We start from the raw sequence: 42,707 nt of genomic DNA on the forward strand, positions 1-42,707 counted from the left end.
CGAGCAGGGGCCCGGTCGCGACGCCGACGTTGCCCGCCGCGCCGTGATAGGCGAAGGCCGTCCCGCGTGCCTTCGCCCCGCGACTGAGCAGCGCGAGTCCGGCCGGGTGGTACAGGCTCGCCGCGACGCCCCACAGCAGCAGGCCGACCGTCAGGGCCGCGAGCGTCGGCGCGACGGCGACGACCGCGAACGCCGCGCCCATGCCGAGCAAGCAAGCTAGGACGAGCGCCTTGGAACTGATCCGGTCGGCAAGCAGACCGCTCGGGAGTGCGCCGACCCCGACCAGGGCGTAGCTCGCGCCGACGACGCCCCCCAGAATCGCCGGCGTCGTCGCAAAGGCCTCGAGCCAGATGGCGACGAAGATCGGAATCACCAGCTCGTAGGTGTGGAACGTGGCGTGGCCGAGCATGACGAAGGCCGTCACGGCCCGATCGTTCCGATCCATGCGGTGTTGGGCGACCCCGTGCTACTAAAAAACGGCGAGTGACCCCCGTTACAGGCGATCGATGATCGCCGCGGTCACGTCCTCGGTGGAGGCGTCACCGCCCAGATCCGGCGTTCGCGGGCCGTCTTCTAGCGTTGCCTCGACGGCCGTGTGGACCCGGTCGCTCTCGTCGTCGTAGCCCAGGTACTCGAGCAACATCGCCGCCGAGATGATCGTCGCTGCGGGGTTGGCGACGCCTTCACCGGCGATGTCGGGCGCGGTGCCGTGGACCGGCTCGAAGAGGGCGCGGTCGGGGCCGATGTTGGCCGAGGGCAGTAGGCCGAGGCCGCCGACCAGTCCCGCAGCGAGGTCGGAGAGGACGTCGCCCGCGAGGTTCGGACAGACGACGACGTCGAACTGTTCGGGGTCGAGACAGACCCGCGTTGCGAAGGCGTCCATCAGCACCTGATCGGTCTCGACGCCGTTCTCGTCGGCGACGCCTTTGACCGTATCGCGGAAGAGCCCGTCCGTCTCGCGCATGACGTTTGCCTTGTGGACGATCGAGAACCCGTCGTGGTCGTCGCCGGCGACGTAGTCACAGGCGAACTCGGCGAGCCGCTCCGACGCGGATTCCGTGACGACGCGGGTCAGCGTCGAGACGTCCTGTGTCAGTCGATCCTCGTGGCCCGCGTAGACGCCCTCGGTATTCTCCCGGAGGAAGATCAGGTCCGTCTCGGGGCGGACGGCGTCGATGCCGGGATACGCCTTCGCCGGGCGGACGTTGACGAACGAATCGACCGCCTCCCGGAGCGGCAGAATGACGTCCGCAGCGGTGTCGCCGGCCGCACCGAACAGCGTCGCGTCGGCCGACGCCGCCAGGTCATAGGTCTCCTGTGGCAGCGCCTCACCGGTCTCGTCTTTGACCGCGTCGCCGGCCTCGGCCTCGACGAACTCGAAGTCGGGCTCGAGGGCCTCGAGTACCTCGACGGCGGCCGGCGTTACTTCCTGTCCGATTCCGTCGCCCGGGATGACGGCGATCTCGTGTGTCATGCCCAATCATCGTCGCGGGGCCGAAAAGAGGGTATCGATACCGGTATCATGCCACTCGCGGCTCGAGCCGACTGTCCCGACCCACTCGCCAATCAGGGGCTTCCGACGCCCGTCGAGAACCCCACCGCGTCGGCGATCGCGCGCCGCTTGAGCAGGGCGAAGCCGACCGCGACCAGTCCGAAGCCGGCGACGGTCAGGATGCCAATCTCCTCGCCCAGCAGGACGACGCTCGCGATCGTCGCGACGATCGGGACCAGATAGCCGATCAGCGCCGCCTCGAACGCGCCGTGTTCCGCGAGGACACGGAAGTAGATCATGAAGGCGATCGCGGTCGCGAAGACCCCGAGATAGAGCAACGCGCCCATCGAGACGGGGCCGATCACGTCGGTGCTGGGAAGCTCGCCGACCGCGAGGCTGACCGCGTGCAAGACGAGGCCGCCGACGAGCATCGACCAGCCGACCAGCGGCAGTTGCTCGAGCGTCGGGCCGGCCCGCTGGATCAACACGCCACCGAGCGCGACGCTACAGACTTGCCCGACGATGAGCAACTTCGAGGCGGTATCGCCGGCGAGCAGGTTGGCCGGATCGGGCTGGATCACGAGGCCGACGCCCAGAAAGCCGATCGCCGCACCGACGGCTCCGAGCGGCGAGAGTCGCTCACCCAGTAGCGGAATGGCCCACAGCGCGGTGATGATCGGCACCAGCCCCTGCAAAATCGCAGCGACGCCGCTCGGCACCGTCTGCTGGCCGAGAAAGAGCAGGCCGTTGCCGGCGATGAGGAAGACGCCGCCGCCCGCGACCGCGAGCAGGTCGTTCCGTGCGGTCGGTCGCCACTTCTCGACCCGGACGACGGCCGCGGTCAACAACAGGACCGCCGCGATGTCGTACCGGGCGGCCGCAAAGAGCAGCGGCGGGAGATACTCGAGGCCGACCGAGATTGCCGGGAAGGAAAACCCCCAGAGAACGGCGAGTACCGCGAAAAGAGCGCCATCTAGATATCGAGTCATACCACGCCGTAGTCGACTGGAGCCGAAATATCTCGCGGTGTCAGTGGTTCCCTGCCGCTTTCAGTGTGATACCGTTTCTCGAGACGCGGCTCGAGGACGCGATGAGCGGGACGGCGAAACCGATCGAACGGTGGCTACAGGTCGAGAAACGGCGCGAAAACGAGTCGAGAACGGCGTTATTCCGCTCCGGGAATCGCCGCGTCGTCGACGTAGGGCAGTTCGCGAGCCGTCTCGCGGACCGCGCCGGCGTTTGACTTCATCAGCGCCGTCGTGTCCCAGACGCCCTCGACGAGGGCCTTGCGCTGGGCGTCGTCGACGGTGACGTCGATCGTCTCGTCTCCGTATGTGACTTCTTCGGCCTCGACGTCGATCTCGATCTCGCCGTCGGGGTTCGCGTCGACCCAGTCCTGCAGTTCCTCGATCGTCTCGCTGTCGGCCGTGACGGTCGGGATGCCGAGCGCCAGACAATTTCCGGCGAAGATCTCGGCGAAGCTCTCGCCGATGATCGCGTCGATGCCCCAGCGCATCAGCGCCTGCGGGGCGTGTTCGCGCGAGGAGCCACAGCCGAAGTTGCTGTTGACGACCATCACCGAGGAGTCCTGGAATCGGTCCTCGTTGAACGGGTGGTCCTTCTGGTCGTCGTCGTCGTCGAACCGCAGGTCGAAGAACGCGAACTCGCCCAGCCCGTCGAAGGTGACGACCTTCATGAAGCGGGCGGGGATGATCTGGTCGGTGTCGATGTCGTTGCCCCGGATCGGGATGCCTGACCCCGAAACCGCGTCGACTTCGGGGATTTCGACCTCGTCGCTCATTATGCCGTCACCTCCGTCTCCGGCAGCTCGCGAACGTCGGTCACTTCACCGGTGATCGCCGCCGTGGCGACCATCTGCGGGTTCATCAGGACGGTCCGGCCGTCCTTCGAGCCCTGTCGGCCGACGAAGTTCCGGTTCGAGGAGGAGGCACAGGCCTCGTCGCCCTCGAGCTGGTCCTCGTTCATCCCCAGACACATCGAACAGCCGGCATTGCGCCACTCGAAGCCGGCCTCCTCGAAGGTGTCTTTGAGGCCTTCCTCCTCGGCGGCTTTCTGGACGCGCTGGCTGCCGGGGACGACCATCGCGCGGACGTCGTCGGCGACCTCCCGTCCCTCGACGATCCGAGCGGCGCGTCGCAGGTCCGGCAGTCGGGCGTTCGTACAGGAGCCGAGGAAGGCCACGTCGATATTGTAGCCCTCCATCGTCTCGCCGGGCTCGACGCGCATGTGTTCCTGCGCGCGTCGGGCGGTATCCTGTTTCTCCGCGGGCAGCGATTCCGGCTCCGGGATCGGATCCGTGATACCGATCCCCTGGCCGGGCGTGGTGCCCCAGGTGACGACCGGCTCGAGTTCGTTCGCATCGATGTGGACGACGTCGTCGTAGTCGGCGTCCTCGTCGGAGCGGATCGACTCCCAGTAGGGTTTGAGTTCCTCGAAGCGCTCCGGATTCTCCTGGAAGTAGTCCGTCTCCTCGAGCCACTCGTAGGTGGTCTCGTCGGGGTTGACATAGCCCGCGCGAGCGCCGCCCTCGATGGACATGTTACAGATCGACATCCGCCCTTCCATCCCGAGGCTCTCGATGGCTTCGCCGGCGTACTCGTAGACGTAGCCGACGCCGCCCTCGGTACCGAGTCGGCGGATGATCTCGAGGATGATGTCCTTGGCTTCGACACCCTCGCCGAGTTCGCCGTCGACCTGGATCTTGCGGACCTTCTGTTTCTCCATGGCGACGGTCCCCGTCGCGAGGACGTCACGGATCTGAGAGGTCCCGATGCCGAAGGCGAGCGCGCCGAAGGCACCGTGGGTCGAGGTGTGGCTGTCGCCACAGACGATCGTCTTGCCGGGCTGGGTCAGTCCCTGCTCCGGGCCGATGACGTGGACGATCCCCTGATCGCCCGTCGTCGGGTCCGAGAACTCGATGCCCGCCTCGCGGACGTTTTCCTCGAGTTCGGCCATCATCTCCTCGGCTGCATCCTCCTCGTATGGGCGGGACTGGTCGGCCGTCGGGACGATGTGGTCGACCGTCGCGTGGGTCAGTTCGGGGTAGGCGACCTCGAGGTCGCGCTCGCGGAGCATCCCGAAGGCCTGCGGGCTCGTCACCTCGTGGATGAGGTGGAGCCCGACGAACAGCTGGTCCTGTCCGGTCGGCAGCGTGGTGACTTTGTGTCGATCCCAGACCTTGTCGTACAGTGTGCCCTCGCTCATTCCTCGTCCTCTACGGGCTGTGTTCGGCCGCGCTCGAAGACGCGGTTCGCGTCCGCGGCGTCCCCTGGCGGCGTGTGGTCGACGTCGCGCATCGTCTCTTTCGTGTCGGTCCGTTCGTCGGCCTCGTCAGTGTCGGCGGGTTCGGTCGCATCGGGTGTCCCACCGTCCGCTGCGACGATCGGGCCGCGGTTGAACAGGCGACCGGCCGTCTCCCCGGTGTAGGGGTTGGTGTGGCTGATCTCGGCTATCGTGTCCGTGTTGTCGTTTGCTGTCATGGGTTTGCTTTCAGTCGTCCGCCTGCACCTGGACGGACTCGTCTTCGGTGTCTTCCTCTGCCCACGCGAACAGGTCCCGCAGGCGCTCGCCGACCTGCTCGATCTCGTGGTTCTTCTCGGCCTCCCGGAGCTGGTTGTAGCTCGGGCGACCGGCCTGGTTCTCGAGGATCCACTCGCGGGTGAACTCGCCGTTCTGGATCTCCTCGAGGGTCTCCTCCATGTTCTCGCGAACGTTCTCGTCGACGATGCGGTCGCCACGGGAGAGGCCGCCGTACTCGGCGGTGTCGGACACGGAGTCCCACATCTCGGCGTGGCCACCTTCGTACATCAGGTCGACGATCAGTTTGAGTTCGTTGAGACACTCGAAGTAGGCGATCTCCGGCGAGTAGCCGGCGTCGACCAGCGTCTCGTAGCCGTGTTTGACCAGCGAGGTGACGCCGCCACAGAGGACGGCCTGCTCGCCGAAGAGGTCGGACTCGACCTCCTCCCGGAACGTCGTCTCGATGACGCCGGCGCGGGTACAGCCGATCCCTTTCGCGTACGCGAGGGCCCGTTCGTCCGCATCGCCCGTCGTGTCCTGATAGACCGCGAGCAGACCGGGCGTCCCCTCGTCGTTCTCGTAGTTGCGGCGGACGAGATGACCCGGGCTCTTGGGCGCGACCATCGTCACGTCGACGTCTTCCGGCGGCTCGATCTGGGCGTAGTGGATGTTCAGCCCGTGGGCGAACTGCAGCGTGTCGCCGGCCTCGAGGTTCGGCGCGATGGCGTTCTCGTAGACGTCCGCCTGAACGGTGTCGGGCACCAGCACGGAGACGTAGGAGGCCGCTGCGACCGCGTCGGCGGGCGTCTCGACCGTGAGGCCGTCGGCCTCGGCGGCCGAGCGCGAGGACGAACTCTCGCGAAGGCCGACGACCACGTCGACCCCGCTGTCGTGGAGGTTCAGCGCGTGGGCGTGGCCCTGGCTCCCGTAGCCCAGCACGGCCACGGTCTCGTCGTCGAGCGTCGATACGTCTGCATCATCGTCGTAGTAGATGTCGGTGGTGAATTCGTCAGTCATCGTCTGCTGTGTAGGGTTCGTCGTGGTTCGCCTCGTCGGCGGGCTGTGCCGTCGCGCCGGCCGTCCCTGTCGGGTCGGTTCCGCGGGCCAGCGCCGTCGTCCCGGTCCGGGAGATCTCCCGGATCCCGAACTGACTGAACGTCTCGATCGCGGCCTCGATCTTCTGGCGCGCACCGGTGACCTCGACCGTCGCCGTCTGCGGGCTCGAGTCGACGGTCTTGCCGCCGTACATCTCCGCGACGGCGGCGATCTGTGCGGGGTCGGCGGCGTCGACCTTGATCAGCGCGAGTTCCCGGCGCATGGCGTCGGGCTCGAGTTCGCGCACCGCGATGACCGGCACGAGCTTGCGCAGTTGCTTCTTGACCTGGTCGATGCCCGGATCCGGCTCCTCGACGACGATCGTCATCCGCGCGCGATCGTCGTCCTCGGTCGGCCCGACGGTGAGGCTCTCGATGTTGAACTGGCGGCGCGAGAACAGTCCCGAGACGTCCGAGAGGACGCCGGGCTCGTGTTCGACCAGCGCCGAGATGACGGTCCGACGGGGTTCGTGGGTCGCTTCGACCTCGGGGTCGATGCGGATGCCCTGCTTGTTGCGCCGTCCCGCGGGTGTCGGTCGGTCCTCCGGTGGTGGGCCCTCGAGTCCCTTCTTCATAGCTGGTCCTCCGTGAGTGCGAACTGGCCGTTGTCGCCGCCGCTTGGCACCATCGGGTAGACGTTGGCGTCGGGATCGATGTGGACGTCGATCACCGAGGGGCCGTCGTACGCGATGGCGTCCGCGACGGTGTCGGCGACGTCGTCGTAGTCGTCGATCCGGTACCCCTGCGCGCCGAAGGCCTCGGCGAGCTTGTCGAACTCGGGCATCCAGCCGTAGTCCGAGGCGGCGTGTCGGCCCTCGAAGAAGGCGTCCTGCCACTGGCGGACCATCCCGATGTACTCGTTGTTGAGGACGGCGACCGTGATATCGAGGTCCTCGCGGACCGCGACCGACAGTCCCTGCAGCGTCATCAGGAACGAGCCGTCGCCATCGATACAGACGACGTCTTGGTCGTCGTCGGCCGCCAGTCGCGCGCCGATCGCCGACGGCAGGCCATAGCCCATCGCACCGAGCCCGTGACTCGAGACCCAGGTGCGGGGCTCAGTGTAGGTCCAGTACTGGCAGGCCCACATCTGGTGTTGGCCGACGCCGGTCGTGACGATGGTGTCGTCGTCGGTGGCCTCGTCCAGGGCCTCGACGACGAACTCCGGCTGGACCGGCTTGTCCTTCGGCGCGTCGTAGGCCATCGAGTAGTCGGACTTCCACTGCTGGCACTGAGCGCGCCACTTTGTGGCTTCCGGCGAGTCGTCGACCGCCTCGTCTAACTGCTCGACGACGGTTTCGGCGTCGCCGATCAGCGGGTAGTCCGCGTGGATGTTCTTCGAGATCTCCGCGGGATCGATGTCGACGTGGATGACCTCCGCCTCGGGCGCGAAGGTCTCGATGCCGCCGGTCAGGCGGTCGTCGAACCGGGTACCGATCCCGATCAGGGTATCACAGTGGGAGATCGCCATGTTGGCGTAGCCAGTGCCGTGCATCCCCGCCATCTCGAGTGACAGCTCGTGGTCCTCGGGGAAGGCACCGATGCCGGGCATCGTGGTGATGACCGGGATCTCGTGTTCGATCGCGAACTCACGGCAGGCCTCGCTGGCTTCGCCCTTGATGACGCCCCCGCCCAGCAGGAGGGCGGGCCGTTCGGAGTTCTCGATCCGTTCCGCAGCGGCCGCGACGATCTCCTCGTCGGCCCGCTCTTGAACGTCGTAGGTGTCGGGCACTTTCGGTTCGTCGGGTTCGCGGTCGGTTTCGCCGTTGGTGACGTCTTTGGGCAGGTCGACCAGGGTCGGCCCCGGCCGGCCCTCACGGGCCAGCGCGAAGGCCTCGCTGACGTCGTTGCCGACGGTGTCGGAGCCGCTCGCGAAGGTGTTGTCCTTCGTGATCGGCGTCGTGACGCCGGTCGTATCGGTCTCCTGGAAGGCGTCGTTGCCGACGAACTCCGTCGGGACCTGTCCGGTCAGCGCAAGCATCGGATCCGAGTCCATGTCGGCGTCGGCGATGCCGGTCACGAGGTTGGTCGCACCCGGCCCCGACGTGGCCAGACAGACGCCCGGCTCGCCCGAGACGATGCCGTAGGCGTCGGCCGCGTGGGCCGCGCCCTGCTCGTGGGCCATCGTCACGTGGTAGATGTCCGAATCGTACAGCGCGTCGTAGACGGGCATGATCGCCCCGCCCTGTACGCCGAAGGCGTACTCGACGCCCGCGTTCTCCAACGCGCGGACGACGGCCTCGGCACCCGAGGTGACGGGATCGGTCGTCGTCTCGGTGCCGGCCGCCGGCTCCTCGGTGGCCGCATCGGGCGCGGCGCTGTCGGTGATCTGCTCGTCGTCCTGTTCTTCGTCGGTCGGTGTGACCTTTGCTGCGCGTTCGCTCATCGGTTGTCTCCCGCCGTTTGCTGGCGATCGAGTGGTGTACGGTAGTGTGTCATCTGGTGGGTCGCTGATCGCTCGAAGAACGATGCGGCGAATTCGGGTCTGAAGCGACGAAGTACTATATGAGGGGCTATACTGCCCCTACAATACGAATCGAACCGAACGCGCTGCTGTCGACCGCGTTGGCGGACATCGACAGGGAAGCGCGGACCGTCATTACTGTCTACGTAGCTCCCTCGAGGGACATAACCCTTACGAGTGTGCCCGATCGAACGCGACAGCCGCTGCTCGCGGCGGGTGGCAAACGGGGAGGACATCGCTCAGATCCGCACCTCCTCCTCGTTCCGGCGCTCGACGCCGGCCTCTTCGGCGAAGCGCTCTAAGTCGTCGACGGTGACTCGGCGCTTCTCGGCCCCGTAGTCTTTGACGCGGCGGGTGACCGCCTTGACCTGCTCGTCGGTGGGCTCGAAGCCGCGCTCGACGAGTCGCTCCCGGACCGAGTGGGTCCCGGTGTGTTTCCCCATGACCAGTCGGCGCTCGGCACCGACCATCTCGGGGGTCATGACGCCGGGTTCGAAGGTGTCGGAGTTCTCGATGACGCCGGCGGCGTGGATGCCGCTCTCGTGGGAGAAGGCGTTGGCACCGACGACGGGCTTGTTGCCCGGCGTGTCCATCCCGCTTTTCTCCTCGACGACGCTCGAGAGTTCGGTGATGCGCGTCGTGTCGATCCCGGTGTCGCACTGGTAGAGCGACTCGACGGCCATCACGTACTCCTCGTAAGCGGCGTTACCGGCCCGCTCGCCGATCGAGTTGACCGAGACCTGCGCCTGTGCCGCGCCGGCTTCGATGCCGGCCAGTGCGTTGGCGGTGGCCAGCCCGAAGTCGTCGTGGGTGTGGACGTCGACCCGCGCGTCCGTGTGGGCACAGACCTTCTCGATCATGGCCCGGAATCGGGTCGGTGTCGCGACCCCGCAGGTGTCGGGGATGTTGATCCAGTCGGTGCCTGCCTCGGTGACCGCTTCGATCACGTCGATCAGGTACTCCTCGTCGGTCCGGGTCGCATCCATCGGCGAGAACATGCAGGTCACGCCTGCCTCTTTGATGCGTTCGACCGACTCGACTGCGCGCTGTACGACTTCCTCCCGGGTGGCATGCATCGAGTCCTCGATCTGGACGTCGCTGGTGGAGACGAACGTATGCACCATCTCGACGCCGGAATCGAGGGCCGCTTCGATATCACCGTCGACGACGCGGGCTAAGCCACAGGTCGTCGAACTGGTTGCCGAAGCGATATCACGAACGGCTTCGAACTCCGCGTCGGAGTTGACGGGGAACCCGGCTTCGATAACGTGGGTCCCCATCTCGTCCAAGATGGACGCGATCTGCCGTTTGTCGTCGTAGGAAAACGATGTGCCGGGCGACTGTTCGCCGTCCCGGAGGGTCGTATCGAAGACACGTGCTGACTCTATTTCGTCAGTGGAATCTAACGTGCCCTGGAAGAACTCGACCCCCCTGACTGTTGTCAGAGGATGGGCTGTCTTGTGAAGACATTGTATCTCAACCCGAGGTGCGACGAGATATATAAAACTACCGCTGCGGGCGGAGTCGTCGGCGGACTGAACGTTCTCGATCGATCGTGAAGAATCGAAGAATCGCATGACGGCAGCGGCATATTATCGACATATATGACCTAGTATAGTATGTGGTATTCCGTCCGATCGGCCCGAACGAACCGCGATCGCCCCCGTTTCGTCGCCGATCGGGGCCGGTTCGTCGCTCGCAAGCGCTGGCGCGCGCTCCGCGGTGAACGTTCGGGCAGCCAGTATTGTGTTCGTCCCCGAACGTTAGATGTAGTCCCACAATAGGCGTAATAAGTGCGCGATCGTCCACTTTCATCCGACTCGTCGTCGATCCTCGAGGGCGGTCGTCGTGGCGGGCAGACGCGCGGATGAACACTTTATACCCTCTTGTGGTAGGGATCGTCGGCATGACGACCGACGAGATCACCGACCTGCTAACCGGCGCGTACATCGACGAATTCGAGACCGTGATGAACTACCAGACCAACGCGATCGTCCTCGATGGCATCCACGCCGAGGAGGTCAAGACGAGCCTCGAGGAGGACATTCAGGAGGAACTCGACCACGCCAGAATACTCGGCGAGCGGCTGAAACAGCTCGACGAGTCGCCGCCGGGCTCGGAGTCGTTCGAAGCCAACCAGCACAGCCTCCAGCCGCCCGAGGATACGACCGACGTCCAGTCGGTCATCGAGGGAGTCCTCGAGGCCGAAGCGGACGCCATCGAGACCTACCGGTCGCTGATCGAGGCCGCGACCGAGGCCAACGATCCCGTTACGGAGGACGTGGCGGTGACGATCCTCGCCGACGAGGAGGCCCACCGCACGGAGTTTCGCGGGTTCCAGAAGGAGTTCCCGATGGACTGAGTATGAGGTGATAACCGCGAGTGAACGAAGTGAGCGAGCGGGCCGACGACCGATGTGAAAGGCGCTCTTCGAGCGCCTGAAACGGAGGGAGGAGGCTTTTGATCGACCTTTTGCTCTGCGGGCCAGCAAAGCTGGCCCTCGGCAAAAGGTCGATGGCGAACGTTTTTCTCGTCGCGCTGCCATCCACGGCGCATGAGCGATTTCGACCTCGACCTCCGGACCGTCGAGGAACACATCGACGACGAACTCGAGATCGAGGGCAGCATCGTACTGGGCGTCCTCGACGGGGAAACCCCGGCCGAGGAGTGGCTCGAGACGATCTCGAAGGGGAACGTCCTCGTGTTGAACGTCGAGGGCGATGTCAACGAGCTGGCCGCGGGGTTCGCGCGGGACGTCAGGGAGGAGGGCGGCAACCTCGTTCACTTCCGGGGGTTCCTGCTGGTGACGCCGCCGGGCGTGGACGTAAGTACCGAGCGCCTCTGAGACTGTTCTCGAGACCACGTGGTCAGCCCACTCAGCCGCTGGTGAACGTCAGGACGTGCCCGTCCGGATCCCGGACGACGACCTCGTCATCCGCCTCGCGCTCGAGCGAGCCGGTCCGGTCCCGGACGGCGGCGAGTGCCGCGGCCGGCTCGTCGGTCTCGAACCCGAGGTCGACGTGGACGCCGCCGCGGGCGTCGGCGAGGCCGAGGTGGGGTTCCCACAGTTCCAGCGCCATCGGACCCTGCAGCCGCACACGCTTGCGGTCGTCGCCCTCGTCGACCGTCTCGAAGCCCAGGGCCTCGTAGAACCGGTGGGCGCGCTCGAGGTCGCGGACCTCGAGGACGACCTCGAAGAGCCCGTCGATGCCCGGCCCGGCCACGTCCTGTTGCCCGAGTTCGACGCAGTTGCCGTCGGGATCGTACAGATACAGCGATCGAGCGGGGCCGAACTGCGCTTCCTCGAGGTCGTAGCCCTCGCTCAGTCGCTCCCACCAGTCGTCGTACTCGGCGTCGGGAATCGAGAACGCGAAGTGGGTGTGGAGCCCGCCCCGCGGAATCCCGTCGGGCCGGCGACAGACGAGATCGGTGTCGCCGGCCGCGAAGACGACCTCGCGGGGGCCGCGCTCGCGCACGGTCAGTCCCAGTGTTTCCTCGTAGAACGCCGCTGCCGGCTCGAGGTACTTCGCCTCGAGCGCCAGCCAGGCCAGCCCGGATAGCATGGCCGACCGTACGGGCGACGGGCGCATAGAAGCGTCGCCGCGTTGCGCTTGGGCTGTCGACAACGACGGCCGTGTGAGACGGAGTTTACCGACGTTTATGCGTCGGTGGCCCATAACACACGACATGGGTTTTCGCGCCGACGAACGAGCGACGGAGTTCCGAGAGATCGACCGATTCGACGGCGGTATCGGCTGGATCGCTCACCCCGACGAACGGATGCAACGGGCCAGCCACGCCCTCGAGATCGACGGCGAGGTCTGGGTGATCGACCCGGTCGACGCCGAGGGGCTCGACGACCTCCTGGCCGAGTTCGGCGACGTGGCCGGCGTCGTCGTCGGACTGGACCGACACAAACGCGACGCCGCGACGATCGCGAACCGCCACGACGTTCCGGTTTACCTCCCGGAGTGGTTCAACGGCGTCACCGGCGACATCGACGCCGCGGTCGCCCGGTTCGACGACGAACTCTCCGACACCGGGCTCCGGGCGATCACCGTCGTCGACAACCGCTTCTGGCAGGAGGTGGCCCTCTATAATCCGGCCGACGGAACGCTCATGGTCCCCGAGTCGGTCGGATCCGTCGACTACTTCCTGACCGGCGACGAGACGCTCGGCGTCCATCCGGCCCTGCGGCTGAAACCGCCCCGGTCGGCGCTTCGCGGTGTCGCTCCCGAACGCGTTCTCGTCGGCCACGGTGCCGGCGTGATGGAGAACGCGGCGACCGTCCTCGAGGCCGCGCTCTCGAGATCGCGAAAACGGGCCCCGCGGCTGTACGCGGGGACCGCCTGGGAGATGTTGCCGTTCTGAACGAGGGTCACGTCGGGGAATACATCTAACTAGCAGCCCCCCATAGGACGCCTGTGGTCTACGTCACTCGCGGTCTCGTCGACGTCCTGCTGGATCTGGCCAGCGATGCGGACCCCGACGAGCTGACGACCGGCGTCTCGGTCTCGCCGGCCGGCGACCTCGAGGGAGCGGCCGACCTCCCGCCGGAGACGCCGGTCTTTACCGACTTCTTCCTGCCGGACCCCGGCAACGCCGTCAACGCCGTCTTCGGCGTGAACCTGTCGACGCCCGCCCGCCAGACACAGGGGCAGTTCGTCTCCCATCCCGTCGGCGAACTCGCAGTGACCCGCCGCGACGACCTCGCGGAGATCGTCTTCGTGGCCGTCCCGCCGTGGAAGCCCGACGAGAACTCGTTCGCGGCGTTCGACCGCAGCGGCCGCCGCAAATCCCTCGAGATCGTCGACGCCACGCCGCCGGGGAAGTCACTGACGGACTGACACACGCGGTCGGTTCGAACGGCGTCGACACCACGGGCGGAAAAACGAAGCGACTGGTGGCTTGAGCGTCAGATCCCGGTCGTGACCGGCAACTCGCCGTCATCGATGATTCGGTCGATGATGCTCCCCGGAGTCCGTTCACGCCGTTCGTCCTCGGACTCGTCGGTATCCTCGGATGGGAAGTTCGGAACGTGTGGCATCGGTCTCCCTCCAGTCGACGCTAGCGCCCTCGAGCGGCAAAAACGCTACCCCGCCGTCGCCGGATCGAAGCGGCTCCGGCCCGGCCGGTCGATCCACACGAAACGATGCGACCGGGGAGCCACGGTCTACTCGAGGTAGCCGAGCCCGCGGAGCTGTTCGGTGATCTCTTCGAACTCCGCTTCGGTGAGTTCGCCCTCCTTCTGGTGCTGGATTACGATGCTACGAAGCAGGAACCGGACGAGGTCGCTCGTACTCTGAAAGCTCGTGCCCTCGATGGTCTCTTCGACGCGGTCCGCGAGGTCCTTCGGGATCGACACAGTGGTGTATTCGGTCATACGCCATACTCCGTCGCGGTCCTCAAAGGCGTGTCGACGGGCGACGCTCGTCGGTGACTCGTCCCGTGGTCGTCCCCCGGCCGATCGCCGTCGACCTCGACCGTCTCCACAGCCATTTTTATATCCGGCTCCGTATCGAGAGGTACAGGTATGGGAGTCCGGCCACCATCGAGCGGCGACGACGAGGAACCCGACAGCATCGAGTTCGGCATCGCGGCCGTCGACGCCCGCCTCAAGGACGCCGAGCTGCGCTTTCCGGCCACGAAAGACGACGTCAACGCGGCACTCGGCCACGAGCGCATTCCCTACGACGTCCACGGAAACGACGTGGCGCTGTCCGAGATGCTCGAGCGGGTCCCGGCCCGACAGTTCGAGTCCCGGCAGGAACTGCTGAACGCGCTCCACGAGCCCTTCGAGGAGTATCGGCGGAACCGTTCGGGTGGGGTCGTCGCACAGGTCCGTTCACTGTTGCCTTTCTGAACGAGTTGCTCGAACCGTCGCGGTGCGTTATCGACCACGAGAGCGATAGCCGGGGCGTCTCGACGCCCGCCCGGTGACGCCGCTCGAACGGCCGTTACTCCTCGGGCTCGTCTCGAGCGATCCGCTCGAGGCGGCGACGTTGCTCGCGGTGGAGCGTGACGAGCATGTCCGAGAGGACGCCGAACATGAGCAGTTGTACGCCGAGGATGATAGCGGCCGCCGAGACCAGTGCGATGACCTCGTGGCTCTGCTGGTACTGGATCCATTCCCAGAGGACGTACATCGCGATGAGGCCGCCGGAGACGATGCCGGTGACGCCGAGGCTCCCGAAGTAAAACAGCGGATTGTTCGTCTTGGCGAGCGAGTACAGCGCGAGCAGGATGGTGCCGCCGTCTTTGACCGGGTGAAGGTTGGTTTCGGACTCCTCGGGACGGGCACTGTAACTGATCGGAACGACGGTCGTTTCGATCCCGTGTTTGACACACTCGACGGCGAGTTCGGTCTCGATCGTAAAGCCGTCCGAGTCGAGCGACAGGCGCTCGAAGGAGTCGACGGTAAAGGCTCGGTACCCCGACAGGATGTCCTCGTAGTTCGCGCCGTGGACGAACCCGAACGCGCGGTTTATCACGCGATTGCCGAACCCGTTCAGCGCCCGCATCGCGTCGTCGTCCATGTCTGCGAATCGGTTACCGATGACGTGTTCGTAGCCCCGGGAAAGCGGTCCGATCATCCGATCGGCGTCGGCCGGATCGTAGGTCCCGTCGCCGTCGAGCATCAACACGTACGGAACCGTGATGTACTCGAGGGCCTCGCGGACGGCCTGGCCCTTTCCGCTGCCCGACTGGACGATCACCTCGGCACCGTGATCACGGGCGATCTCGCGGGTCTCGTCGCTCGAGTCACCGTCGATGACGACGACGTTCGTGTATCCCTCGTCGTAAAAGCCCTCGATCACGTCGCCGATCGTGGCCGCCTCGTTGAGCGTGGGAATGAGGATACAGACCTCGTCGGGGGCGATCTCGCGGGAGTCGTCAGTCATCGCGACGATCCCCCCGCCGTCCGGCTGGAGGGCCGAACCCGAACGTACCACGTCATCCTCCATCGGTGACTACTCCCCGGCGTAACTGCAAAAGGTTGCTGATTGATCACTGGCGGGCTTTTAACTGATCCCAGCGCCGTGGCGACTCGTGTAACGGCGACGGGCGATTCGACTGTGACCGGGGCGCTGTTCGATCGGCGGGCGGCCCTGCTCTCGCTCGGGCGATCATCGCCGACGCGAGCATTACGGGGACGGAACGACGGCTGACTGAGACCCAATTCCGTGATCAGCGGGCTACCAGGTCAGCCCCTCGTAGACCTCGAGTGCGTCCTCGTCGATGTCGATCCGGCGGCCATCGACCACGACTCTGCGAGCCATGCCATCGAACGAGAGCCTGTCGAACTCCGGCCACCCAGTGGCGACGACCGCGCCGTCCGCGTCCGCGAGCGCGCCCTCCGCCGAGTCGGCGTACTCGATGTCGGGATAGTCGGCCCGGACGTTCTCGATCGCGACCGGATCGTAGGCGACGACGTCCGCGCCCCGTGCCGTCAGGGCGTCGATCACGTCCAGCGCGCGGGACTTGCGTATGTCGTCAGTCCCGGGCTTGAACGACAGTCCGAGTACCGCGATGCGGGCACCCTCGAGGGGGACGTGGTCCGCGAGGAGGGCGACGAGCCGCCGCGGTTGTCCGTCGTTGACCGCGACGGTCGCATCGAGCAGTTCCGGCTCGTACCCCTGTTCGCGGGCACCGGCCCGCAGGGCGTTGACGTCCTTTGGGAAACAGGAGCCGCCCCAGCCCAGGCCAGAGCGCATGAACCGTTCGGAGATCCGATCATCGAGCCCGACCGCCTCGAGGACTTCGTAGGCGTCCGCACCGTAGGCCTTGGCGACGTTGCCCAGTTCGTTGACCAGCGAGACCTTCGACGCGAGGAAGGCGTTGTTGGCGTACTTGATGAGTTCGGCCTCGCGGATGTCGGTCTCGACCAGATCCGTCCCATCGCGCGCTCGCGGTTCACCACCGCTCGCGTTATTCGAGGCGCGTAGCGCCTCGCCCTCGAGGATCGGGGCGTACAGCTCGCGGAGGGTGGCCGCCGCTTCGTCGCTCGCCGTGCCGAAGACGACCTTGTCGGGCTCGAGGAAGTCCCGCACCGCGGTTCCCATCCGGAGGAACTCGGGGTTCATGGCGACCTCGATCCCCTCGCCGATTGGGGTTCCGGACTCCGTCTCGAGGATCGGCGCGACGACGTTTTCGGTGGTCCCGGGCAGGACCGTACTCTTGACGACCACGAGGTGGTCGTCGTCCTTGCCCGCCAGGGCGCGGCCGAGCGACTCCGCCCCGGCTTCCATGATCGCGAGATCGAGGCTCCCGTCGTCGGACTGGGGCGTCGGGAGACAGAGGAAGGTGACGTCCGTCTCGCGGACGGCATCGTAGTCGGTCGTCGCGCGGAGACGGGTGCCGGCGTGGTCGGCGATCCGCTCGGCGAGCCCGGACTCGTGAATCGGTGCCTCACCGGCGTTTATGCTGGCGACGATGTCCGCGTCGATTTCGACGTTGACTACGTCGTGGCCGAGATCCGCGAGACAGGCGGCGACGGTCGTGCCGACGTAGCCGCTGCCGACGATAGAGACGTTCATGAACGGTGTGTCGAGCAGTATCGATTAGTGGTTTTTGGGTTCGAGACGACGGACGATCGATCGTTCGGTCGTCCCGTTACTGGTCGTCGTCGTTCTCGGGTTCGGCGAGTCGTTTTTCTGCTCTCTCTCGATCCTCCGGATAGCCGACGTCGATGCGCCAGCCGTCCATCCGGATCGCGTCGATCGTCCGTCCCGACTGGATCAGCAGGTCGATCGCGTCCGGCAGTTCGTACTCGCCGCGGTCGGAGGGCTGGACGAGATGGCAGGCGTGGAAGATCTCCGGCGTGAACGTATAGAACCCCGTCATGACGAGGTTCGACGGTGGGTCGTCCGGTTTCTCCGTTACCTCGACGATCTCCCCGTACTCGTTGGTATCGAGGACACCGTATCTCGAGGCTTCCTCATAGGGAACTTCTTCGACGAGGAAGGCAGCGTCTGCCCGCTCCTCCCGCTGGCGGTTGATCACGTCCCCGAGGTTCGCTCGGAAGACGTTGTCCCCGAGCATGAGCATGAAGTCGTCGTCGATGTGGGGTTCCGCCTGCAGGATGGCGTGAGCGAGTCCGAGTTGCTCGCGCTGGTGGGCGTACGTGATCGGAACGCCGCGGTACTCGTCACCGTAGCGCTCGATGATCTTCTCTTTCATGTAGCCGACGACGAGGACGAACTCGGTCGCACCGATCTCGATGAGGTTGTCCATGACGTCCTCGATGAGTGGGTTGCCGTCGACCTCGACGAGGACCTTCGGCTTGTCTTCGGTGAGCGGCCGGAGGCGGGTTCCCTTGCCCGCGGCCAGCACGACTGCTTGCATACCGAATGGGTCGAAAGAGCGGAACAAATACTTTGGGAGACGCCGACAGTCCGAGGGCCGAGTCCGACTAACCGCTCGAAAGGACCGGGAGATCAAACGGGACGTTCTGGTCAACGACCGTTCGGAACTCCGTCGAGATTCCAAGCAGCACAGTGAAGTAGACGCCGGCACCGAGACCGACGAGCAACACGACGGTTGCGACGTTGTGATTGAGTAGTCCATAGGTCGACTCGACCCAGAGCCCGGCGTACACCACACCAGCCATGACGACGGCAGCGGACCACTGTTTGGCGATCTCGCCCGTCGGGACTGCAAAATCGATGATCGCATCCACGTGGTAGTACGCCAACATGAGGCTGGCTGCGACCGAGACCATCGTCGCCACTGCCGCACCGAGCCATCCGTACAGATAGATCAACACGAGGTTAAGTGAGACGTTGGCTCCGACGAACACGATGTTGACTCTGAAGGCGAGATCAGGACGGTCGATCGCGTTGAGCGTGTTCAAGAGTTGATTCTGGTAGCCCATGATGAGGTTCGCGACTATCAGTAGTATCAGTATCGTTGCCCCTTTTGGGAACTCCGGGCCGTAGATTCGGAGGAGTCGCTCGCCAAGCAGTGTCCCACCGAACAGTCCGGGGATCAAAAACAGTCCGGCGAACGAGAGGGACTGTTCGACGATTCGCGCGACAGCCTGCGAGTCTTCCTTGGCCGAGAGCGAACTCATTTCGGGAAACAGTGTGGAACTGAGTGCGCCACTGAAGAGGATGAGAAATTCCGCGATGTTCCAAGCCGCCGCGTAAACGCCGATCAGACCAGACGAGACGAATAGACCGAGAACGATGATGTCTGTATAGCTAAACATCTGCGACTGGAGATTTCCCAACCAGGAGAACTTCGCGAAACCCACGAGTCGTTCGAAGTGCTGCCTCTTGGGCCGTGAGAGTCCGCGCAAATTTCGCGCAACGAAGTACCCACCGACCAGAATAACGAGACAGTAGCCGACGACATGACCAGTGAATAGTCCGGCTGTGCCTGCACCGGCAGCAATGAGACTGATCTGAAAGAGTGCCCGACTTCCCGTTCGCAGCGGTGATAGTGCGCCACTCACGTGTACTAAATGCAACCCAGAGAGGATCGAATTGAGCAAACTATTAAGAAGGACTACCAGCAAGATTAACACAATGTATCCCGTGGCGGGATACCCGACATAGCCTGTAATTTGTTCTCGAAACAAGATGAGACCACAGGCGATGAGAACGAACAAACCGAAAATGATAGTTGCTCCCGCGAGCGCGTACTCGCCTCGGTCGTTCCCCTCGGAAACCCGCTTGGATATTGCTCCGGATAAGCCGACTTTCCCCGCAATTGCGAGCCACGAAACGAGCCCGATGGCAACGCTGTAAACGCCGAGCGGACCCGCACCGAGCATTCTGGCGATATAGATGGTCGCCAGAAACCCGAGCCCCGATGCGAAGAGCTTTGAAAGAAAATATATGATAGAGGTTTGGCCGAGACGCATATGTGGTCACTGTGAGGGCGTTGATTCAATCTATCCGCGTATGGGTTCTTCGGTCCGTCGATTCGAATCGACACTGATCGAGTTCTCGCGAGGCCAGCGTAACGGATCTGACCGCCTACCGCACCGAGGCCGCTCTCGTGGCGTGTCGCTGTCCGCTATCGAATCCACGTCGCTAATCAGCGTACCCTAAGGCTTCCAATCGGTCCGCTATCTCGTCGTCGTTCAGATCCCGCTCGGATTCGATGGGATCCGAACTGCGGATCTCACGGCGGTCGTCCGCCTCGATGACCAGCCACGGGACCTCGCGGAGCGTCGGCGTACTGAACCCTTCCATGTGACCCCAGACACGGCTCGTGAACGGGAAGACCCGTTCGCCGAGCATCTCCCCGTGATCAGCGGTGACAACGGACTTTCCGGAAACCTTCTCGAGCAGTTCTTCGACGTGATCGAGCGCTATCTCGAGACTCTCCGTATATGCGTCACTGATCTCCTGAAACGTCACGTCTCGCTGTTTGACTGCGCCCCAAATCTGAATCCCCTGATCGTGTTTACCGTATCCTTGGAGATCCAGTCGATCCCGCAACTCGTCCGCTGTTTCCCCGAGGTAGGGGCGGTGGGGCTGCATGAAATGGACGACGAGTCGCTTGTCGGGATACTGCTCGTGGGCTTCGATCGCCGCGGAGACGACATCGTCTGGCTGGACCGTTCCGATATCTTCGTCCCAGCGATCGGCGTGTAGATGGTCGATGTGATAGAACGTGTCCTCGTTGAGGTCCGTCGAGAATGGGTTCGCGGTTACGTAGACGGTATCGTGAAACTCGCTGGTTTCGAAATTTTCCTCCATGAACTCCCAACTTTTCTTCCCCTTTGACGTTGCCTTATAGAGGGTGCCGTCAATCGTATTGTGTCGCTCGAAATAGTCGTATCGACAGGCGTCAAGAATGACTAGATTATCCCAATCCTCCTCCATCACGTCGATCCCCTCACCGCATTTTCGATCGGTATATTTCCCATATCCCGTATGGACTGGCCAACTGGCTAACCGAAGTGCCTCTCGGCCGATCAAAACTGGGTTTCGGAGCGCCCGTCTCAAGTTCTCAAGTGTATAGTGACCGTTCATGATTATAGGACGTATCGACAGGTATATCGGCGCAACGCTTTCGTCTCTCAAGGTACTTTCGGCGTTCCGTCGGTCCGCTTTGTGCCTACCGGTCGGCCGTGTCTCTTATCGCCCATGTACCCTGCGGACCGTTTCCTCGAGTGTCGCAGTATCGACGACGATGTCAGTAGACTCCGCCCGACAGTACATCGGTTCGTACGAGACGCCGAGCGTTGCCGTCAACTGCCGGTAGGGTTGTTTGACCTTGTCGCCGAACAGTTCTACGAGCGTGCAATCGTCGGCGAAGACGATGTCGGTGAGGCCGGCTCCGTGAGGGCCGACGACGACATCTGCATCGGCGAACAACCGCGCGTTCCGCTCGAGCGAGCGCTCTTCCAGCCGATAGCACGAGAAGCCGAACTGGGACAGGACGGCCATGACCTCGGCCTCGTTTACCACGCGGCGCTCGACGGCGTTGGCCCGCGAGACGTAGACGTTGTTGCCGCTCTCCGGCGTCGTTTCGGGCGCACTGTCGAGAACTGCCCGGCGGAGCCACGCGAAGTCCTCGGCGCGTCGTTCCGGGAACGAGGGGACGACAAGCCGCGAGACGTCGTAGGCCGGTGCCGTCGCGTACTCGATCCGCGACTCGGGCCACTCGAGCAACTCGAGGGTCTCGCCGACGAACGGCGGCGCATCCGGTGGCACGAGCAGCGTCACGCGCTCGCCGGTCGCGTCCTCGAACGCTCGGATATAGCGGATCTTCGGGACCGTCTCGACGATCCAATGATAATAGTTCGGATACCGTGGGATAAGCGGCGCGGCGGTTTCCAGCGACCCCGTGGCGATGTGGCTGCTGCCCGGACGCGATCCCGACAGCAGGTCGCGAAGCGGGGCGTCACCGTAGAACAGTTGTCTGGAGAGCATTGCCATCATCGCCTGCTGGGCCTGATCCGGTTCAGCGGCGCTCTCTTCTATGATTTCGCGGTGGGGTGTCAACGCCAGTCCTGTTTCCGAGAGGAGACGTCCACCCTCTACGAGCGCCACGAAGGGGGCAGGCTCGGAGTCAGTGCCGTCCGAAACTGTGACGATCCTGCTCGCGACCGACTCGAGGGCGTCCCTGGAAACGGTCCGAACGACGCCACGATCGACGAGTGGATCGAAGACCGGCCGGCCGAGACGTTTCCGGGTCAACAGGTCGCCGGCCGCGACGATTGACTCCCGAACCCCGTCAGCCGCGAGCTTCCGCTTGAGCTTTCGAGAGGCGAACTCAGTCGGGATCATGGTTCGTGGCCGTGTCCGCTATCGACTCCGGTACGGATCGCCGTCCGTACGGGGCAGGGCTCTCGGTCATCGGTATCCCAGCGCCTCGAGACGCTCATCGACGGTTTCCTCATCGACGCTTTCCTGCTCGACAGGCGGTTCCGGTCGGACCTCCCTGCGGCCGTCGCCCTCGACGACGAACCAGGGGACCTTGACCAGTTCCTCGGCGTGGACGCCGTACGGATGGCCGTACTTCCGGCGGCTCGGGATCGGCGACAGCCGCTCCCCGACGAGGTTGCCGTGGTCGGCCGTGATCACCGACTTTCCTTTGAGCGTCTCGAGCAGATCGGCGACCTCTTCGAGGACGACGTCGAGGTTCTCCAGATACGCCTCCCAAACTGTCGCTACGTCTAAGTCAGCGGTGCCGTCTCGGAGGTGCTTCCAAATACCCGGTTCTTCCTCTACGTCGAGATCCATCGTCCATCCGCCGCCGGCCATGTTCCGACCGAGTTCCCCGATGAATGGCGTGTGTGGCTGCATGAAGTGGACGATCAGCCGTTTATCAGGGTAGGTTTCATGGGCGTCTGCCGCCGCTCGTGCGACGGTTTCCGGGGTTACTGTCTGTAACTCCGTATCCCAGTCACCCAGACAATCGATGACGGCATGAAACGTGTCTTCATCGAGATTCAGACGTGGAATGTACGGGTTCGCGTTAACGTAGACGGTATCGTGGAACGTTCCCGACGTGAAATTCCGTTCCAAGAACTCCTCGCTACTCGATCCCAGCGAGATCCGTGACTCGAGTTCGCCATCGAGACCGATTCGATCCGCGAACATGTCGTAGCGACAGGCGTCTAGAATTAGCAGGTTGTCCCAATCTTCGGACATGATTCGGGTTCCCTTTCCGTGTCGGAAGTGGAAGACGAGATTATTGAGTTCGATGGGAACGTAACGTAATGCACTCGTAGAGATCTGAAGTAACCCTCCGCTGGCGTAGAGTTCCTTCGCTTTGCGGAGATGGTGACGCATACGATGTGGAAATTCCCTCCGAGGAAATAACGTTTCGGTTCAAAGAACGAGCGTTAGTCGGTCAAACTTTGTACCCTAACGCCTCTAGTTGTTCGTCGAGTTCTTCTCGGGACATCCGCGCGTTGTTCGGTTCCTCGACCGTCGGTTCGTAGGTTCCGTTGTCTTCTGCGGACGTAATCACCCACGGGACCGTCCGGATCTGGGGGTGAAGGCTTCCGAGTTTGTGGCCGAGAATCCCGTACTCCCCGAACGCCTCGCCGTGGTCGGAGGAGATCGCTACTCGGTCAGCGTCCAGGTTCTCCAAGAGGAGTTCGATGTCGTCCAGAACGAACCGAAGATCGCTCATGTACGCCTCCCAAATACTCTCGAGATCCCCCGTCTCGTAGTAATAGTTCCACCAATCGTACTCGTGATATTTCAGGTCGCGATCCTCTGCGAGTGCTTTCGAAAACCAGGGCGTATGCGGTTGGTGATACTGAAGGATGAGTCGATCGAAGTCGTGTTCGCGCCCGACCGAGATCGCGCGGTCGGTCACGTATTTGGGGGGTGTGTTACCTTCCGTGTGTCCGAACGGCCCTTCTTCTCCGACGGTCTCGAATTTGAACAGGTATTCCGCCTTCCCGAGTTCAGTTATGTCTACGGATGGAAAGAGTCGAAGCGTCTTAAACGGCAACGGTCTATCGCTATCGGTCTCGTGGACCTTCGTATCTAACACTTCTTGGATATGACTCTGCGCCGAGAGGAACGCGGTTTCCCGGATCTGATCGAGGTGTTGTTCGTCGAACGTCCGAGCGAGCCATTCGGCGGATGCACCCCCGACCGACCGGATACTGTCGACGGTATCGATGAAGTCGTACTCGTCTTGGACGAGACGCATAGCATCCACTCGACACGTATCGAGGAGGATCAGGACGTCCCACTCACGATCGAACACGTTCGTTCCGATCGTTCGGTGGCCATTGACGGCGATCGCCGGCGTTCTGTATAGATAGTCGAGTAAGATCGAATCGACCACTCGAGACGGATTTTTCAGCCCTTTCAATATATTTTCTCGATTGAGATCCGGCATAGTGTTTAAACGTGTAGTTGAGGGTCTTCTTTCTCGGTATTAATGCTACCGATCAAAATTCAGATACCAGTTCAATGTATACTAATACACCTCATATGGTCCTTAATTACATGTTCGATAATACTATTACAAATGTTTTGGTTAGAGACGCTCCCGAATCAGCAGGTTTCATCGCAAATATTATTTCCGCTGTCGGCTACTTCAGATCAATGCTGCGGCACGAAGTGAGCGTCGACAATATTAAGAAGGCTTTGAAGAACCCCGATCAGGCCGTTGACGAGACCCTCTACGAACTGTTCTATCGAATTCCAACAACGTATGCGAATACGGTAACGACTATCGGCACGAACGTCTTCACACGAGAGTGGGACGTTCTAATCCTGCTGGATACCTGCCGCGTCGACGCGCTTCGCGCGGTTGCCGACGAGTACGAATTTATTTCAGCGGTTGACAGCATCCGTTCGGTCGGCGGTCGGTCTCCCGAGTGGATCGCCAAGACGTTCGTCGACGAATACGAGGAGACGATCCGGGAAACAGCGTATCTCACCACGAACGTCTTCACGGAGCCGATCCTAGACACTGCAAGCCCCGACGCCGGATCGTTAGCCGAGAAAAGCTTCACATACGATCTGTTGGATAGGATTCCGACCGTTGACGTAGAGACGCTGGGGAAGTGCGAGTACCTGTTCGAATACGAACCGGTTGGAAAATCGGGACCACTGGGTCACACTGACGGCGGAACACCGCCTCGATACGTGACTGACAGGGGTATCGATGTCGCCCGAAGCGAGGACTTCGACCGTCTGATCCTGCACTATCTTCAGCCACACCCACCCTACATGGCGCGGGCGCTTGAGGAAGACCGCCCGTTGCACAAACACGAACGGGACTGGTGGGGATACATAGGGGAGACGGGCGATAAAGAAACGATCTGGGAGACGTATCTGGACGAACTCCGATTCGTCCTCGACGATGTCGAACTGCTCCTGGAAAACATGGACGCCGAACGGGTCGTTATCTCGTCCGATCACGGGGAAGCATTCGGCGAGTTCTGGGAGTTCGGACATAAAACGGGTAGTATACATCCGAAAGTCCGAAACGTGCCCTGGGTAGAGACATCCGCAACTGACACTGGTTCGTACACGGCGGAGTTCGAAGCGCCATCGACGAACGAAACAGATGACGACCTCGACGAACAACTCGAGGCACTGGGATACAAGATGTGATTCGTAACTCATGGGTCCGAGCGAAAAGAAGTGGTATGAATGATGCAGTATGAGAATGCTTTCCATGATCCGCTCTAATCGAAGGGCAACGAGATGTCACGAATGACACGAATCTCCCTCGTCACCCCACGATATCCACCGACCCACGCCGGCGGCGGTGAGATTAGTGCCCGACTGCTCGCCGAACAACTCCACGCTCGAGACGCCGTCGACGAAGTCGTCGTCTACTCGTTCGACGGCGAGTCGACGGAGACGGTCGGGGGGATTCCGGTCTTCCGGCTCGCGGACGTCCCCCAGTACCCCTACAGCCTGCCGAACGAGATCGCCTACCGGAAGCTCAGGGCGGTCGGGCCGGACCCCGACGTGATCCACGCGTACAACATGCATCTCCATCCCGCCGTGGGACGGCTCTCCGCGACGCTCGACGTTCCCGCGGTGGCGACGCTAAATGCATATCCGCTCGTCGACTGGGCCGAGGTGAACGTGACCCCGTCGCTCAAGCGCCGAGTGTACGAGCGGACACTGTTGCGTCTCGAACGGCCCCGCCTGCTGGGACAATTGTCGAACATCGACCTGTTCCTGCCGCTCAGCAGCGCCGTCGAACGGGTCTACCGGAACAACGGCCTCGGGGACGCCGACTACGAGGTGATCCCGAACATGCTCGATCCGTCGTTTTCCGTCCCGGGCGACGGCTCCGAAGAGACGGACCGGGTCCGGTTGCTGTACGTCGGCTATCTTCGGGACACGAAAGGCGTTCGGTATCTGATCGATGCGATGGACCGGCTCCCCGAGCGGGTCGAACTGACGGTCGTCGGCGACGGTCCGGAGCGGGACGCCCTGACGGAGCGGGCCGCGGGTACCGCCGCGGTCGACAGGATCGAGTTCACCGGTTTGGTCCCCTACGAGGAGGTCACACGGGCGTACGCTGACGCGGACGTGTTCGTCCACCCCGGCGTCTGGCCGGAGCCGTTCGGCCGGACGATTCTCGAGGCGATGCAGGCCGGATTGCCCGTCGTCGCGACCGATATCGGCGGCCCGGCCGACACCGTCCCGCAGTCGGAACTACTGGCGACGCCCGGTGATCCGGCAAGTCTGAGCGAGAGCATCGAATACGCCGCTGCAAACCGTGACCGGATTGGCCGGGAAAATCGGCAGTTCGTCGACGACCGGTATCACCCCGATGTCGTCGTGCCACAGTTTCATGAGGTATACGAGCGAGTTCTGCGTGACTGACGGCGAACGGCGCCCCCGCAGCCACCGATCAACCCGTGAAGGATATGGCCGTCGGTTTAGAAGACGGGTGTAATGATCGATTTCGGACCTGGCGGCCGAGGACTGGCGGTCGCACACTGGGGCGAACACGCCAACGGTGGCGGTGATCGCCTCGCCTGGGAACTCGCCCGCGTCTTCGAGGACGCACCCTTTTATGTCGGCTGGCGTGACGAGTCGATCGAGCCGACCGATATCGAGGCCGAACAGCTCATCCAGGGCCGGTTACTGAACCGGGCCCTCGAGCGGGGCGGGCTGGCGCGACAGCTCGCGCATCTCGTGGGATGGCAGCTCGCCGAGCCGCTCCGGGAGTACGACGTCCTCGTCACGAGCGGAAACGAGCCGCTGTTTTACGTCGCCCCGACCGAGCAGACCTGGGTCGCCTACATCCATCACACGAACCGCAGACAGTCCGACCAGATCACTGCGGTCGAATCCGCTCGGTTCCCCCGGCTCCGACTGCTCCTTCATTACGCGATCCGGGTCCTGTTCGACCACAACACCCACCGTCCCGATCGCTACGTCGTCAACTCCGAACTCGTCAAGCGCCGCCTCGAGCGCTACTGGGGCGTGCCGAGCGAGAAGATCAGCGTCGTCTATCCGCCCGTCGATACCCACGAGTACGACCCGGACGACGAGGAGACCGGCGAGTACTACGCGACACTCTCGCGGCTGGACTGGCACAAGGACGTCGACGGGATCGTCAGAGCGTTCAACGACCTCGATCGACGACTGCTCGTCGCCGGAGACGGTCCCGAACGCGAGCGCCTCGAGCGGTTGGCCGGCGACAACGTCGAATTCCTAGGCTACGTCGACGAGGCCGAGAAACGACGCCTGCTGTCGGGCGCGAAGGCCTTCGTGTTCAACGGCCGCGACGAGGACTTCGGGATCGCTCCGGTCGAAGCGCTGGCGGCCGGCACGCCGCTGCTCGGCGTCGAGGAGGGGATGACACAGTTCCAAGTCGTCGACGGGAAGAACGGCTACTGCCACACGCGAGCGGACGAAACCGGGCCCTCGCTGGCCGAGACGATCCGTCAGTTCGAGGCGGAGGGGATCGAGTGGTCGCCATCGGAGATCGCTTCCTTCGCCGAGCGGTTCTCCGTGAACGCGTTCCACGAGGGGATGCGGGAGGCGGTCGATACCGCGGTTGCGAGCGCCGATATCACGCCCGATTGGTACGAAGCCTACGAAGCCGGCGATTGAGTCGACCGCGGACAGTCACGCGCCGCTCGGCGCGTCGCGTTCGGCGGTCAGCTCCGCCCGGTCCACGTTGGTCAGTCCGTACAGGTAGCCGAAGCCGACCGCAGCGGTGAACACGAAGATAGTCACGAGCTGTTGGACCTTCGCACTCGAGGGCCGTCGCACGAGTTCCGACAATCGGCTCGGAACGAACTCGAGCATGAGTTCCTTCAGATACTCGTTCTTATCCCCCTTCGCCTCGGGTAACAGCAGGTCCATGATCCGTTTCGAGTAGCCCTGCCAGAACGAGCGGGCGACGAGCCACCGGAAGTCGCCCCGATAGTCGAACAATTTGTGGTGAACTACCGCGTCAGTGTTGTAAATCACGCCCTTCCCGTACGTATTCGCCATCCGAATACAGACCGGTGCTTCGTGGGCCTGGATGTGGCGGTCGCCCTTCCGGCCGGTGTTCTCGTCGTAGCCGCCGACGGCAAGGAAGACGTCCCGCCGATAGGAGATGTTCGAGCCGTAGGTGTTGCGAAGCTCCTCCATGTGATCGCCCATCCCGCGCTCGTCACAGCCGACGAGCCAGTAGAACTCCGCGGGGAAGAAGTCGGGTTTTTCGGTCACCCAGTCGGAGGCGACGTGGCCGCCGACCGCGATAGCGTCAGTTTCGGCGTAGACTCGAGCCAATTCCGCGACCCAGTCCTCTTCGGCGACGGCATCGTCGTCGATGAACGCGACCACGTCGCCGGTCGCGATCTCGGCTCCGCGGGTCCGGCTGTAGGAGATGCCTTGATTCTCGTCGTTACAGTGGAGGACGACGTCCTCGAGGCCCCCGTAATCATCTCTCACGCGGTCGAAGACCGGCTCGTTGCCGTCGACGACGAGGACGATCTCGAGGGGGTCGTAGGTCTGTGCGAGGACGCTGTCGACGCACTCCGAGAAGACGTCGTACCGGTCCATCGCGTACGTACAGATGACGACGGAGACCTTCATCGGGACTCGATTTCGGAGAGGAGAGAATAAGCCTTTTCCTTCAGTAACCCGCTCGGCGGAGGAACGGTCCGAAAACCGGAGTATCGTCGCTCCGACTCCGTCGTTAGACGGGGTATCAAACGGCGACGCGTATATGACAAGGCTTATTCTTGGCTTGGGTCTGGTGGAACCTAATGAGTACGGACACCGAACACGTCGACGAGGGAGCAGAAACCTCCACCCTCGAGGCGTGGCGAGACTGGTATCATATCCCCGTCGTCGGGGTCGTGATGCTGTTTATGGTCTGGGTCCGAACCCAGATGTACGACCGATTCGTCACGGACGGCGGACAGCCCGCGCTGTCCGGTATCGACTCGTGGTATCACTGGCGAACGATCAACTGGACTGCCGAAAACTACCCGCATACGATGCCCTACGAGGTCTGGACCGGATTCCCGTCCGGCAACTACGTGGGCCAGTTCGGGACGCTGTTCGACCAACTCATCGTCACGGTAGCGATGATCGTCGGCCTCGGTGATCCGTCGCCCGAGACCCTGTATACGGTTTCGCTGCTTGCGATTCCGGTCATGGCCGCGCTCGTCGCGATCCCGGTCTTCTACGCCGGGCGGCGACTCGGCGGGACGATCGGCGGCATCGTTTCGGTTCTCGTCCTCGCTCTCGCGCCCGGGACCTTCCTTCGGCGCTCGTTGGTGGGGCAGCTCGACCACCACGTCGGCGAGGTGCTGTTCATGGCGATCGCGGTCCTGGCGATGATGGTCGCGTTGCGCGTGGCCGAACGGGACAAGCCGATCTACGAACTCGTCGTCGACCGCGACTGGGATACCCTCCGGTCCCCACTCGTCTACAGCACGCTCGCGGGGATTGCGATGACCTTGTATATCTGGGTCTGGCCGTCGGCGATTCTTCTGATCGGGATCTTCGGCGTCTTCTTTACCGTACAGCTCTGTGTCGATTATCTCCGGGGAGTTTCGCCCGACCACGTCGCCTTCGTCGGGACAGTAAGCCTTGGCGTCACGGGGCTGCTGTCGATCCTGTTGATCGAACGGCCCGGCAGTACGGGATCGACATCGTTAGGCCTCCTCCAGCCACTCGCTGCTTTCCTCGTGGCCGCCGGCTGCGTGTTCATGGCGTGGCTCGCCCGTGAGTGGAACAACCGTGATCTCGAGCGCCAGTACTACCCCGTCGCCATCGCCGGCCTCCTCGGTGCGATCGGAGTGGGGGCGTGGCTCGTCCTGCCCGGCCTGTTCGATACGATCGTCGGCAACGCGGTGCGCCGGGTTCTCCCGATCGGCGGGACGGCAACGGACCTCACGATCGGCGAGGCCAAGCCACCGGATCAGTTCCTCTCTCACGTCTTCGACGAGTTCGGTGCCGCGTTCTACACGATGGTCGCGGGGCTCGTGTTGCTCGTCGTGCGGCCGCTTCTCGGCCGCGAGTATCGCGCCGAGTATACGCTGGTGATCGTCTGGTCACTGTTCCTGACCAGTATGGCGGCCACACAGCTTCGGTTTGCGTACTACCTCGTTCTCGCTGTCGCGGTCGTTAACGCCGCGTTCGTCGCGGACGTGGTTCGGCTGTTCGATCTCGATATCAGGGGCGGCATCGAATCGCTCAGGTCGATCGAGACCTATCAGGTGGTCGTCGTCATCCTCGTGGTCTTGTTACTGTTTGCGCCGTTGTTACCGCCGCTGGCATCGGGAACGGCCTGGGGGAACGCCGAGGGCGCTCGACCGCACCCCGACGCGATGGCCTGGGAGGAGTCCAACGAGTGGCTCGCGGAGAACACGCCGGCACCGGGTAACTACGGCGGTGCGAACAACGCCGATACGCTCGACTACTACGGGAGCTACACCCCAGAGGACGGTGATTACGAGTATCCCGACGGGGCCTACGGCGTCATGTCGTGGTGGGACTACGGCCACCTGATAACGACCCAGGGCGAACGGATCCCCCATTCGAACCCGTTCCAGCAGAACGCGCGGTCGTCTTCCGAGTTCTTGACTGCCCAGTCCGAGGCGGAAGCGGAACTGATCCTCGATGGGATCGCCGCCGGTGAACCTGTCGTGAATCGATCGACCGAGGAACTCGAGGGAGCCGTCGGCAACGACTCTCAGGAGGGCGAAGGGATCCGATACGTGATGATCGACGACCAGATGGCCGGCGGGAAGTTCAGTGCGATCACGGCGTGGTCCGGGCCCGATTACAGCGCGTACGTTCAGAGCGAACAGTTCCAAGCTGGAAACAGCTCGATCCAGCTTCCGAGCGGAAATGAGGTCTACGAGAACACGACGACCGCGTCGCTGTATCGGCAGGACGCGGCCGGCATGGAACACTACCGGCTGGTTCACGAGAGCGACGACTACGCGATCGTCGGCGGGATGCAGGTGGGCAATCAGCGACTCCCCCACTACTCCCTGCCGATTAGCCGGTACAACCGGGCGACCGGACAGAACCTCGACACCGGCTGGAGTAACCAGACGGCAGCGATTCAACAACAGCTCGCACAAGCACGGAGCAGCGACCAGGTGTATCAGCAACTCGGCGTTCCGATGTGGGATGCCCACGTCGAGTCGAGAGTCAAGACCTACGAACGCGTCGCGGGCGCGACGATCACCGGTAGCGTCGACGCCGAGTCGATCGACGCCGACAACGCCACGGCCGTAGTCAGCGTCCCGCTCGAGACCGGTACCGGACGGACGTTCGCCTACAGACAGACCGCCGACGTGGACGCGGACGGCAGCTTCGAGGTGACCGTCCCGTACGCGACGAACGACGAACTCGGCGTCGAGGACGGCTACACCGACAGCAGTGTCGAGGCGCTGGGCAACTACACCGTTCGAGCCATCGCGCCGTCCGGCAACGAGACCGTCCAGTACGGCGGCGAAACGACGGTTCCGGAACCGGCCGTCGTCGACGGCGAGTCGGTCGACGTCACCCTCGAGGAGATCGAGACCGACACGGGTAACGAGAGCAACGAAACTGCTGGGAACGAAACGACCGGCAACGAGACGGACGACGGCGGGTCGACCGACGACGGCACGGCCGGCGACGGATCGACGGACAACGAGACGGCGGCGGCCGTCGCGCCGATCGCCGCCGAGCCGGCGAGCTGATCGGTCGCTCGCCGATCGGACACCCAGCGGGAAGAAGGCTTTTGCGAGATCCGCCCCAAATACCGACGATGCGGGAGCTTTTCGCCGTCTACTTGAAGGGGTTCTCCATGGGGTCTGCCGACGTCGTCCCCGGCGTTTCGGGCGCGACGATCGCACTGATTCTCGGGATCTACGATCGGTTGATTCGGGCGATCACGACGATCGATCCCCGAAAATTTCGATCGGCGTGGCGGCTCCACGAGCCGGCCCAGCGGGCGGCCCTGCGGGCCGAACTCGAGCGGATCGACGCCGGCTTTCTGGCGGCGCTCGGACTGGGGATCGCGACGGCGATCGTGGTGTTGTCGCGGGTGTTACACACCGCGGTAACCGAGTATCCGGTGCCGACCTACGGCTTCTTCTTCGGGTTGATCGGTGCGTCGGCGATCGTATTGTACGGCGAGATCGATCGCTGGCCCGGTCGGCGACTCGCCGTCTCGATCGCGGGGATCGCGATCGCCGCCGCGATCACGGGTGTGACGGCAACGGGCGTCTCACACGGGCCGGCGATGGTCGTCCTCGCGGGTGCGATCGCGGTCTGTGCGATGATCCTCCCGGGGATCTCCGGGGCCTTCTTCCTGCTGCTACTGGGCCAGTACGAGTTCATGACTGCGACGCTGACCGCGTTCGTCGACGGCCTGCTCGGGCTGGCCGGCGGCGGGACCGCCGGCTCGGTCGTCGAGTCGGGGACCGTCGTCGCGCTGTACTTGCTCGGGACGGTGATCGGCCTGTTTACGATGGCACACGTCGTTCGACGCGCGCTCGAGTCCTACCGGGCAGCGACGCTCGCTTTTCTGGTGAGTTTGATGGTCGGGGCGTTGCGCCTGCCGGCGACCGAGATAGCGACCAACGTCGGCTCGGAACCGACCGCGACGCTGCCGATTGCGGTGGCGGCGGGGGCCGTCGGCGTCGTCGCCGTTCTGCTGGCGAACCGATACACAAGCGGACTCGAGTACGACGACCCTGCCGGCTAGCGCGTCGATCAGTTGCCGTCGGCCGTCGTCAGCGCGCGGAACGCGATCGTCGGAAACCGCGGCTCGACCGTACTCGGCCGGCGACCGCTGCCGCCCGACCGTACCGCCACGGGCATTCGTTCGACGACGCCCCGGTCCGCGAGTTCGTACAGGAACCGCTCGACGGTCCCGGCGGTCAGCGACGACCGGTCGGCGATGGCGGCCGCGATTTCGTCGATCGGCCGGTCGTCCGGCTCGAGGGCGACCAGTGCCGACAGCACCCGCTGGCGGGTTTCCGAAAGCGCCAGCGCCCGGCCGACGTGGACGCCGTCATCGGGGACGGCCGCGCGGGCCCGCTCGAGGTGGGGCCGCTCGATCCGATCGGCGTCGTCCTCGCTGGCGAGGACGGCCGCACCGAACAGCGCCGCCAGGGCGTCGTGGGCGTTCCCGTCGGCCCAGGCTGCGAGGTCGCGGACGGCGTCGTGATCGAGCGCGCCCGCGGCGAGCCCCGTCGAGACGCGATCGGTGATCACGTCGACGAGTTCGTGATCCCGGTAGGCCGGGACGGTGACGGTCGCTCCCTCGTGACCGGCCGGTTCGGACGCCCCGACCGCGACGACGGTGACTCGCTCTGTGACGGGCGCAAGCAGTTCGCGGGCTCGATCCGGGCCGAGGGCCTCGGACTCATCGTGGTGGTCGACTGCGACGACCGCGCGCCGATCGCCGCGAGTCAGCCGCTCGCGAAGCCGGTCACGCAGGTCGTCGGTCCCGACGCCGCTCTCGGGGACCCGCTCGCTCGAGAGCCCGGACAGCACCGCGCGATAGAACGCGAAGGGGCTCCCGACCCGGCGGCCGTCGACGGTGACGAACCAGGTCGCCGGGCCGGTGGTGCCGCCCCGAGTCGTCGTCTCGATAGCACGGCTCGAGCCGCCGAACCCCTCGTTCATGGCGTCGAACAGCGCCGTCGTAATCGCCGACGTCCCGGAGCCGGGCGGCCCGACGACGGCGACCGGGGGCGGCAACTCGCCGTCGAAGACCGGCTCGAGGGCGTCCAGCAACTGCTCGAGGACCGGGCCCCGGCCGATCGGCTCCGGCCGGTGGACGACCGGGCTGAGCGTGTTACGGTCGACGACGAGCCGTCTCCCCTCCCGGGCCGACCGCCGTCTGGCGATCCGTTCCTGCAGGTCCATTACTCCGCGCGTGCCCCCGTCGCGTTCGTGCCCGTCCCGTCCCCGACGAGCGCCGCAGCCAGCACCTCGAGGGTGTGGGTGATCTCGTAGCCGGTGCCGTGTTCCATCTGCATCGAGCAGGTCGGACACTCCGTCAACCCTGCTTCTGCGTCGGCCTCGTCCATGTGGTCGAACATCTCCGCGCCGATCTCCATGGAGGTTTCGTAGTTCTCTTCCTTCCAGCCGTAGGTTCCGGAGATGCCCGAACAGGAGTCGCCGACGTCGTGGGCCTCGACGCCGTCGATGGCGGCGAGCAGTTCGACCGTCTGGCCGTCGAGCCCCTGATTGCGGGCGTGACACGGTGCGTGGTAGGCGAAGTTGTCGAACTCCTCGCCGACCGACGTTCCCTCGAGTTCGGCCTCGAGGTCCTCGTGGACCCGCAGGTATTCGACGGCGTCCCAGGTGTTTTCGGCGACGGCCTCGGTGTCCTCGAAATCGAACAGTTCGGGGTACTCCTGGCGCAGCGACATCGAACACGAGCTACAGGAGGCGACGATATCGGCCCCGTCTTCGATGGCCGCGGCGAGTTCCCGGACGTTCGTCTCGGCGGCGCGACGGGCGTCCTCGAGCATGCCGTTGGCGAACATCGGTGTCCCCGAACAGTCCTGGTCGGGGACCATGATCTCGTAGCCGAAGTGTTCGTAGACGCGGACGAGCGCCTTCGCGACCTCGGGTGTGTTGTAGTTCGAGTAACAGCCGTGGAAGTATGCGATACGCTTGTCGGGGTTCTCGACCTGTGCGCCGCCCCGTGCGGTCCACCACTCGCGGAAGGTCTCGGTTGCGAACTCGGGGAACTCCCGCTCGCCGGCGATCCCGAACAGTTTCTCGCCGAGCCACTGGGTCGCAGAGAGCCCGGTCACGAAGTTCGCCGTCCGGGGGAACATGGCCCCGAGGGGGGCGAGCCGGCGGTAGTTCGCGAGCATCCGGTTGCGCCAGTACTCCCGGGAGAGTTTGCTCATGTTCTCCTCGACGTACTCAGCGCGGGCGGTGTTGTGCATCTGCGAGAGCGGCACGTCCGATGGACAGGCGCTGTCACACCGCATGCAGTTCGAACACTTCATCACCGACTCGTCGATGTCGTGATCGTCCTGTCGTTTGAGCCGCCACTGCTCGGGCCCCTGGAACTTCGGACCGGGGAACTCGTCGTCGACCTCGGCGACCGGACACTCGGTATCGCAGGTCGAACACTTGTAGCAGTCGTCGGCCCCCGGTCGAAGGTCGGTCTCTCCGGCCTCCGGAAAGACCTCGATCGGTTCGAACTCGTCGCCACTGTCGTCGGTCGGTCGTTCTGCGTCGCTCATTGGATCACCTGAATCAGTCGTCCGAAATCCGTCGTCTCGTTCATCGACACCCCTCCGCGGCGCGCCGACCCGCGACGTAGCCCGTCGCAAGCGAGACGCCGCTGCCGGACTTCTCGGCCGCGAAGTCGTAGCCGCCCAGGACCGCGCCGGCCGCGCGCAGGTTCGCGAACTCGAGGGCGTCGTCGGCATCGAGCGGGCGAAGGTCGCGGTCGACCGGCAGGCCGAAGCGGGCGTAGGGCTGGTCGCCGAAGACGTCGTCGACGAACCAGTCGTAGCGGTCGCCGGGATGCGGGACGTGACAGTCGAAGACCGGCTCCGAGACGCGCTCGCGATCCGACTGCACGCCCTTCCCTACCAGTCCGCCGGTCGCGAGGACGTACTGGTCCGCGGTGTGGGGAATCTCGCTCCCGTTGCGGTCGACGGTGACGCGGTCGATCCGCGCGGGGCCGCTCGAGCCCGCGCCGTCGGCCGCGGTCTCGTAGTCGACCACCGGGACCCCCGTCGTCACGCGGACGCCCGCGTCGGAGAGCGCGTCGAACAGCAGGTCCTCGAGGCGCAGCCCGGGGAGGCTCGGCGGTCCCATCGGGACCTCGAAGACGTCGACGCCGAGCCGGTCGGCGAGGTCGGCCCTGACCGCGTCGGCCCGGTCGTCGCCGAGGACCGCCGGGAACCCGACGCGGGACTCGCCCTCGAGGTGGGGCCGGACGGTCTCGGCCAGCGCCGCTCGCGCGGTGGTGTCGCCGGCCGCCGTCTCGACGGGTTCGTCGCGGTCGAGCAGGTGGGCGTAGCGCGTGACCTTGGCGTCGTCGCGCTCGATGCCGGGAAAGCGGACCGTGACCCCGCGGGCCGCGAAGGGGACGCCCGCGGCCTCGAGATGGGCCGCCGCCAGCGGGGCCTCGAAGTCCGGCAGCGTCGCGAAGCCGACGAGCAGGGCGTCGCGGTCGTCGCTCGCCAGCCCGGCGGCGGTCGCGGTCGGGTACCGCGCGGTCGGCTTGACGGTGCCACCGTGGGTCGGGACGAGCGCGTTCGCGTCGGTGTGTGCGCCCGCGTAGGCTTCGCCTGCGATCTCGTCGAAGAAGGCGAGGGCGTCGCGGACCGCCTCGGCCCCGACTCGCTCGTAGGGGTGGCCCTCGGGGAGGTCCGCGAGGGCCGAAAACGGGTCCGCGAGCGGGCCCTCGCCCGTCGGCGTGTACCCCAGCACGTCGATCAGGCCGCTGGCGTGACGGAGCGTACTCTCCTTGTGGGAGACGAGCCGAACTCGGACGTCCCGCTCGGCCGCGGCCAGTGCGGCGGTCGCACCGGCCAGCCCGCCGCCGACGACGAGGACGTCGTCTTCGATGGCCATTCAGTCGTCCCCCCGGGCTTCTCGAGCCCCGCCGCCGTCGAACGCCGCGAACTCGATCTCCCCGGTCGCGTCCGCGGGGTCGCGATCCCGGTTCATCGTCGTCGCGTGCAGGGCGTAGTTGAGCATCGCCTGCGAGAGCTGTTCGCCCCACAGGGCGTGGCGTTGCCCTTTCCAGCGCTCGGCGACGAGTTCGTCGAGCGCCGCCCGGACCGTCCCCTCGTCGTACTCGGGGTGGAGTTCGTGGGCCATGTTCTGACAGCAGAACCCGCCCTGACAGTTCCCCATCGAGGCCCGCGTCCGAATGCGGACCGCGTTCAGGTCTGCCCCCGATCCCTCGATCGCGTCGCGGACCTCCGCGCGGGTCACGCCCTCACACTGGCAAATCACCGGGTTCGGCTCGTCGGTTTCGAGGACCTCGCTCGCCCGGCTCCCCAGCCGTTGCTTGCTCCGGCGGGCCACCGGCGAGCGCAGCCCGAAGTCGTCCATCCCCGCCTCGAGCCGCGCGAGGTTCTCGCTGCCGGGCAGGGGTTCGTCGGCGGTCGAACACGAGGCCGTGACGCCCAACTGCTCGCAGACGTGGTCGGCGATCTCCTCGGCCATCGCCCGGTAGGTGGTGAACTTGCCGCCGACGATGCTTGACATACCGGCGACGCCGTCGCGATCGGCGTGATCGAGCAGGAAGAAGTCCCGCGTGATGTCGGTCGGATCCTGTGTGCCGGTTCCCGGCGGCTCGTAGAGCGGGCGCACGCCCCAGAACGAGCGGATGGTCCGCGATTCGGCGAGGATCGGCACCAGTTCGGAAAGCGTGTCGATCATCGCTTCGACCTCCCACTGTTCCTCGGGGTAGTCGTCCGGATCCGCGACTTCCTCGTCGGTCGTCCCCAGGATCGCGGTCGTCTCGTGGGGGACGATGATGTCGGCGTCGCCCTTCGGCCGACAGCGGTTGATGACGGTGTCGACCTGCCGGACGTTCATGATCGTCATGACGCCCTTGGACGGACGGACCTCGATCTCGAGGTCGGCCATCGCGCCGATCTGGCCCGCCCACGCGCCGGTCGCGTTGACGACGTACTCGGCGGTGATCTCCTCGGTGGTCCCGGCCGCGGCGTCGCTTCGCTTGCCGGGTCCGGCACCGTGGCGGACCTCGACGCCGTAGACGTCGTCACCCTCGCGCAGGAGGTCGATCACCTCGGCGTGCGTTTCGATCCGCGCGCCGTGGGCCTCGGCGTCGACCGCGTTTGCGACACAGAGCCGGAACGGGTCGACCGCGCCGTCGGGCACCTCGATCGCCCGTTCGACGTCCTCGGCGAGGTACGGCTCGATCTCGCGGGCCTCCCGCCCCGAGAGGACACGTGCCGGAATCCCGCAGTCGCGACAGCCCTCGAGTTTCTCCCGGAAGTAGTCGTCCGAGTCCTCGGGCCGCTGGACGAACAGGCCGCCGGTCTCCTCGACGCAGTGCCCGGCGATCTCCCGGAGCGTTTCGTTCTCCTCGATACATTCGGTCGCGCTGGCCTGATCGGAGACGGCATAGCGGCCGCCGCTGTGTAACAGGCCGTGCATCCGACCGGTGGTTCCGTCCGTGAGGGTCCCTCGTTCGACGAGCGTGACCTCGAGACCGCGGGTCGCCAGATCGCGGGCGATCCCACAGCCGGTCGAGCCGCCGCCGAGGACGAGGACCTCGGTGTCCCGTGCCATTCGTTCACCGGACCTACGGTCACCCCACTCTTTATTTTATCGCCGCCGAGCTAACACTCGTAACTCACTTTCCCACACCGTCACTGACGGCGATTTGGCGGCGAACTTACTGTCTTGATCCACCTATTCCCCATCGTTCGTGAAATCGTTGGTAACATTTATAACGATCGTCGGTGTCGTTTACTGGTATCACGCGACCGGCAGTAAACGAATCGCGTGGCGGTACGAGGTGACTACCAGTGACAGACACAACGTACGTCGGAGCGGTCGACCAGGGAACGACCGGGACCCGGTTTATCGTGTTCGATCACGAGGGCCAGGTCGTCGCGAACGCCTACGAGACACACGAACAGATCTACCCCGAACCCGGCTGGGTCGAACACGACCCGATGGAGATCTGGGAGAACACCAAAGCCGTGATCCAGCAAGCGCTCGGACAGGCGGGGATCGCCCCGTCCCAGCTCACGGCCATCGGCGTGACCAACCAGCGGGAGACGACGGTCCTCTGGGACGCCGACAGCGGGAAACCGGTCCACAACGCCATCGTCTGGCAGGACCGCCGAACCACCGATCGCGTCGAGGCCCTCGAGGAGGAGGGGAAAGTCGAGGCGATCCGCGAGAAGACCGGCCTCGAAGCCGACGCCTACTTCTCGGCGACGAAGGCCGAGTGGCTGCTCAATAACGCCGATCCGATCAAACTCGAGCGCGCCCGACCCGAGGACATCCGCGACCGCGCGGAGAAAGGCGACGTGTTGTTCGGGACGATCGACACGTGGCTGATCTACAACCTGACCGGGAACCACGTCACCGAGGTCACGAACGCCTCGCGGACGATGTTGTACGACATCCACGACCTCGAATGGGACGAGGACCTCCTCGAGGAGTTCTCGATCCCCGAGGCGATGTTGCCCGAGGTCCGGCCCTCCAGCGACGACGACACGTACGGCACGACCGACCCTGACGGGTTCCTCGAGGCCGAGGTGCCGGTCGCGGGCGCGCTGGGCGACCAGCAGGCCGCGCTGTTCGGCCAGACCTGCTTCGACGCCGGCGACGCCAAGAACACCTACGGCACCGGTTCCTTCTTCCTGATGAACACCGGTGACGAGGCCGTCGAGAGCGACCACGGCCTGCTGACGACGATCGGATTCCAGCGCTCGGGGGAACCGGTCCAGTACGCGCTCGAGGGGTCGATCTTCGTCACCGGCGCGGCCATCGAGTGGCTCGAGGACATGACGCTGATCGAGGATCCCGCCGAGACGGCGGAACTGGCCCGCAGCGTCGACTCGACTGACGGCGTCTACGTCGTCCCCGCCTTTACCGGACTGGGCGCACCCCACTGGGACCAACGGGCCCGCGGCACCATCGTCGGGATGACCCGTGGCACCCGGAAGGAACACGTCGTTCGCGCGACGCTCGAGTCGATCGCCTACCAGACCCGCGACGTCGCGGAGGCGATGGAGGCCGACTCCGGCATCGAGATGACCTCGCTGAAAGTCGACGGCGGCGCGGTCAAGAACAACTTCCTCTGTCAGCTCCAGTCGGACATCATCGGCTCGGAGATCGTCCGCCCCGTCGTCGACGAGACGACGGCGCTGGGCTCGGCCTACGCGGCCGGCCTCGCCGTCGGCTACTGGGACGACCCCGACGAGCTGCGGAGCAACTGGCAGGTCGACGCCGAGTTCGAGCCCGAGATGGACCGCGACCGCGCTGACCGCCGATACGAACGCTGGAACGACGCCGTCGAGCGCTCGCGCGACTGGGCGCGTGACGAGGAGGAATAACGATGCTGCAGCCGCTCGTTACGGTCCCCGTCGTCGGCATGGAACTCGAGGCCTTCGCCGTCCTGCTCATCGCCGCCCTCGCCGGCGGCGCGTTCGGCGCGGCCCTCGGTGCCCTTCCCTCGTTCGTCTTCACCGGCTTCGTCGTCTTCCTCGGCGAGGGGATCGCGATTCTTCAGGACGAGATCGGAAGCGAAATCGGCGTCGCCGGGGCGGGCGATATCGCGACCGGTATCACCGGGACCATCGGATTCGGTGCGGTCACCGGCCCACACATCGCCTTCGCCGGCGGCGTCGCCGCGACGGCCTACGCCGGACGGAAGTATCCCGAGATGGAACCCGACGACTGGGACTACCACTTCGGCAAAGACATCCTCTACGCGTTCGGCACCAAGCCCGACATCCTCGCGGTCGGGGCCGTCTTCGGGGCGCTCGGGATGCTCATCACGCGCGTCATGGGCGGGCTCGGCTTCCCGACCGACAACATCGCGCTGTCGGTCGTCGCGACGGCCTTCCTCGCCCGACTCGCGTTCGGCTACCCGATCGTGGGCCGGGTCGGCGGCTCGAGCGTCCTCGACATGTCGCCGTTCGAGCGCGACGAAAAGCGCATGGCCGCCGACGGCGGCACCGAAACCGACCGGCTGGCGACCGAACCCTGGCTCCCCCATCAGTACGAGTGGACCGGCGTGACCGCTATCGGGATCGTCGGCGGGCTGCTCGGGGGCTTCATCTGGCTCGAGACCGGGAGCATCTTCATGGGCTACGCGATCTCAGCCATGAGCCTGCTCTTTCTCAACCTCGGCGTCGAGAAGATCCCGGTCACCCATCACATCACGCTGCTGGGTGCCGTGGGCGCGGTGATCGCCATGCCCGCGATGGGCAGCGAACTGGTCGCGTTGCTCGCCGCCGGTGCCTTCGGCGCGATCAGCGGCCTGCTCGGCGAGGTGAGCCAGCGCGTGTTCTACTCCCACTCCGGGACACACGTCGACCCGCCGGCGATGGCTATCGCCGAGTTCATGCTCGTCCTCGGTGTCCTCTATCTGGCCGGGTTGCTCCCCAACGCGGGCTATCTCGCTCTCTGAGCGGCCAGAATTTCGCGTTTTCGACGAACGGCATCTCAGTTACGCTCGAGCAGCGACGACGAGGCGCGAGTCGCCGTCGGGGCGACTACGTCCACCGATCCGACCGTTTTAGGGGCCGGCTTACCCATTGCTCGGTATGACCGCCGATCCGCCGCTGGTGCTGGACATCGACGGGACGCTGACCCGCCCCGCGGGGTGGGGCATCGACCCCCGCGTCTTCGATCCGATCCGCGAGTGGGAGGCCCCGGTCGTCATCGCCACCGGGAAGGCGTTTCCCTACCCTGTCGCCCTCTGTCATTTCGTCGGAATTCCGGAACTCGTCGTCGCGGAGAACGGCGGCGTCGTCTACACCGGCGACGATGTCTTCTTCACCGCCGATCGCGAGGCCGCCCGGGCCGTCGCCGAGGAGTACCGCGCCGCCGGCTACGAACTGGGCTGGGGCGAGGAAGACACCGTCAACCGCTGGCGCGAAACCGAGATCGCGGTCAATTTAGAACAGCCGCTCGAGCCCCTGCGCGAGATCGCCGCCGACCACGGCCTCGAGGTGATCGACACCGGCTACGCCTACCACGTCAAGGACACCGATCCGAACAAGGGCGAGGGGCTGGAGACGATCGCCGACCGCGTCGGGATCGACCTCGCCGACTGCGTAGCGGTCGGCGACTCCGTCAACGACGTCTCGACGTTCGAGGCCGTCGGCCGGAGCGTCGCCGTCGGCAACGCCGACGAACTGGCGAAAGCGGCCGCCGACGAGGTCCTCGACGCCGTCCACGCCGACGGGACGCTCGCGGTCCTCGAGCGGGTCCGCGGGTCGTAGTCGCCGTCAGGGGGACCGCGCCGCGATCGCCGATCGTTACTCGCCGTTCTCGATGACGTCCTCGAGCCACTGTTCCGGAACGACCCGTATCTGGTCGTCCGCCCCCAGCGAGTCGGTCGTGAGGAAGACGAGGTCGTCACCGGAGGCGACCGCCAGTCCGCCGCCGGCGACCGCGTCCCAGTGGTTCAACACGGTATCTGGCACCGTCAGCGACCGCTCGCCGTCGACCTCGGAACTGGCGACGTACCGGATCCCGTCCTTGTCCTGGATCGGATCGAACTGCCCCGAGACGACGACGGCGTCGTCGGCCTCGCGGATCCCCCAGAAGACCTCCGACCCCAGCGACAGGATCGTCCGGTCGAACGCGGTTTGGGGGACCGGCACCTCGCTGCTGTGTTCGTCGAACGCCGCCGCGCCCAACTGCTCGTAGGCTTCGGGTTCGGCGACCTCGGCAGCGTCCGGTTCGCGCTCGGCGTCGTCGGACTCGGCCGCAGTGGTCGGCCCGCTCGCGGCGTCACCGGACTCGGGACTCGAGGCCGCGTCCTCGATGTCGATCGATGTCCTGGCGACCTCGCTGGCCGCGTCGCCGCCGGCGTGGTCTTCGCGACCGGCGTTTCGTTCCCGCCCCTCGAGACCCTCGATGTCGGGTGACGTACTGGCGACGTCCGACGGCTCGACGCCGGTCCGGTCGCGAGCCGCCCGGCGCTGGTCGATCGCGATCGCGAGGAGGAGCCCGCCCGCGCCGAGCCGCAGATAGCCGTGCCCGCGGTC

General features: G+C 64.9%; 40 protein-coding genes. 13 read left to right on the forward strand and 27 right to left on the reverse strand.

The window, feature by feature from the left end:
• From ACSBP4_RS18220 to ACSBP4_RS18265, 10 genes are all read right to left on the reverse strand, one after another.
• Positions 1-445: MFS transporter (locus ACSBP4_RS18220; RefSeq protein ID WP_435553061.1), on the reverse strand; the 445-nt coding region annotated here is incomplete at its 3' end.
• Positions 446-493: 48 nt separating this feature from the next.
• Complete coding sequence (gene leuB / locus ACSBP4_RS18225) at positions 494-1,474, reverse strand: 3-isopropylmalate dehydrogenase (RefSeq protein ID WP_435553062.1); 981 nt, start codon at positions 1,472-1,474, stop codon at positions 494-496.
• 92 nt (positions 1,475-1,566) lie between these two features.
• Positions 1,567-2,481, reverse strand: coding sequence for a DMT family transporter (locus ACSBP4_RS18230; protein WP_435553063.1), 915 nt, complete (start codon positions 2,479-2,481; stop codon positions 1,567-1,569).
• A gap of 176 nt (positions 2,482-2,657) precedes the next feature.
• On the reverse strand, positions 2,658-3,293 hold the full coding sequence (gene leuD, locus ACSBP4_RS18235) for a 3-isopropylmalate dehydratase small subunit (protein ID WP_049966137.1): 636 nt from the start codon (positions 3,291-3,293) through the stop codon (positions 2,658-2,660).
• Positions 3,293-4,717 (reverse strand): 3-isopropylmalate dehydratase large subunit, encoded by a 1,425-nt coding sequence (leuC, locus tag ACSBP4_RS18240; RefSeq protein WP_435553064.1) that lies wholly within the window; start codon positions 4,715-4,717, stop codon positions 3,293-3,295. Before leuC ends, leuD begins: the two co-directional genes overlap by 1 nt.
• Positions 4,714-4,992 (reverse strand): hypothetical protein, encoded by a 279-nt coding sequence (locus ACSBP4_RS18245; RefSeq protein WP_006649619.1) that lies wholly within the window; start codon positions 4,990-4,992, stop codon positions 4,714-4,716. The genes leuC and ACSBP4_RS18245 overlap by 4 nt, the downstream gene beginning before the upstream one ends.
• Before the next feature lie 10 nt (positions 4,993-5,002).
• Positions 5,003-6,049, reverse strand: a complete 1,047-nt coding sequence (ilvC, locus tag ACSBP4_RS18250; RefSeq protein ID WP_049966138.1) for a ketol-acid reductoisomerase — start codon at positions 6,047-6,049, stop codon at positions 5,003-5,005.
• Positions 6,042-6,701 (reverse strand): acetolactate synthase small subunit, encoded by a 660-nt coding sequence (ilvN, locus tag ACSBP4_RS18255; protein WP_049966139.1) that lies wholly within the window; start codon positions 6,699-6,701, stop codon positions 6,042-6,044. Before ilvN ends, ilvC begins: the two co-directional genes overlap by 8 nt.
• Positions 6,698-8,512 carry a biosynthetic-type acetolactate synthase large subunit gene (gene ilvB, locus ACSBP4_RS18260; RefSeq protein ID WP_435553065.1) on the reverse strand — a complete coding sequence of 605 codons (1,815 nt, stop codon included), beginning with the start codon at positions 8,510-8,512 and terminating at the stop codon, positions 6,698-6,700. The genes ilvN and ilvB overlap by 4 nt, the downstream gene beginning before the upstream one ends.
• A 317-nt stretch (positions 8,513-8,829) precedes the next feature.
• Positions 8,830-10,167: a LeuA family protein gene (locus tag ACSBP4_RS18265; protein WP_435553066.1), complete on the reverse strand. Its 1,338-nt coding sequence runs from the start codon at positions 10,165-10,167 to the stop codon at positions 8,830-8,832.
• A 329-nt stretch (positions 10,168-10,496) separates the two neighbouring features.
• On the opposite strand from ACSBP4_RS18265, the gene ACSBP4_RS18270 reads away from it, so the two are divergent.
• Both ACSBP4_RS18270 and ACSBP4_RS18275 read left to right on the forward strand, forming a co-directional pair.
• Positions 10,497-10,952: a ferritin-like domain-containing protein gene (locus ACSBP4_RS18270; protein WP_006649615.1), complete on the forward strand. Its 456-nt coding sequence runs from the start codon at positions 10,497-10,499 to the stop codon at positions 10,950-10,952.
• Positions 10,953-11,144: 192 nt separating this feature from the next.
• Entirely contained in the window at positions 11,145-11,435 is a 291-nt protein-coding gene (locus ACSBP4_RS18275; protein WP_006179899.1) for a DUF5779 family protein, read from the forward strand.
• A gap of 31 nt (positions 11,436-11,466) precedes the next feature.
• Here the strand turns inward: ACSBP4_RS18275 and ACSBP4_RS18280 are convergent, their stop codons facing one another.
• Complete coding sequence (locus tag ACSBP4_RS18280) at positions 11,467-12,153, reverse strand: VOC family protein (RefSeq protein WP_049966141.1); 687 nt, start codon at positions 12,151-12,153, stop codon at positions 11,467-11,469.
• Between the two features lie 124 nt (positions 12,154-12,277).
• Between ACSBP4_RS18280 and ACSBP4_RS18285 the strand changes: the two genes are divergently transcribed.
• Both ACSBP4_RS18285 and ACSBP4_RS18290 read left to right on the forward strand, forming a co-directional pair.
• On the forward strand, positions 12,278-12,961 hold the full coding sequence (locus tag ACSBP4_RS18285) for a hypothetical protein (protein ID WP_435553067.1): 684 nt from the start codon (positions 12,278-12,280) through the stop codon (positions 12,959-12,961).
• A 53-nt stretch (positions 12,962-13,014) separates the two neighbouring features.
• Positions 13,015-13,437 (forward strand): hypothetical protein, encoded by a 423-nt coding sequence (locus ACSBP4_RS18290; protein ID WP_006649612.1) that lies wholly within the window; start codon positions 13,015-13,017, stop codon positions 13,435-13,437.
• A gap of 68 nt (positions 13,438-13,505) precedes the next feature.
• On the opposite strand, the gene ACSBP4_RS18295 is transcribed toward ACSBP4_RS18290, so the two are convergent.
• Entirely contained in the window at positions 13,506-13,637 is a 132-nt protein-coding gene (locus tag ACSBP4_RS18295) for a hypothetical protein (RefSeq protein ID WP_373631979.1), read from the reverse strand.
• 126 nt (positions 13,638-13,763) lie between these two features.
• On the reverse strand, positions 13,764-13,973 hold the full coding sequence (locus ACSBP4_RS18300) for a ribbon-helix-helix domain-containing protein (RefSeq protein ID WP_006186097.1): 210 nt from the start codon (positions 13,971-13,973) through the stop codon (positions 13,764-13,766).
• 150 nt (positions 13,974-14,123) lie between these two features.
• Between ACSBP4_RS18300 and ACSBP4_RS18305 the strand changes: the two genes are divergently transcribed.
• Positions 14,124-14,453 (forward strand): hypothetical protein, encoded by a 330-nt coding sequence (locus ACSBP4_RS18305; RefSeq protein WP_006649611.1) that lies wholly within the window; start codon positions 14,124-14,126, stop codon positions 14,451-14,453.
• Between the two features lie 94 nt (positions 14,454-14,547).
• On the opposite strand, the gene aglJ is transcribed toward ACSBP4_RS18305, so the two are convergent.
• The 8 genes from aglJ to ACSBP4_RS18345 form a co-directional block, all read right to left on the reverse strand.
• On the reverse strand, positions 14,548-15,555 hold the full coding sequence (aglJ, locus tag ACSBP4_RS18310) for an S-layer glycoprotein N-glycosyltransferase AglJ (RefSeq protein WP_435553068.1): 1,008 nt from the start codon (positions 15,553-15,555) through the stop codon (positions 14,548-14,550).
• A 231-nt stretch (positions 15,556-15,786) separates the two neighbouring features.
• On the reverse strand, positions 15,787-17,127 hold the full coding sequence (gene aglM / locus ACSBP4_RS18315) for a UDP-glucose 6-dehydrogenase AglM (protein ID WP_049966144.1): 1,341 nt from the start codon (positions 17,125-17,127) through the stop codon (positions 15,787-15,789).
• Positions 17,128-17,203: 76 nt separating this feature from the next.
• Positions 17,204-17,935, reverse strand: coding sequence for a UTP--glucose-1-phosphate uridylyltransferase AglF (aglF, locus tag ACSBP4_RS18320; protein WP_435553069.1), 732 nt, complete (start codon positions 17,933-17,935; stop codon positions 17,204-17,206).
• Positions 17,936-18,002: 67 nt separating this feature from the next.
• The gene (locus ACSBP4_RS18325) at positions 18,003-19,457 is read right to left on the reverse strand and encodes an oligosaccharide flippase family protein (protein WP_435553070.1); all 1,455 of its coding nucleotides are present in this window, start codon (positions 19,455-19,457) and stop codon (positions 18,003-18,005) included.
• A gap of 172 nt (positions 19,458-19,629) precedes the next feature.
• The gene (locus ACSBP4_RS18330) at positions 19,630-20,301 is read right to left on the reverse strand and encodes a hypothetical protein (protein WP_435553071.1); all 672 of its coding nucleotides are present in this window, start codon (positions 20,299-20,301) and stop codon (positions 19,630-19,632) included.
• A 381-nt stretch (positions 20,302-20,682) separates the two neighbouring features.
• Entirely contained in the window at positions 20,683-21,837 is a 1,155-nt protein-coding gene (locus ACSBP4_RS18335) for a glycosyltransferase family 61 protein (RefSeq protein WP_435553072.1), read from the reverse strand.
• 66 nt (positions 21,838-21,903) lie between these two features.
• Complete coding sequence (locus ACSBP4_RS18340; protein WP_435553073.1) at positions 21,904-22,704, reverse strand: hypothetical protein; 801 nt, start codon at positions 22,702-22,704, stop codon at positions 21,904-21,906.
• Between the two features lie 202 nt (positions 22,705-22,906).
• Complete coding sequence (locus ACSBP4_RS18345; protein ID WP_435553074.1) at positions 22,907-23,722, reverse strand: hypothetical protein; 816 nt, start codon at positions 23,720-23,722, stop codon at positions 22,907-22,909.
• Between the two features lie 401 nt (positions 23,723-24,123).
• On the opposite strand from ACSBP4_RS18345, the gene ACSBP4_RS18350 reads away from it, so the two are divergent.
• From ACSBP4_RS18350 to ACSBP4_RS18360, 3 genes are all read left to right on the forward strand, one after another.
• Positions 24,124-25,140: a hypothetical protein gene (locus tag ACSBP4_RS18350; protein ID WP_373631983.1), complete on the forward strand. Its 1,017-nt coding sequence runs from the start codon at positions 24,124-24,126 to the stop codon at positions 25,138-25,140.
• A gap of 102 nt (positions 25,141-25,242) precedes the next feature.
• Entirely contained in the window at positions 25,243-26,373 is a 1,131-nt protein-coding gene (locus tag ACSBP4_RS18355; RefSeq protein WP_435553075.1) for a glycosyltransferase family 4 protein, read from the forward strand.
• A gap of 72 nt (positions 26,374-26,445) precedes the next feature.
• Positions 26,446-27,612, forward strand: coding sequence for a glycosyltransferase (locus ACSBP4_RS18360; protein WP_435553076.1), 1,167 nt, complete (start codon positions 26,446-26,448; stop codon positions 27,610-27,612).
• 15 nt (positions 27,613-27,627) lie between these two features.
• On the opposite strand, the gene aglG is transcribed toward ACSBP4_RS18360, so the two are convergent.
• Positions 27,628-28,587 carry a glucosyl-dolichyl phosphate glucuronosyltransferase gene (aglG, locus tag ACSBP4_RS18365; protein ID WP_435553077.1) on the reverse strand — a complete coding sequence of 320 codons (960 nt, stop codon included), beginning with the start codon at positions 28,585-28,587 and terminating at the stop codon, positions 27,628-27,630.
• A gap of 173 nt (positions 28,588-28,760) precedes the next feature.
• Between aglG and ACSBP4_RS18370 the strand changes: the two genes are divergently transcribed.
• Together ACSBP4_RS18370 and ACSBP4_RS18375 are read left to right on the forward strand one after the other, a co-directional pair.
• A complete protein-coding gene (locus tag ACSBP4_RS18370; RefSeq protein WP_435553078.1) occupies positions 28,761-31,700 on the forward strand; it encodes an oligosaccharyl transferase, archaeosortase A system-associated in 2,940 nt (979 codons plus the stop codon).
• A 68-nt stretch (positions 31,701-31,768) separates the two neighbouring features.
• Positions 31,769-32,710, forward strand: a complete 942-nt coding sequence (locus tag ACSBP4_RS18375; protein ID WP_435553079.1) for a DUF368 domain-containing protein — start codon at positions 31,769-31,771, stop codon at positions 32,708-32,710.
• An 8-nt stretch (positions 32,711-32,718) separates the two neighbouring features.
• On the opposite strand, the gene ACSBP4_RS18380 is transcribed toward ACSBP4_RS18375, so the two are convergent.
• From ACSBP4_RS18380 to glpA, 4 genes are read right to left on the reverse strand one after another with little or no spacing between them, the layout of a single operon-like run.
• Positions 32,719-33,879, reverse strand: a complete 1,161-nt coding sequence (locus ACSBP4_RS18380; protein ID WP_049966157.1) for a Cdc6/Cdc18 family protein — start codon at positions 33,877-33,879, stop codon at positions 32,719-32,721.
• A complete protein-coding gene (locus ACSBP4_RS18385; protein ID WP_435553080.1) occupies positions 33,879-35,219 on the reverse strand; it encodes an anaerobic glycerol-3-phosphate dehydrogenase subunit C in 1,341 nt (446 codons plus the stop codon). The genes ACSBP4_RS18380 and ACSBP4_RS18385 overlap by 1 nt, the downstream gene beginning before the upstream one ends.
• 40 nt (positions 35,220-35,259) lie before the next feature.
• Positions 35,260-36,564, reverse strand: coding sequence for a glycerol-3-phosphate dehydrogenase subunit GlpB (gene glpB, locus ACSBP4_RS18390; RefSeq protein WP_435553081.1), 1,305 nt, complete (start codon positions 36,562-36,564; stop codon positions 35,260-35,262).
• The gene (glpA, locus tag ACSBP4_RS18395) at positions 36,565-38,259 is read right to left on the reverse strand and encodes an anaerobic glycerol-3-phosphate dehydrogenase subunit GlpA (protein WP_435553082.1); all 1,695 of its coding nucleotides are present in this window, start codon (positions 38,257-38,259) and stop codon (positions 36,565-36,567) included.
• A 239-nt stretch (positions 38,260-38,498) separates the two neighbouring features.
• Between glpA and glpK the strand changes: the two genes are divergently transcribed.
• The 3 genes from glpK (at position 38,499) to ACSBP4_RS18410 (ending at position 41,936) form a co-directional block, all read left to right on the forward strand.
• Positions 38,499-40,040 carry a glycerol kinase GlpK gene (gene glpK / locus ACSBP4_RS18400; protein ID WP_435553083.1) on the forward strand — a complete coding sequence of 514 codons (1,542 nt, stop codon included), beginning with the start codon at positions 38,499-38,501 and terminating at the stop codon, positions 40,038-40,040.
• A 2-nt stretch (positions 40,041-40,042) separates the two neighbouring features.
• Positions 40,043-41,119, forward strand: coding sequence for a hypothetical protein (locus tag ACSBP4_RS18405; RefSeq protein ID WP_435553084.1), 1,077 nt, complete (start codon positions 40,043-40,045; stop codon positions 41,117-41,119).
• A 136-nt stretch (positions 41,120-41,255) separates the two neighbouring features.
• Positions 41,256-41,936 (forward strand): HAD-IIB family hydrolase, encoded by a 681-nt coding sequence (locus tag ACSBP4_RS18410; protein ID WP_435553085.1) that lies wholly within the window; start codon positions 41,256-41,258, stop codon positions 41,934-41,936.
• 36 nt (positions 41,937-41,972) lie between these two features.
• Here ACSBP4_RS18410 and ACSBP4_RS18415 read toward each other — a convergent pair.
• Positions 41,973-42,707 (reverse strand): hypothetical protein (locus ACSBP4_RS18415; protein WP_435553086.1); only part of this gene is annotated, 735 nt, incomplete at its 5' end.

The organism is Natrinema sp. CGMCC1.2065, from assembly GCF_051225675.1.
In the GTDB taxonomy this organism is placed as follows: domain Archaea; phylum Halobacteriota; class Halobacteria; order Halobacteriales; family Natrialbaceae; genus Natrinema; species Natrinema thermotolerans.

Coding starts and splice junctions, on each gene's coding strand:
- leuB (WP_435553062.1), bottom strand. CDS start 1,474: ATGACACACGAGATCGCCGTCATCCCGGGCGACGGAATCGGACAGGAA.
- ACSBP4_RS18230 (WP_435553063.1), bottom strand. CDS start 2,481: ATGACTCGATATCTAGATGGCGCTCTTTTCGCGGTACTCGCCGTTCTC.
- leuD (WP_049966137.1), bottom strand. CDS start 3,293: ATGAGCGACGAGGTCGAAATCCCCGAAGTCGACGCGGTTTCGGGGTCA.
- leuC (WP_435553064.1), bottom strand. CDS start 4,717: ATGAGCGAGGGCACACTGTACGACAAGGTCTGGGATCGACACAAAGTC.
- ACSBP4_RS18245 (WP_006649619.1), bottom strand. CDS start 4,992: ATGACAGCAAACGACAACACGGACACGATAGCCGAGATCAGCCACACC.
- ilvC (WP_049966138.1), bottom strand. CDS start 6,049: ATGACTGACGAATTCACCACCGACATCTACTACGACGATGATGCAGAC.
- ilvN (WP_049966139.1), bottom strand. CDS start 6,701: ATGAAGAAGGGACTCGAGGGCCCACCACCGGAGGACCGACCGACACCC.
- ilvB (WP_435553065.1), bottom strand. CDS start 8,512: ATGAGCGAACGCGCAGCAAAGGTCACACCGACCGACGAAGAACAGGAC.
- ACSBP4_RS18265 (WP_435553066.1), bottom strand. CDS start 10,167: ATGCGATTCTTCGATTCTTCACGATCGATCGAGAACGTTCAGTCCGCC.
- ACSBP4_RS18270 (WP_006649615.1), top strand. CDS start 10,497: ATGACGACCGACGAGATCACCGACCTGCTAACCGGCGCGTACATCGAC.
- ACSBP4_RS18275 (WP_006179899.1), top strand. CDS start 11,145: ATGAGCGATTTCGACCTCGACCTCCGGACCGTCGAGGAACACATCGAC.
- ACSBP4_RS18280 (WP_049966141.1), bottom strand. CDS start 12,153: ATGCTATCCGGGCTGGCCTGGCTGGCGCTCGAGGCGAAGTACCTCGAG.
- ACSBP4_RS18285 (WP_435553067.1), top strand. CDS start 12,278: ATGGGTTTTCGCGCCGACGAACGAGCGACGGAGTTCCGAGAGATCGAC.
- ACSBP4_RS18295 (WP_373631979.1), bottom strand. CDS start 13,637: ATGCCACACGTTCCGAACTTCCCATCCGAGGATACCGACGAGTCCGAG.
- ACSBP4_RS18300 (WP_006186097.1), bottom strand. CDS start 13,973: ATGACCGAATACACCACTGTGTCGATCCCGAAGGACCTCGCGGACCGC.
- ACSBP4_RS18305 (WP_006649611.1), top strand. CDS start 14,124: ATGGGAGTCCGGCCACCATCGAGCGGCGACGACGAGGAACCCGACAGC.
- aglJ (WP_435553068.1), bottom strand. CDS start 15,555: ATGGAGGATGACGTGGTACGTTCGGGTTCGGCCCTCCAGCCGGACGGC.
- aglM (WP_049966144.1), bottom strand. CDS start 17,127: ATGAACGTCTCTATCGTCGGCAGCGGCTACGTCGGCACGACCGTCGCC.
- aglF (WP_435553069.1), bottom strand. CDS start 17,935: ATGCAAGCAGTCGTGCTGGCCGCGGGCAAGGGAACCCGCCTCCGGCCG.
- ACSBP4_RS18325 (WP_435553070.1), bottom strand. CDS start 19,457: ATGCGTCTCGGCCAAACCTCTATCATATATTTTCTTTCAAAGCTCTTC.
- ACSBP4_RS18330 (WP_435553071.1), bottom strand. CDS start 20,301: ATGGAGGAAAATTTCGAAACCAGCGAGTTTCACGATACCGTCTACGTA.
- ACSBP4_RS18335 (WP_435553072.1), bottom strand. CDS start 21,837: ATGATCCCGACTGAGTTCGCCTCTCGAAAGCTCAAGCGGAAGCTCGCG.
- ACSBP4_RS18340 (WP_435553073.1), bottom strand. CDS start 22,704: ATGTCCGAAGATTGGGACAACCTGCTAATTCTAGACGCCTGTCGCTAC.
- ACSBP4_RS18345 (WP_435553074.1), bottom strand. CDS start 23,722: ATGCGTCTCGTCCAAGACGAGTACGACTTCATCGATACCGTCGACAGT.
- ACSBP4_RS18350 (WP_373631983.1), top strand. CDS start 24,124: ATGCTGCGGCACGAAGTGAGCGTCGACAATATTAAGAAGGCTTTGAAG.
- ACSBP4_RS18355 (WP_435553075.1), top strand. CDS start 25,243: ATGACACGAATCTCCCTCGTCACCCCACGATATCCACCGACCCACGCC.
- ACSBP4_RS18360 (WP_435553076.1), top strand. CDS start 26,446: ATGATCGATTTCGGACCTGGCGGCCGAGGACTGGCGGTCGCACACTGG.
- aglG (WP_435553077.1), bottom strand. CDS start 28,587: ATGAAGGTCTCCGTCGTCATCTGTACGTACGCGATGGACCGGTACGAC.
- ACSBP4_RS18370 (WP_435553078.1), top strand. CDS start 28,761: ATGAGTACGGACACCGAACACGTCGACGAGGGAGCAGAAACCTCCACC.
- ACSBP4_RS18375 (WP_435553079.1), top strand. CDS start 31,769: ATGCGGGAGCTTTTCGCCGTCTACTTGAAGGGGTTCTCCATGGGGTCT.
- ACSBP4_RS18380 (WP_049966157.1), bottom strand. CDS start 33,879: ATGGACCTGCAGGAACGGATCGCCAGACGGCGGTCGGCCCGGGAGGGG.
- ACSBP4_RS18385 (WP_435553080.1), bottom strand. CDS start 35,219: ATGAGCGACGCAGAACGACCGACCGACGACAGTGGCGACGAGTTCGAA.
- glpB (WP_435553081.1), bottom strand. CDS start 36,564: ATGGCCATCGAAGACGACGTCCTCGTCGTCGGCGGCGGGCTGGCCGGT.
- glpA (WP_435553082.1), bottom strand. CDS start 38,259: ATGGCACGGGACACCGAGGTCCTCGTCCTCGGCGGCGGCTCGACCGGC.
- ACSBP4_RS18405 (WP_435553084.1), top strand. CDS start 40,043: ATGCTGCAGCCGCTCGTTACGGTCCCCGTCGTCGGCATGGAACTCGAG.
- ACSBP4_RS18410 (WP_435553085.1), top strand. CDS start 41,256: ATGACCGCCGATCCGCCGCTGGTGCTGGACATCGACGGGACGCTGACC.